We start from the raw sequence: 49209 nt of genomic DNA on the forward strand, positions 1-49209 counted from the left end.
TCGCGGTCGGGGGTAGGCGGGCGGTGCGGTGGTCGGTCGCGGTCGGGTGGACGATGCCGGCCTTCTCCCAGGCGCGCAGGGTGGCCGGTCGCAGGCGGAGTTGGTGGGCCAGGGCGCCGATGGTGAGCGGGTGCGCGGGGGTGGGCGGGTCGTCGGAGAGCAGGCCGTGCAGGGCGGCTGCGACCTGGTCGAGGGTGGTGCGGTCGCGTTGGGTGCGGGCGTGCCGTCGTCGACCAGGCGCAGTGCGGTGTCGTGGTCGGCGGCGTTGGCGGCGCGCATGATGGCGGCGGCGTCCTGGTGGCCGTGGCCGGTGCGCAGCGCGAGGAAGGTGCGTAGGGCCTGGGCGTGCAGGGGCGTGTACTGGCGGAAGCCGTGGGGGGTGCGGGGCGCCGTGGGCAGGATGCCCTCGTCCTCGTAGTTGCGCACGGCCTGGGTGGACAGGCCGTGTTCGCGGGCCAGGTCGATGGGGCGGAGCCGGTCGAGGTTCGGCATGGTTGACCTTCTGTTTGAGGGTTTTTCGCTTGTTTGTGCGGTAGCAGCGGGATAAGTCTCCACCATGTCTTCAAGGATACGATCGAAGGTGTTTGATCGCTGATTCTGGAGGTGCGTGATGTCGGTGTCGTCTGCCGTGCGGGGGGCGGGGGCGCTCTTCGCCCATGGCGGTGCGGGGCTGGGGGAGGCGTTGGACGCCTTCTTGGCCTCTCGGCCCCGCCCGCCCCGGCTGCTGGGGTTGGGGGAGCCCACCCACGGGGTGGAGGTGTTCTGCGAGTTGCGCAACATGGTGCTGCGGAATCTGGTGGAGGTGTGGGGGTTCAGGTCGGTGGTCATGGAGAGCGACTGCCTGGCGGGGCTGGCGGTCGACGACTACGTCGCCTCGGGCGGCGGGAACCTGAACGAGGTGATGGACACCGGGTTCAGCCACGGGTTCGGGGACCTGGCCACCAATCGTGAGCTGGTGCGGTGGCTGCGTGAGTACAACGCCGAGCGCGACGCTCAGGAGCGGGTCCGGTTCCATGGTTTCGACGCTCCGATGGAGATGACGGGGGCGTCGAGTCCGCGGGCCGCCCTGAGCGGTCTGCACGGTTACCTGTCGGAGCACCTGGGGTCGGTGCCGCATGCCTGGGAGCGGATCGACGCGCTGGCGGGCGAGGACGGTGTGTGGACGGAGCCGGGTGCGATGTTCGACCCCGGCCGGTCGGTCGGGGCGTCGGAGCGGGCGCGGGAGCTGCGGGTGGTCGCCGACGACCTGGCGGCGGTGCTGTCGCTGAGGCGCCGGGTCTGGTGGCGGCGACGTCGCGGGAGGCGTTCGAGCGGGCGAGGTTGTTCGCGCGAACGGCTCGGGGCCTGTTGGGATACCACGCGGTCATGGCGCGTGTGGGGGACGAGGACGCGGTCCGCATGAGGCGGCTGGTGGCGGCCAGGGACGCGATGATGGCGCAGAACCTGCGGGCGGTCGCCCGTGCCGAGCGCGATCGGGGCCGTCGCTGGTGTTCGCGCACAACCAGCACCTGCGGCGCGACGCGAGCGCGATGTCCTTGGGGGGCACGGAGGTGGTGTGGTGGTCCGCCGGGGCGATCGCCGCCGTGGATCTGGGGGAGGAGTACGCGGTGATCGCCGCCGACACCGGGTCGTTCCCGGGGTTGGGGGCGGCGGGCGCGGACACGTTCCAGGGGGTGTTGCGCCAGGCCGCCGGCGAGGGGGCCCTGTGGTCGGCGGACCGGTTGGCGGCCGCGTTGGAGGGTGCGGCGGTGGCGGGGCGGGCCGACGCCGACTACTCGTACTTCCCGTTGGACCCGGGTGACCTGTGCGGGGTGGACGGCGTGCTCTTCGTCGGGGACGCCGCCCCCGGCCGGGACTGATCGGGGGCGGCGCCGTGGTGGGGTCACCACAGGGCGGTGCTGTGCGCGCGACCAGGTCCTTGACGTGGGCCAGGACCTGGTCGGCGGGGGCGGGGTCCAGTCGGCGGCCGTCGCGCAGGCGCAGGGCGAGGCGGTCGTCGCTGACTTCTCGGGCGCCGAGCACCGCCTGGTAGGGGACCAGGCGGGCCTGACGAACGCGGGCGCAGGGTGCCGCGTCGGGCGTCGCCCAGGTGGGCGCGCAGGCCCAGGTCGGTGCAGCGTCGCACGAGGTCGCGGGCGTGGTCGTGTTGGTCGGGGGTGACGGGCAGGACGGCGACCTGGGTGGGGGCGAGCCAGGCGGGGAAGGCGCCGCCGTGCTGTTCGACGAGGTGGGCGACGGCCCGTTCCACGCTGCCGATGATGCTGCGGTGCACCATACGGGCCGGTGGCGGGCGCGTCGGGTCCGGTGTGGAGCAGGTCGAACCGTTGGGGTTGGTGGAGGTCGACCTGGACGGTGGACAGGGTGGTCTCGCGTCCGGCGCCGTCGGTGACCTGCACGTCGATCTTGGGTCCGTAGAAGGCGGCTTCGCCCTCGGCGGTCTGGTAGGGGAGTCCGGAGCGGTCCAGGGCGTCGGTGAGCAGGGCGGTGGAGCGGCGCCACAGGTCGGGGGTCGTCGACGTACTTGCCCGCGGGGCCGGGCAGGGACAGGCGGTGGCGGGTGGGGGTGATGCCCATGGCGGTGTGGGCGCGGCCGATCATGTCGAGGGCGGCGACGGCCTCGTCGGCGACCTGGTCGGGGGTGCAGAAGATGTGGGCGTCGTTGAGGTGGATGGAGCGGACGCGGGTGAGTCCGCCGAGCACGCCGGAGAGCTCGGAGCGGTACATGCCGCCGATTTCGGCGATGCGCAGGGGCAGGTCGCGGTGGCTGCGGGGGCGTGAGCGGAAGATGAGGGCGTGGTGGGGGCACAGGCTCGGGCGCAGGACGACCTGTTCGGAGCCCACGTCCATGGGTGGGAACATGTCGTCGCCGTAGTGGGACCAGTGGCCGGAGATCTCGTAGAGTTCGCGTTTGCCCAGGACGGGTGAGTAGACGTGGTGGTAGCCGGCGCGGCGTTCGGCGTGGCGGACGTACTCCTCCAGGGTGTGGCGGACGGTGGCGCCGTCGGGGAGCCAGTACGGCAGACCGGAGCCGATGAGGGGGTCGGTGTCGAACAGGTCGAGTTCGCGGCCCAGGGTGCGGTGGTCGTGCATGGCGCGGTCTCCTCGCGTTGGGGGGCGAGTGACCGCGTGCGCGAAGCCCCGGGGCACTCGCCCCGGGGCTTGGTCAGACAGTGATCAGCGCGCCGGGACCGGTTCCGGCGTCGTCGTGTCGGTGGCGCGCTGCATGGCGCCACGGTAGCAGAGTGCCGGGCCGCGGGTCCTATGCTCGGCGAAGGTCCGATCATCACTGCTTGGAGGTACCGGTGTCCGTACGGCCCGTGCGTCATCGTGCGTCGGGGTTGGTGTTCGCTCTGGCGGCGGCGCTGGCGTTCGGTGGGGCGGGTGTGGCGGCGAGGCCGCTGTTGGAGGCGGGGATGGATCCGCTGCACGTGACGTGGTTGCGGGTGGCGGGGGCGGCGCTGGTGCTGTCTCCGGTGGCGCTCGCGCACTGGCGGCTGCCGGGGCGGCGGCCGTGGCTGGTGTTGGCGTACGGGGTGGTGCCGATGGCGGGGGTGCAGGCGTTGTACTTCGCGGCGGTCGCGCGGATCCCGGTGGGTGTGGCGTTGTTGATCGAGTTCTTGGGACCGGTGCTGGTGCTGGTGTGGTTCCGGTTGGTGCGTCGTACACGGGTGTCGCCGGCGGCGGCGGTGGGTGTGGTGTTGGCGGTGGCGGGTTTGGGGCTGCTGCTGGAGGTGTGGTCGGGGATGCGGCTGGACCCGGTGGGTGTGGGGTTGGCGTTGGGCGCCGCGGCGGCGCAGGCGGGGTTCTTCCTGTTGTCGGACGCACGGGCGGGGACGCCGAACCACTGGCGGTGATCGCGTTCGGTTCGTTGGTCGCGACGGTGGTGCTCACTCCGCTGGCGCGGCCGTGGGCGCTGGCGTGGGGGACGTGGTGGAGGGGATGCCGCTGGCCGGGGTGGCGGTGCCGGGGTGGGCGCTGGCGGTGTGGTTGGCGGTGGTGAGCACGGCGGTGGCGTACGCGATGGGTGTGTGGGCGATTCGTCGGCTGTCGCCGCAGGTGGCGGGGGGTGTGGCCTACCTGGAGGTGGTGACGGCGATCGCGTGGCGTGGGTGTTGTTGGGGGAGTCGTTGAATCTGGTGCAGACGGCTGGTGCGGTGGTGATCGTGGTGGGGGCGTACGTGACGCAGACGGCGGTGCGTCGGAGCCGGAGGGGGTGCGGGCGGTGGCGCTGGAGGCGGGGTCCGCGCGGGGCGTGGCCGATGACGGTCGCGTGCCGAAGGGGTGTTGACCGCTCGCGGGGGAGCGGGGCGTCAGGGTGTGTGGGCGGTGAGGTCGAGTTCGGCCCAGGCGACGTCGTGCCAGGTCTGGTGCTTGTACCCGATGCGGTGCATAGTGCCGACGGGGGTGAAGCCCAGGGAGCGGTGCAGGGCGAGGCTGGGTTCGTTGGGCAGAGTCATGCAGGCCACGGCGGTGCGCATGCCGCGTGCGGCCAGGGCGGGCAGGAGGGCCCGGTAGAGGGCTCGGCCGTGCCCGGAGCCGCGGCGGTCGCGGTCGAGGTAGACGCTGACCTCGCACGACCAGGCGTAGGCGGCGCGGCTGCGGAAGGGGACCGCGTAGGCGTAGCCGATGACGCGGTCATGCTCCTCCAGGACGAGCCAGGCGTGGTGGCGTTGCGCGGCGGTGATCCGTGCGGCCATCTCCTGGGCGTCGGGTGGGGTGAGTTCGAAGGTGACGGCGGTGTCGGTGGTGTAGGGGGCGTAGATGGCGGCGCAGGCCTCGGCGTCGGCCGGGATGGCGTCGCGGATGTGGGTGGTGACGGCACTCATGTTCATTATAGTAAGTCATGTGTGCACTATGGTGTGCACATGAGTGATCCTTTGGGCTTCGCCCTCGCCGAGACCCTGCGCGAGTTGCGCGCCACCCGCGGACTGACGGGCGCGCCCTGGCCGAACGGGCGGGGGTGTCGCGGGGGATGGTCAGTCGGATCGAACGCGGGGACGTACAGCCCACGGCGGTGCTGCTGGGGCGGCTGTCGGCCGCGCTGGGGATCACCTTGTCCGAGCTCATCGCGCGCGCCGAACACGAGGACCGGCGGTTGGCCCGCGCCGCCGACCAGCCGGTGTGGACCGACCCCGAGACCGGGTACCGGCGGCGCGCGCTGTCCCCGCGCCCGGGTGGGGCGATGGAGCTGGTCGAGGTCGAGCTGCCGCCGGGCGCGCGGGTGGCCTACCCCACCGACGCTACGCGTGGCGCCACCACCAGATCTGGGTGCTCCGGGGGGTGCTCGCCTTCCGCGAGGGCTCGGTCGAGCACACGTTGGAGGCGGGTGACTGCCTCGAACTGGGCGCGGCGGCGCCGTGCGTGTACCGCAACCGCACCGACGCGGACTGCCGGTACCTGGTGGCGATCGCCCGTCGCCACCCCTGAGCGGACCGCCCGGCCGTGGCTGTCGCAGGTCGTCCACGAGTGCTCCCAGGACGGCCACCCCCTCGCGGATGGCCGTGGTGGGACGCCCGGCGTACCCCGGGACCATGCCGCGGGAGACGCCCAGGTCGGCGGCGAGGGTGCGGGTGGCGGGCAGGAGGCTGCCTGTTGTTCATGGCGCGGGGCACGTTGCGCGACCGCGGGGTGGGGCAGGGGTCAGCGGGGTTGGCCGTCGGTCGTGGCGGTGAGGCGGCGTTCGATTCCGTCCAGCAGTGCTCCCATGCCGAATCGCAGCGTCTGCCACGCCTCCTGTTCCAGGTAGGGCTGGTCCTCGTCGTCGTTGGCGAAGGCGCCGCCTTCGGCCATGGCCGCCAGGGTGGGGAAGCGGGTGTCGAAGTCCGGGGCGACCTCCTCCAGTTGTGCGGACCGGGCGTGCCACCACTCGTCCTCGGCCGTGCCGGTGGCGGCGAGGGCCTGGCGTGCCTCGGCGCTGGTGCGCACCAGCCCGCGTACCAGGTTGAACAGGCTGCCGAAGGCGTTGCGGACGTCGCTGGGGCCGAGTCCGGCCCGGTCAAGGACCAGGGCCAGTGCTTCGAAGACGCGGTACTCGTGGGGGCCCAGGACGGGGCGGGCGTGGGAGACCTGGAGGGTCCAGGGGTGGCGGAGGCTGAACCTCCACAGGTGTTCGGCCCAGGCGGTGGCGGCCGTCCTCCAGGGCCGCTCGGTCTCCCCCTCCACGGCGTCGGCCAGTTCGGCGAAGGCGTGGTCGTACATGAGGTCGATGAGTTCGTTCTTGCTGGCCACGTAGGTGTACAGCGACATCGCCGATCTGCCGAGGCGCTCGGCCACCGCGCGCATGGACAGTGCCGCCATGCCGTGCTCGTCGGCGACGGCGACGGCCGTGTCCACGATCAGGTCCACGCTCAGTTCGGGTTTGGGGCCGGGGGCGGGGCGTTCGTCGGGTCGCTCGCCCCGCCACAGCAGAGCCATGGAGCGGCGTGCGTCACCCTGTCCGGCGTAGACGACCATCAGCTGTCCCCTCTCGGTGTCGGAGTTCACTCACGGTTAGCACTTTACCGCATAATGAGTTCGCTCGCCGTGGCTGGCTCGGAGTTTCCCAAATGGCGTTCGAACAAGTCTCCTTATGCCGTAAACTAGCGTTCGACATTGATCGGTTTACACCCTAAGGATGTGTGAGGACGACCGTGTGCCCCGAATCCGTCCCCGTCGCGGACACCCACGACACCATCCAGGTCAGGGGAGCCAGGGAGAACAACCTCGACGACGTGTCGGTGGACATCCCCAAACGCAGGCTGAGCGTGTTCACCGGTGTGTCCGGATCGGGGAAGTCCTCGCTGGTGTTCGGCACCATCGCCGCTGAGTCGCAACGCTTGATCAACGAGACCTACACCACGTTCGTGCAGTCGTTCATGCCGAGCCTGGGCCGCCCCGACGTGGACACTCTGCGCAACCTCAGCGCGGCGATCATCGTCGACCAGGAGCGCATGGGCGCCAACTCGCGTTCGACCGTCGGCACGGCCACCGACGCGGCCGCCATGCTGCGGATCGTGTTCAGCCGGGCGGGCGCGCCGCGTCTGGAGCCCTCCAGCGCCTTCAGCTTCAACAGCGCCGAGGGCATGTGCCCCGAGTGCGAGGGGCTGGGCCGCACCCACCAGGTCGACGTCGAGGAGTTGGTGGACCGGGACCTGTCCCTGAACGAGGGCGCCATCACCGTGCCCGGGTTCGCGGTCGGCAACTGGTACTGGCAGACGATGGCCCACTCCGGGATGGTCGACCCCGACCTGCGGCTGCGCGATTTCACGCCCGAGCAGTGGGAGACCTTCCTGCACGCCCCGGCCACCCGCGTCAAGCGCGAGGGCAGCTCCTTCACCTTCGAGGGGCTGCTGGTGAAGGTCCGGCGCACCCACCTGTCCAAGGATCGCGAGTCCATGCAGCCGCACATCCGCGCGTTCGCGGACCGGGCGGTGACCTACTCCGACTGCCCCGAGTGCGGCGGCACCCGCCTCAACGGACGGGCCCGGTCGGTGAAGGTGCGGGGGCGCACCATCGCCGAGTGCGCGGCCATGCAGATCGACGATCTGGCCGCGTTCGTGCGTACCGTCGAGGACCCGTCGGTCAAACCCCTGGTCGACAACCTCGCCCACACCCTGGACTCCCTGGTCGAGGTGGGCCTGGGCTACCTGAGCCTGGACCGCGAGTCGGGCACTTTGTCCGGCGGCGAGGCCCAGCGGGTGAAGATGGTGCGCCACCTGGGATCGAGTCTGAGCGACGTCACCTACGTCTTCGACGAACCCACCGTCGGACTGCACCCCCACGACATCGAACGGATGAACCGCCTCCTGCTCGGCCTGCGTGACAAGGGCAACACCGTGCTGGTGGTCGAGCACAAGCCCGAGACCGTCGCCATCGCCGACCACGTCGTCGACCTCGGCCCCGGGGCCGGGCCCGACGGCGGCCGCCTGACCTACACCGGCGACGTGGCGGGACTGCGCGCCTCGGGCACCCTCACCGGCCGCCACCTCGACCACAGGGCCACGCTGCGCGAGAAGGTCCGCACTCCCACCGGCGTCATCTCCATCACCGGCGCCGACAGCCACAACCTCAAGGACGTCAGCGTCGACATCCCGCTCGGGGTGCTCACCGCCGTCACCGGCGTGGCGGGGTCGGGCAAGAGCTCGCTCATCCACGGGTCCCTGCCGGGCCGCGACGGCGTGGTCGTGGTCGACCAGTCACCGATCCGCGGATCGCGGCGGTCCAACCCCGCCACCTACACCGGTCTGCTCGACCCGATCCGCACCGCCTTCGCCCGCGCCAACAAGGTCAAGGCGTCCCTGTTCAGCGCCAACTCCGAGGGCGCCTGCCCCGAGTGCAAGGGCGCCGGGGTGATCTACACCGACCTGGCGATGATGGCGGGCGTGGCCTCCACCTGCGAACAGTGCCAGGGAACCCGGTTCCGGCCCGAGGTCCTGACCCACACGCTGCGCGGCAGGAACATCAGCCAGGTGCTGGCGATGTCCGTGGAGCAGGCGCGCGACTTCTTCACCACCGGCCAGGCCAGCGCGATCCTGAGACGGATGCACGACGTGGGCCTGGGCTACCTGGGCCTGGGGCAGCCGCTGACGACACTGTCGGGCGGTGAACGCCAACGGCTGCGGCTGGCGGTGAACATGGCCCGCGAGGCGGCCGTGTACGTGCTGGACGAGCCCACCAGCGGGCTGCACCCGGCCGACGTGGACCGGCTGCTGGCGCTGTTGGACCAGCTGGTCGACGACGGCGGGACGGTGGTGGTGATCGAGCACCACCAGGCGGTCATGGCGCACGCCGACCACATCGTGGACCTGGGGCCGGGAGCCGGGCACGACGGCGGCCGGGTCGTGTTCGAGGGATCCCCGGAGCGGATGGCCGCCGAGGCCGACACGCTCACCGCCCGGCACCTGCGCGCCTACCTGGGCGGCGTGTAGGGGCCGGGTACGGGTCCCGTTCTGTTCCAGCGGTGTTCGCGGGGCTCCCCGCCGCGCGCGAAGGGTCCCGGCGCGGGCGGCGGGGTCGACGACCCGCCCGGGTCAGGCCCGGTCGGAGCCGTCCGAGGTCAGCGGCAGGTCCGGCGCGGCGGGCGACTGCGGCGCGAGCGGCCTGAGGGCGGTGGGGCCGTCCTGGTGCAGAGCCGTGTGCACGGCCCCGGAGATCATCTCGATGGTCTCCACCCCGTGGGCCATGCCGTCGTTGCCGTCCGTGAGGACCGCCATCCGGTACGGTCCGGCCTCCGTTCCGCTGATCGCGCCGACACTGTTGACCCGCCAGACGTCGGTGCCGTCGTAGGGAAGCCAACCGTTCTTGTTCATGATCCGGGCCCCCTCGGGGGCGCCCGTGGGCACGCCCCAACGCTGTTCGGGAATCACGTTCTCCATCAGGGCGCGGGCGTAGGCGCGGTTGTCGGCGCGCAGCACCCCGTTCCCCTCGGTGAACAGTCCGAGCAGGTGCAGTTCCTCCCGCGCGTTGATCTTCATCAGCCCGGTGTAGTTCTGCGGGTGCAGGATCGTGTTGGGCATGTCGGCGCGGTCGAGGAAGTCCTGCATGCGCTCCCGGCCGAGCTCGTTGCGCAGCTCGATGGTGGCGGCGTTGTCCGAGACCGTGATCATGGCGGTGGCCAGCTCGTCCTCGCGCTCGGTCAGCTCGCGCCCTTGTTCCTGCGCGTTCCACAGCAGGGTGGCCAGGACGATGAGTTTGCCGACGCTCGCGGCGTCGTACCCCTGGTCGGCCTGGTGGCCGCAGGTGAGGTCTCCGCCGAAGGCCGTGAGGCCGAACCCGAAGTCGGTGTCCCCGCCGGCGTTGATCGCGACGATCGCGGACTCGATGGCGGCCGCTGCCTCGGGGTGCTCGGCCGACTCGCACAGTGAGCCGTAGGTCTGTTCCTGGTCCGCGTGGGCGGCGGTCGGGGCGAGCCCGAGGGTGAGGACGGCCGCGGCGCCCGCCGCTGCGAGTCCGGGCCAGGACGAAGGCTTCGGGGACACAGCGCGGGGGGTCGGGGAGGATGCCCGGTGATGGGTGTTCAATGTGGAACCTGTCCAGTCGACTTCAGAGGAACCGATACGCGAACCGAGGGTCCCGCACGGTCGCAGGACCCTCCTTGCCCCCTATCGAGGGCGGTGCTCGCCGCGGTTCCCCGCGGGGGCGCGGCGCTCAGAGGGCGGGGACCGAGTCGGGTTCGCCGGTGGCGAACTGGGTCCGGTACAGCTCGGCGTAGCGTCCGCCGCCAGCGAGCAGTTCGGCGTGGGCGCCGCGTTCGACGATGCGGCCGTGCTCGACGACCAGGATGGCGTCGGCCGCGCGGATGGTGGAGAGCCGGTGCGCGATCACCAGTGAGGTGCGCCCGCGCATGGCCTCGGTCAGAGCCTCCTGGACTGCGGCCTCGGAGGTGGAGTCCAGGGCGGAGGTGGCCTCGTCCAGGATGACCACCTCGGGGTTGGTGAGCAGGAGGCGGGCGATGGTCAGGCGCTGGCGTTCGCCGCCGGAGAACCGGTAGCCGCGTTCACCGACCACCGTGTCCAGTCCGTCGGGCAGGGCGGCGACCAGGGTGTCCAGGCGGGCGCGGCGCAGTGCGTCCCACAGTTGGTCGTCGGTGGCCCCGGGACTGCCCAGGGTGAGGTTGGCGCGGATGGTCTCGTGGAAGAGGTGGCCGTCCTGGGTGACCATCCCCAGGGTCTGGCGGATGGTGTCGAAGCTCAGGTCGCGTACGTCGTGCCCGCCGAGGCGGACGGCGCCGGCGTCGACGTCGTACAGGCGCGGGGCGAGTTGGGCGATGGTGGACTTGCCCGCGCCGGAGGAGCCGACCAGGGCGACCATCTGGCCGGGTTCGACTCGGAAGGTCACTCCGTGTAGGACGTGCCCGTCGTCGGCGGTGTCTAGGGCGGCGACCTCCTCCAGGGAGGCCAGGGAGACCTTGTCGGCGCTGGGGTAGCCGAAGGTGACGTCGTCGAACTCCAGGGAGGTGGGCCCCTGGGGCAGGGCGCGTGCGCTGGGGTGTTCGTCGACGAGGGGTGCCAGGTCGAGGATCTCGAAGACGCGGCCGAAGCTGACCAGGGCGCTCATCACCTCGACGCGGGCGCTGGCCAGCGCGGTGAGTGGGGCGTACAGGCGGGTGAGGAGCATGCCCATGGCCACGACGCGCCCGCGTCCAGGTGGCCGCGCAGGGCGTAGAAGCCGCCCAGGCCGTAGACGAGTGCGAGGGCGAGCGCGGAGACCAGGGTCAGGGCGGTGAAGAAGACCTCCTGGACCATGGCGGTGCGCACGCCGATGTCGCGGACGCGGCCGGCGCGGCGGGCGAATTCGGCGGACTCCTCGGCGGGGCGGCCGAAGAGCTTGACGAGGGTGGCGCCGGGTGCGGAGAAGCGTTCGGTCATCTGGGTGCTCATGGCCGCGTTGTGCTGGGTGCGTTCGCGTTCGATGCGGGCCAGGCGGGCGCCCATGCGGCGGGCGGGCAGGACGAACACGGGGAGCAGGACGAGCGCGAGCAGGGTGATCCGCCAGGAGAGGCTGAACATCACGGCCAGGGCCAGGGCGAGGGTGACGAGGTTGCTGATGACGCCCGAGAGCACGCTGCTGAAGGCGCGTTGGGCGCCGATGACGTCGTTGTTGAGGCGGCTGACCAGGGCGCGGTGCGGGTGCGGGTGAAGAAGGCGACCGGCATGCGCTGGACGTGGTCGTAGACGCTGGTGCGCAGGTCGAGGATGAGTCCCTCTCCCAGGTGTGAGGACAGCCAGCGCAGGGTCAGCCCCAGGGCGGCCTCGGTGACGGCGATGGCGGCGATGGCGGCGGACAGCAGGAGGATCACGCGCGGTGCGGAGCCGTCGATGACGGCGTCGACGACCCGTCCGGCGAGGAGGGGGGAGGCGACGGCCAGGGCTGCGGTGGCCACGCTCAGGGCGAGGTACCAGCCAGGTGGCGGGTGTGGGGGCGGGGCGAGGAGGCGATGCGCCGTAGCAGGGGCAGGGAGAACGGGCGTTGGTCCTCGCGGGCGTGCATGGCGTGGTAGATCGAGCTCCACGCGGTCATTTCCATGCTCATCGGATCGTGGGGCGCTGGCCCCGGCCTCCTCGCGGTGGGGTGCGGTGGGTGACCGGAGTGGCTCGGGGCCGTGTGCGGGCCGGTCACCACCGACCGTAGAACCTCAATCATTGTTTAGGTCAAGTATGCCGAGGATTCCGGGACGGTCCGATCGTGGACCGGGCTCCGGCGCCGGGGGCGCAGCGGTGTGCGCGGCCCGTCGGGGGTGCCCGATACTGGGGACGCAGCGAATCGGAACCACCGGGGGAGGGCCTGGGTGACCACCATGGAGACCAACGGCGCGGCGTCGCGGGACGAGCCGGAGCTGACCTATCGCGCGGCGGCCAGGGGTGACGTTCCCGCGTTGGTGGAGCTGGTCAACTCCTGCTACCGGGGGGACGACTCGCGGCGGGGGTGGACCACCGAGGCCGACCTGCTCGGCGGGCAGCGGGTGGACAAGGACGGCATGGGCGAGCTGTTGGGCCGCACCAACGCGCTCGTCCTGGTCGCCGAGGCCGAGGGTGAACTGGTGGCCTGCTGCGAGCTGCGACGGGACACCAGCGGCGCCTATTTCGGAATGTTCTCGGTCCGTCCCACCGCCCAGGGCACGGGGCTGGGGCGCCGGGTGCTCGCCGAGGCGGAGCGGACCGTGGTGCGCACGTGGGGCTGTCGCGTGATGCGCATGAAGGTGCTCAAGCAGCGGCAGGATCTGATCTCGTGGTACGAGCGGCGGGGGTACACCAACACCGGTCGGATCTCCCCCTTCCCCTACGGTGACGAGTCCTTCGGCAAGCCCAAGCGGCCCGACCTGGCCTTCGTCGAGCTCACCCGGGAGCTGTCCGACGATCTGGGCTGACGGGCCGGGGCGCGTCGTGGGTCGGAGGGGCGGGGTCAGCCGCGTTCGAGGTTGGCGGACATGCGCTCCAGGACGTCGACGGTGGCGCGGTACTCCTGGTCGGTGATGCCCTGGGCCAGGCGGCGGCGTGCGTCGCCGACCTTCTCGAACAGCGCGTCGTGGGCGGTGCGTCCGGCTGCGGTGAGGGACAGCGGATCGGAGCCCTCGACCCATCCGCGGGCGCGCAGCTGCTCGACCACGGGGGCGACGCTGGACTCGCCCTCCTCCAGGAACGGGGCGAGCCGCCGGTCCAGGTCGGCCACGGCGCCGGGGTCGGAGTGCAGGGAGGTGAGCACCTGCCAGTGGCGGCGCCCGAGCGTCTCGGTGGACAGCACCCGGTCGAAGTCGTTCTCGATCAGCCGGTCCAGGTGCTTGATCCAGTAGCCGATCGGCAGGTCGGACATGGTTCCTCCAGCGTGGGCCGCGGTGAGTCGACGCTATCCCGTTCCCGCCCGGCCTGACCAGCCGCCCCGCGTGGTGTCGCCGCCCCGGCCACGGGGGCGGCGGTCGGTCAGGCGCGGCAGACCAGGGCGCGCGCGGGATGACGAACACGGCGTCGGGGTCCTGGCTCCACCGGGTCCAGCCCGCCGAGATCTCTTCCAGCTCCTTGCGGGTGGCGTACCCCTCGGCCAGGGCTTGGCGGCCCATGTCGGATTCCAGGATCCGTTCGGCCCACATGCGGCCCCACCACGTGCGGCGCTCGGGGCAGGAGTGGCTCCACGCCTCGGACACGTAGGTGAGGTCGGTGAATCCGGCGGCGTGCGCCCAGGCGACCATGTGGCGTCCGGCGTCGGGTTCGCCGCCGTTGGCGCGGGCGAGGCGCTGGTACAGGGACATCCACGCGTCCAGCTCGGGCGGGCGCGGGTACCAGAACATGCCGGAGTAGTCGCTGTCGCACACGGTCACGACACCTCCGGGTCGGGCGACGCGGCGCATCTCCGCCAGGGCGCGCACCGGGTCGCCGACGTGCTGCAGGACCTGGTGGGCGTGGACGATGTCGAAGGTGTCGTCGGGCAGTCGCAGGTCCTGGGCGTCGCGGACCCGGAAGTCGATGTCGTCGACGCCCGCCCGCTGTGCGGTGGCCCGGGCGAGGTCGAGGGCCTCGGCGGAGGAGTCCACGGCGGTGACGGGGCCGGGGGCGACGCGTCGGGCCAGGTCGACGGTGATGGTGCCGGGGCCGCATCCGACGTCCAGCAGGGAGCGTCCCGGGACCATCCGGTCCAGCGCGTAGGCGGTGGAGTTGGCGGCGTTGCGCCAGCGGTAGGAGTCGGTGACCGAGCGGTGTTGGCCGTGGGTGTAGCGCGACATGGGGACTCCCCTTCCTCTGGGCGGCGTGGCGTGCCCGTGGTGGGGACACTACACCCTTGTCTCTCTTTTTGAGATTCAATTCCCACGATCTGGGATGCCAGGCGCCGCGCGTACGTACGTGCGCGCGCTCGCCCTGCCTGCCGACGAGGCTGAGGAACTCGACGGGACTCGTCCACCGTTCCGTCCGGTTCCCCGGTCAGCTGGCGTACGCCGCCAGGTGCTCTCCGGTGAGGGTGGAGCGGGCGGCGACGAGGTCGGCGGGCGTGCCCTCGAAGACGACCCGGCCGCCGTCGTGGCCAGCGCCGGGGCCGAGGTCGATGATCCAGTCGGCGTGCGCCATGACCGCCTGGTGGTGCTCGATGACGATCACCGACGTGCCCGAGTCCACGAGCCGGTCGAGCAGGCCGAGCAGCTGCTCGACGTCGGCCAGGTGCAGGCCGGTGGTCGGCTCGTCGAGGACGAGGACGCCCCCCTTCTCGGCCATGTGGGTGGCCAGCTTGAGGCGTTGCTGCTCGCCGCCGGACAGCGTGGTGAGCGGCTGGCCGAGTGTGAGGTAGCCCAGCCCCACGTCGGCGAGCCGGCCCAGGACGCGGTGGGCGGCCGGGTTGCGCGCCTCACCGGCGCCGAAGAACTCCTCCGCCTCCCGCACCGACATCGCGAGCACCTCGCTGATGTCGCGGCCGCCGAGACGGTGGTCGAGGACCGCTGCCTGGTAGCGCCTGCCCTCGCACTCCTCGCACGGGGTGGACACACCCGCCATCATCGCCAGATCGGTGTAGATCACCCCGGCTCCCTTGCAGTTGGGGCAGGCTCCCTGGGAGTTGGCGCTGAACAGGGCGGGCTTGACGCCGTTGGCCTTGGCGAACGCCTTGCGGATCGGGTCGAGCAGTCCGGTGTAGGTCGCCGGATTGCTGCGCCGGGAGCCGCGGATCGGGCTCTGGTCGACCGACACCACGCCCGCGGCGGCGGGGATCGACCCGTGGATGAGCGAGCTCTTGCCGGACCCGGCGACGCCGGTGACGACGGTGAGCACGCCGAGCGGGACGTCCACGTCGACGTCGCGCAGGTTGTGCTGCGTCGCGCCGCGGATCTCCAGGGCGCCGGTGGGCCGTCGCACGGTCTCCTTGAGGCGGGCGCGGTCGTCGAGGTGGCGGCCGGTGACGGTGCCGCTGGAGCGCAGTCCCTCGACGGTGCCCTCGAAACAGACGCCGCCGCCCGCGGCCCCGGCGCCGGGACCGAGGTCGACGACGTGGTCGGCGATCACGATCGTCTCGGGCTTGTGCTCCACGACGAGCACCGTGTTGCCCTTGTCCCGCAGCCGCAGGAGCAGGTTGTTCATCCGCGCGATGTCGTGGGGGTGCAGGCCGATGGTGGGCTCGTCGAAGACGTAGGTGACGTCGGTGAGCGAGGAGCCCAGGTGGCGGATCATCTTGACGCGCTGGGCCTCGCCGCCCGACAGCGTGCCCGAGGGCCGGTCCAGCGACAGGTAGCCCAAGCCGATCTCCACGAACGAGTCGAGCGTGCGCCGAAGCGAGGCCAGCAGCGGCGCCACGGACGGCTCCTGGAGTTCGCGGACCCAGTCGGCGAGGTCGCTGAGCTGCATCGCGCACGCCTCGGCGATGTTGACGCCCTGGATTCGCGACGACCGGGCCGCCGCGCTGAGCCGGGTGCCGTCGCATTCGGGGCAGGCGGTGAAGGTGACCGCCCGGTCGACGAACGCCCGGATGTGCGGCTGCATCGCCTCCCGGTCCTTGGACAGGAACGACTTGCGGATCTTGGGGATGAGGCCCTCGTAGGTGAGGTTGACGCCCTCGACCTTGACCTTGGTCGGCTCCCGGTGGAGGAAGTCCGCCATCTCCTTGTCGGTGAAGTCGCGGATCGGCTTGTTCGGGTCGAGCAAGCCCGACTCGGCGTACAGACGCACGGTCCAGAAGCTGTCCGACTTCCAGCCCGGGATGGTGAACGCGCCCCCGGCGATCGACCTGGAGTCGTCGTAGAGCTGGGTGAGGTCGATGTCGGTGACGCTGCCGCGCCCCTCGCAGCGCGTGCACATCCCGCCGGTGCGGGTGAAGGTCTGCCTCACGGCCTTGGCGGAGGAGCCCTTCTCCACCGTGATCGCGCCGCTGGCGCGGACCGAGGCGACGTTGAAGGAGAACGCGTGCGGCGGGCCGACGTGCGGCTCGCCCAGTCGGCTGAAGAGGATGCGCAGCATGGCGTTGGCGTCGGTGGCGGTGCCGACGGTGGAGCGGGGGTCGGCGCCCATCGGCTGCTGGTCGACGATGATCGCGGTCGTGAGCCCGTCGAGGACGTCGACCTCGGGCCGCGCGAGCGTCGGCATGAAGCCCTGGACGAAGGTGCTGTAGGTCTCGTTGATCAGCCGCTGAGACTCGGCGGCGACGGTGTCGAACACCAGCGAGCTCTTGCCCGAACCGGAGACTCCGGTGAACACCGTCAGCCGACGCTTGGGGATCTCGACGCTGACGTCCTTGAGGTTGTTCTCGCGCGCGCCGTGCACGCTGATCACTTCGTGGCTGTCGGCGGCGTGCGGCGCGGGGGGCCGCGTGTCCGTCCTGGTGGCGTTGCTCATCGTCTCTCCATGCGGTGGGTGGGGCGGCGCACGCGGGGCCGGTCGGTGCGCGGGACGCACCGGTCGGCCGCTTCGGCTCGGGGCTCGGTGCTCATGGGGCGTGGATCGGTGCGGGGACGGCGCCCCCGGCGGCACGGAATTCCCACACGGCGCCGTCCATGCGTGTCGCAGTGGTGATCGCCGGTTGTCTCAGCGCTTTTCGTTGATGCGGACCATGTTGCCCGCGGGGTCGCGGAAGGCGCAGTCGCGCACCCCGTAGGGCTGGTCGGTCGGCTCCTGGACGACTTCGGCGTCGGTGGCCTGCAGGCGCTCGAAGACGCCGTCGACGTCGCTGGTGGCCAGGAGGACCATGCCGTAGGTGCCCTTGGCCATCATCTCGGCGATGGTGCGGCGCTCGTCGTCGGTGACGCCGGGGTCGGCGGCCAGTGGGTGCAGGACGATCGACGTCTCGGGCTGGCCGACGGGTCCGACCGTGATCCATCGCATCGTGCCGCGGCCGACGTCGTTGCGGACCTCGAAGCCGAGGACGTCGCGGTAGAAGGCCAGGGAGGCGTCCGGGTCGTCGTGCGTCAGGAAACTGGCGTGAATGGTGATGTCCATGTGGATCAGGTTAGGTGCGGCGAGGTCAGCCGTGCTTCTTGATTCCTGATCGGTCTGGTCACCTGTTTGGCGACGCACGCCGGCATCCCCTCGGTCGTGTTCGCCGCTCGGACGCGGTAAGTGCTGGGCGACACGCCGACGAGTTCGTGGAAGCGCGTGCTGAAGGTGCCCAGGGAGGAGCAGCCGACCTCGAAGCAGACCTCGGTGACGCTGAGGTCGGCGCGGCGCAGCAGGGCCATGGCGCGTTCGATGCGGCGCGTCATCAGGTAGCTGTACGGGGACTCGCCGTAGGCGCGTCGGAACCGGCGGCTCAGGTGCCCGGCCGACATGTTCGCGCCCCGGGCGAGCGCCTCGACGTTCAGCGGTCGTGCGTACTCCCGGTCGATGCGGTCGCGGACGCGGCGCAGCACGACGAGCTCGCGCAGGTGGTGCTCTTCGGCGGATCTGCTGGTCACGTGCACGATTTTGGCACGTCGTCGCGACGTTGCCCAACGGCGTCGGCGCGCATCGTCGGGCGGGTCCGACGTGCGCGACGTCCTTCCCCTATGCTCACCGCAGGGCCGCCACCGCCCCCCCGGCGACCGAGCCCGCGGCCCACCCGAACACGGCGAGGAGCCACGCATGACCGTCAGGCACAGGGACGTCGAGGTCAACGGAGTTCGCCTGCACATCGCCGAGCAGGGAGAGGGACCACTGGTCCTGCTCCTGCACGGCTTCCCCGAGAGCTGGTACTCCTGGCGGCACCAGTTCGCTCCGCTGGTCGAGGCCGGATACCGCGTGGTGGCCCCCGACCAGCGCGGCTACGCCAGCAGCGACAGGCCCGAACCGGTCGACGCCTACACCCTCCTGCACCTGGTGGGCGACGTGACCGCGCTGATCGGCGAGCTGGGGGAGTCCAGCGCCGTGCTGGTCGGCCACGACTGGGGCGCGCCCGTAGCCTGGGCGACGGCCCTGCTGCGCCCGGACCTGGTGCGCGGGGTGGCGGGGCTGAGTGTGCCCCCGGCGCCTCCGGCCATGCTGCCCCCCCTCTCGCTCGCGCGCGACCGTTACGGCGATGGCTACTACCAGATCCGCTTCCAGGAACCCGGTGTGGCCGACGCCGAGTTCGCCCGCGACCCGGCCTCCACGCTGCGGCGCATCATGTTCAGCGCCTCGGGCGACAACCCCTGGGTGGAGGAGCCCCGGCCCTGGGTCGTCCCCGAGGGCATGACCCTGCTGGACCTGATGCCGGAGCCGGACGTCCTGCCCGGCTGGCTGACGAAGGAGGACGTGGCCGCGTTCGCCGAGGGCTATCAGGGCCCGGACGCGTTCACCGGGCCGCTGAACTGGTACCGCAACATCGATCGCAACAACGAGCTCCTGACCGCGTTCCGGGGGCGTGTGGTCGAGGCGCCCGCGCTGTACGTGGTCGGTGACAAGGACGTGGTCGTCTCCCTTGAGGGTGTGGACTTCCTGCGGGCGAACCTGCACCTGGTGGCGCCGCGCGTGCACGCCAACGTGACCCTCGCCGGGTGTGGGCACTGGACGCAGCAGGAGCGGCCCGAGGAGGTCAACGCGGCACTGTTGGACTTCCTCGCCCACGTGGAGGAGGTCTCGGTCGGTTAGGGCGCGTGTGTCGTCGTCGGCCGTTCGCCCGCGAGGACCGGTGGGAGGTCGATCGGCTCACCGAGGGCGGCGAGTGCCCGTGCGGTTGGCCCGAGGGCCGCTTCGGTCTGTGCTGGCGGGTGATCGCCACCGTGCTGGGCGGGTTGCTGGAGGAGCCCGGTCCCGGTCGCCGTCAGCGGGCGGCGGCCCCCGCGCCGGGAAGGCGCGAACTCGGGTTCGACGACCCGCCGCACGGCGGGGCTGAGCGGGTCCGGCGGATGGGGCCGGACCCGCCCGGGGTCAGGTGTGGACCTGGGTGTTCTGGGCCGCGGTGAGGGTCCAGCGGCCGTCCTCCTTGGACATGACGTACAGGGGCGTGCCCTCGGGTTCGTCGGGGGCGGGGTCTCCGTCACGGGTGAGGTAGCGCTGGCCGACCTTGACCGCGGCGACGTCGGGGCGGATGAACTGGACGTGTTCCACCTTGTAGCGGGGGAGCAGGTCCCGCATGGCGCCGGGGAGCACCTTGCGGGTGAATTCGGCGATCTCCTGTCGGCCGAACAGCCGCCTGCCGTGCGCGGTCGTCCAGATCGCGTCCTCCCGGAAGAGGGCGACGAAGGCGTCCACGTCCTCCTCGCGTTGTGCGCGTTCGACCTCGGCGACCACCGCCGCGATCGCCTCGGTCTCCGACTGCTGGTCCTGGTTGTGTGCGTTGTTCATGGAACACATTCTTGTACTTCAACCAATGTTGAGGTCAAGTCCGCCTCTCGCCGGGATCGGTCCGCAGCACCCTGGCGGTGAAGTCGGCCAGGTGTGCCCGCATCGTCTCGCGCGGCAGGCCGTCCCGCTCGGCCAGGCGTTCGACCAGGTCGGCGCGGACGGCGGCCAGCAGCGCGTGGGCGGTGAATCCGCACTCGGACGGGCCGACGATCGGCTCCAGCATGGCCCGGAGCAGCTCGTGCCATCGCTGGTAGTGCCCGGCCCGGTAGGGGCTGGTGTTCTCGGCGCCCTCCAGGGCCCGTGCGAGGTGGCGGTGGTCGAGCTTGAAACACAGCAGGGCGTCCAGGACGGCGGGGACGCGTTGGAGCGCGGGGGTGGCCGGGCCCAGGGGCGGCGGACCCGTCTCGACGGCGCTCAGCACGGGTTCGAGCCTTGCCTGGTGCAGCGCGCGGATCAGGCCGGTGCGGTCGCCGAAGGCCCGGAACAGGGTCGCCTTGCCGACGCCGGCCTCCGTGGCGACGTCGGCCATGGTGACCTGGTCGGGGCTCGTTCGGGCGAAGAGGTCGGCGGCGGCGGCGAGGGCCGCCGCGCGGTTGCGGGCGGCGTCCTTGCGGGGTCTGCGCTCGGGCACGCGGCGCCTCCTGTTGCAAAGCGGACCAAGGGTCCGTATATTCTCGGAGCGGACCGAGGGTCCGGATTGTATCGGATGGGAGACCCCTCATGCCCGCGCGCACATCACCGGAACTGCGGATCCGCCACGGTCTACGACTCCTGCCCGACCGCGACGGCCCCGCCTGCGTCGGGCTGTGGGCCCGCGACGGGGTCATGGAGCGCCCCTTCGCACCCGGGAGCTGGCCACAACGCCTCCTGGGCAGGGACTCCGTGGCCGGGTGCATGCGTGGCTCTCCCGACCTGATCGACCCGCACGACTTTCCCGACGTGCCGGTCCACCGGACCGCCGCCCCCGAGACGACCGTGGTCGAGATGAGCGCCGCCGGCCGCCTGGTCTCCCCCTACCGGATGCGCTACGTCCCCGTCGTGACGGTCCGGGACGGGCGGTTCGCCCCCTGCCGCGACTACTGGAACCCACTCGCGCTGGGACGTACCGGCGCCGACGCCGTCAGGAGCGCACGATGAGCGCACCCCGCGCCGTACTCGTCACCGGAGCCACCGGCGCCACCGGCGGTCGCACCGCGGCCCGACTGGTCGCCGCGGGCCTGCGCGTGCGGGCCGCCAGCCGCGCCGCCGCGCCGGTCACGGGCGCCGAGCCGGTCCGCTTCGACTGGTACGACCCCGCCACCCACCAGGCGACCCTCGACGGGGCCGACCGCATCTACCTCGTTCCGCCTCCGGGCGACCCGGATCCGGCCGCCGTCATGCTTCCCTTCCTCGACCGCGCCCGGACGGCGGGCGCGCGCCGCGCGGTCCTGCTGAGCGCGTCGTCCATCCCCGAGGGCGGCCCGGCGGCGGGGGTGGTGCACCGCGCCCTTCCGGACCTGTTCGACGAGTGGGCGGTCCTGCGGCCCTCCTGGTTCATGCAGAACTTCACCGGCGCCCATCCACACGCTCAGTCCATCCGTAGCGAGGGCGTTATCCTCACCGCGACCGGCTCCGGCCGCGTCGGGTTCGTCGACGCCGCCGACATCGCCGCCGTGGCCGCCCGAGCCCTGACCGACCCCGAGGCCCTGAACGGCGACGCGGTCCTGACCGGGCCCGAGGCGCTGAGCCACGACGACGTGGCCGCCGTCCTCAGCGAGATCACCGCAGCCCCCGTCGTCCACCGCCGTGTGTCCCGTGAGCACATGCGGGTGCGGCTGGGCGCGTCGATCCCGCCGGAGTTCGCCGCGATGCTCGCCGACATGGACCACGCCATCGCGCACGGCGCCGAGGACCGCGTCACCGACGCCGTCGAACGCCTCACCGGACGTGCGCCCAGCGGTTTCGCCGCCGTGGCCCGGCGGGAGCTGGGAGAGCGGGCCCGGTGACGATCCGCGTCTCCCCATCCCCGGTGCCGTCTCGGGCCGCGGGCGGTGACGTCGCCGACGCAATGCGGGTCCCACGCCCCGCCGCACCCGGACCGCCCCGGGTGCGGCGGCCCCGGGTCACTTCTGGTCGGCGAGCCAGTCCTCGAAGGAGGTCGGTGCGATGCGGGCGTGCGCGCCCGGGAGCAGGACGTTTCCGGCCATCTCCGTTCCGAGGAGTCCCGACCACGTCGGCACGAGCGTGATCTCGCGGCCCCGCGCCCGGTAGGTGCGCCGTGCCATGTCGACCAGGTCGTGGGGAGCGGGTCCGGCCAGATCGCGGTGGCGCTCCCGAGGCTCGCCCGCCGCGACCTCGGCCAGGACGTCGGCCACGTCGGCGGGGGCGACCGGCTGCACGAGCAGCGGGGCCAACTCGGCGACCCCCTTCCGCTCGGTCCAGCCGGCGACCATGGCGGCGAAGTCATGGAACTGGGTGGCCGGGACGATCGTCCACGGCACCGCGCCCTCGGCCACCTGGCGCTCCTGTTCGCGCTTGGCGGCGTAGTGCGCGTTTCCCTCGACCCGGTGGATGCCCACGATGGACAGCAGCACGTGGTGGCGCACGCCCGCCCGCTCCTCGGCGGCGAGCAGGTTGCGCGTGATGGCGCCCAGGTAGTCCACCGCCCGCGACCGCTCGGTGAGCGTGGTGCTGGTGGCGTCGACGACCGCGTCGACGCCGTCGAGGACCCGGTCGAGTCCGTCCGCGGTGAGCAGGTCCACGCCGAGGGAGCGGCTCAGGCCCACGACCTCGTGTCCGTCCCGCTTCAGGGCGCTGACGGCGAGGGAGCCGATGTTGCCCGTTGCTCCGGCGACGGCGATCCGCATGGTGATCACTCCTCCTGTTGACTGCACCGAAGATTATCCCGGACAAAAAAAGATCCGCAATAGCTTCAATATGCTGGAAGGCATGAAGCTGCCTGTGAGTACCGAGTGGGTGTTGCACTGCGCCGCGTCACTGGCGCAGATCGAACCGGGGGAGACCGCGTCCGCGACCCGCCTCGCCGAGTTCTTCGACGTCCCCGCCGCCTACCTCGCCAAACAGCTCCAGGCGCTGGTGAGGGCGGGAGTGCTGGCCGCGACCACGGGACCGCGCGGCGGTTTCCAGCTCGCCAGGCCCGCCGCGCAGATCAGCCTGCTCCAGATCGTCGAGGCGGTCGACGGCGCCTCCTCCCCCTACGTGTGCGGCGAGATTCGCCAGCGGGGGCGCGGGGCGTTGCCGCCCGAGGACTGCCAGGACCGGTGCGTCCTGGCTCGGAGGATGGACGAGGCGCACCAGGCCTGGCGCGAGAGCCTGGCGGGGGTGTCCCTCGCCGACATCCTCGACGCCATTCCCGAGACCGCGCCCGCGCGCACGCGCTCGCGTCTGCTCGGGCGGGGCTGACCACCGGCGTGCCCGGCGCGGTCGGCCGCGCCGGGCACACGCTAGGCGCGCGGCTCCTCCAGCCGCCGCCAGCCGTTCTCGACCGAGCGGCGGCACCGGTCGGGGTCGTCGCCCGTGCCGATGTACAGCGCGGTCAGCAGGGTGACGCCGTTGGCGAGGGCATGGCGCGGCAGGGGGCCGTTGGCGACCAGGGAGGCCAGCCCGTGCGCGACGGTCCAGCTTTGGACCGCAAGTTCGCGCGGTGCGGTCTCGGCGCGCAGGCGTCCGACGCCGCGGCCCCGGTCCGCGGCGCGGTCCAGGTACTCCAGGGTCGCGTTCGCGGCCCGCAGGTCGGCCAGTTCGAAGCTCGCGTCGAACATGACCCGGTACAGGTCGGGGTGGTCCAGGGCGTTGACGAGGTAGACGGCGACCAGGGCGGTCAGGTCCTCGACGGGGTCGTCGGTGGTGGCCAGCGTCGCGTATCTGGCGGCGAGGCGGGTGAAGCCCTCCTGGCGCAGCGCCTCCCACATGCCGTCCATACCGCCGAAGTGGGTGTAGACGGCCATGGTCGACACACCGGTCCCGGCCACCAGTGACCGCAGGGTGATCGGCTCGCGGGTACGGAGCATGTGCGCGGCCCGTTCGATGAGCAGGGTGCGGACCGCGGGGTCCTTCGTTCTCACCATGGAACCAGAATACATAGCATGGCAATGCTATATTCACAGCGTCCACCAGCCGGAACCGCCAACGAGGAGTCAACATGGCCGTCACCCTGATCAACCCCGAAGGACTGCCCGAGGTCGACCTCTACCGGCAGGTGTCGGTCGCCACCGGATCCAAGCTGGTTTTCGTCGCCGGGCAGATCGCCCGCGACGCCGACGGCGGCAAGGTCGGCGAGGGCGACTTCGCCGCCCAGGTCGAGCAGTGCTACCTCAACCTCGGCGCCGCCCTGGCCGGTGCCGGCGCGACCTTCGACGACGTGGCGAAGCTGACGCTGTACGTGGTCGACTGGACCGAGGACAAGATGCCCCTGTTCGTGGAGGGCGCCGCACGGGCCTCGGAGAAGCTCGGCGTCAGCGTGCGGGCGCCGCTGACCGGAGTGGGCGTCGCCGCGCTGGCCGAGCCCGACGTCATGGTCGAGATCGAGGCCACCGCGGTCATCGACGGCTGACCGGACCGCCCGGCTGCCGGATCAGCGGCGCAGCGCGCAGTCACCGCACATCCCCTGACCCGGCAGCCGGTAGTACAGACAGCACGTCGTGCGTTCGAACACCGCCAGCCCCTGGTCGTCCGCGCCCGCGTAGCCGCCGGTCCCGGACAGGGCGGGGCGCTCCAGGAGCGCACGCGCCAACGTCTCGGCCGCCGGGCGGGCTTCGGGGCGGTCCGCGCCCAGGGACCGGACCGCCCCGGCCAGGGCTGCGGCCGTGTTGCCGCGCAGCAGCCCCGGCGACACCTTCCCGATCCGGCACAGAACGCGCGCGACGCGCTCCATGACGCCGCTGACGACGGTCTCCTCCACCCAGTCCGCCACCGCCTGCCGCGAGGCGGTGGCGGCGTACTCCTGGGTCGTGCGCAGGACGACCGGCCCCTCTCGCTCGGGATCGTAGTGGAACCGCGCGGCGTCCAGCAGCGCGCCGTGGCACACACCCGCGGCCACCACCGGCGACAGCAGACGCGCGGCCAGGCCCTGGTGGAAAATGGAGGCCGCCACGCGCCACTCCACGTCCCCGGGGCCTGGTGGGACAGCACCGCGAGCTGTCCCCGGACCCGGTCGACCTCCCGCGCGATCGGCGTCGGGGCGCCGCCCCCGTCCAGGGTGCGCCACCGCCGTCCGGGCGGCTCCCCCTCCAGCCCGAACAGCATGTTGATCCGTCCCACGTCGGCCAGAACCGGCCGCACCCGAACGTGTGCCACGCCTTCCCCTTCCCCTGACAGTGGTGCTGGCACCACCCCGACCACACGTGCTGATCGCCTCGCCGCGCGGATCCCGCGATGACTAGGCTGGTGCTTGTGACCGGCCATGACCTCCCCACCGACGCCGCGGACCGAGAGGGCGGACCCCTGCACTCCGCCCGGGCGAACCTGGCCCGGGTCGCCGAGGCCTACGGCGACACCTGGCGCGTCCGGCTGGTGGCCGTCCTGCACCTGATGACCTCCCTCACGCTGGCCGTGCTCTACCTGCTGCCGGGCCTGCTGCTCCTGATGTCGGCCACCTGGATCGGCCTCACCCTCATCCTGCCCTGGGCGCCCGACCTCGCCCCGACCGGCCGGCGTCACCCGGATCGTCGCGGACACGCTGTTCCTCCTCGCTTCGCCGGTGGCGGCCACCCTCCTGGCGCGGCTGGCCTGCCGGGTGCAGCGCGACCGTCTGGGCTCGGTGTTCGGGATCGTGGAGACCCAACCGCCCGACCCCCTGGCGCCGGGCGGCCGCCCGGGTCGGGGATGGCGGTTCCTGTTCGGGCGCGACGCCTGGGCGCACGTGGCGCGCAGCGCCGTGGCCGGCGTGCACGCCCTGCTGTCGGGGGGGTTGGCCGTGGCCCTGGTGGTGTGCGGCGGGGCCAGCGCGATGGGCGCGCTCCTCGGGGTGATGTACGCGCTGGTCATGGGGGCGCCGAGCGCGGTCGCCGGACTGCTGGTCGTGGTCGTCGCGGGTCCGCTGGCGGCCCTGCTCGGCCTGCGCCTGGCACCCTATCTCGTGGCCACCGAGGTCATGCTCCAGCGCGCCCTGCACTTCGACGCGCCCGAGGTCCGTGTCCGGCGCCGTCTGCTGCACGTCCAGGACAGCCGTCTGCGCATGGTCGACGCGGCCGAGGCCGAGCGGCGCCGCATCGAACGGGACCTGCACGACGGCGCCCAGCAACGGCTGCTCGCGCTGTCCATGACCCTGACCCGCGCCCGTACGCAGTTGGCGCGCGACCCCGAGCGCGCACGGATCCTGATCACCGACGCGCAGCGGGAGTCCAAGGAGGTCATGGAGGACCTGCGGCAGGTGGCCCGCGGCCTGCACCCCCGTGTGCTGACCGACCACGGCCTCGCCTCGGCGCTGCCGGTGGCGGCCGGTCGCTCGCCGGTCCCGGTCGAGGTCGACGTGGTGTTGGACGGGCGGCCCTCAGCCCGGGCTGAGGGCGTGGCCTACCACGTCGTGTGCGAGGCGTTGACGAACGTCGCCAAGCACGCCTCGGCCACCCGGGTCACGGTGTCCGCCCACCGCGTGGGACGTCCGACCGACCGGGACGGCGGCCTGGTGCGGATCACCGTCTGCGACGACGGCTCCGGTGGCGCCGACCCCGAGGCCGGAACCGGTCTGTACGGGCTGTGGGACCGGGTGGACGCCGTCGACGGAACACTGACCGTACGCAGTCCGGCCGGTGAGGGCACGACCCTGGCCGCCGACATCCCATGGGAGGCGTGAACGTGCACGACACGTCCGGTACGGGCGGGTCCCCGGCGGGCCCGAGGGTCATCATCGCCGAGGACTCGGTCCTGCTGCGCACCGGCATGGCCCGGCTGCTGGAGGACTCGGGTGTGGTGGTCGTCGACCAGGTGGGCGACGCCGACGCCTGCTGGCCTCGGTGGACGCCCACCCCGACGTCGACCTGTGCCTGGTGGACATCCGCATGCCGCCCGCCTACTCCGAGGAGGGCATCGAGGCGGGTGTGCGCATCCGCCGCGCCCACCCGCAGGTGGCCGTGCTCCTGCTGTCGCAGCACGTGGTCAGCCGGTACGCGGCCGATCTGCTGGGCGGAGGCGCCACCAGGGTCGGATACCTGCTCAAGGACCGGGTCGCCGACATCGAGGAGTTCCTGACCGTGATGCGGCGGGTGGCCGAGGGGGGAGCTGCGATCGACCCCGAGGTGGTCTCCCAACTGCTCAGCCGTCGCCGCGACAGCGCCCTGGAGCGGCTCACCCCCAGGGAGACCGAGGTGCTCGGGGTCATGGCGGAGGGGCTCAACAACGCGGGAATCGCGGCGCGGCTGACCGTGACCGACCGCGCGGTCGAGAAGCACATCCGCTCGATCTTCACCAAGCTCGACCTGGGCCAGGACGACCACGACCACCGCAGGGTCCAGGCGGTCCTGCGGTACCTGCGCGGGGCCGAACGGGCCTGACGCGGGCGATGACAGGAAGGCTCCGGTCTTCCGGGAAGGAATTCGATGTGACATTCAAGGGCAGGGGCCTGTACGCCTCGTCGAGCAAGGAGCCGGGCGGGTTCCGCGCGGGCCCGTGGATGCTGTTGGGCGCCGTGCTCGTGATGGCGGTGATCGGTGTCACCGTGGTGTGGGTGCTGAGCAACGTGAGCGTGGACAGTGAACGGCGCGACGACACCTTCGAGGCGGCCGCGCTCCTGGGGATCGACAACGACACCGCGGGCGACGTGACCGTCGTCGCGGGATCCGGGGACGAGGTGGTCCTGGAGCGAACGCTGCGTTCGGGGCCGTTCCAGGAGCCCGAGGAGTACGTCACCGAGGACGGCGGCACCCTCGTCGAGGCCGAGTGCGAGGGCGAGGGCGTGTGGTTCCTGGGCGGTGACTGCGCGGTGGACTACGACGTGACCGTGCCGGAGGGGACCGAGGTGACGGTGAGCACCGTCAGCGGCCGGATCCGGGTGGAGAACGTCGACGGCCTGCTGGACCTGTCCAGCACCAGCGGCAACGTGGTGGTGAACGGCAACGTCGGGGACGTGGCGGCCTCCTCGACCTCTGGCGGTCTGGAGCTGTCGGGGGTGGAGGGGTCGGTCGAGGCCGAGACCGCCTCGGGCCGCGTCCTGGCATCCGGGGCGGGGGAGTCACTGAGCGCCCAGTCGGTCTCCGGGACCGTCGAGGTGTCCAACTTCGCCGCGAGGGTGGTGAACGCGGCCTCCACCAGTGGGCCGGTCGTCGTGGGCGGGGGCTTCACCTCGGCTGAGGTGTCGACCACCTCGGGCTCGGTCGAGGTCGCCACCGAGGACGCGTTCGACTGGTTGTCGGTGGACTCGACCAGCGGCACGGTCCGCGTGCGCGTCCCGGAGGGCGTCTACGCGGTGACCGGGGAGTCGACGTCGGGCGGGCGTGACATCGGGGTGGACATCTCCGTCGACGCCCAGGCGCGCATCGATGTGAACACGGTCAGCGGGTCGGTGAGCGTCCAGGGGCTGTGAGTCAGCGTTCGAAGCGCAGCGCCGCCCAGTCCGAGTCGATCCGGACCTGGGCGGCGCCGTGCCATCCGGCCTCGTGCAGCGGCTCCCACCCCTGGTCCGCGGTCAGGTCCGTGATGATGGTGCCGCCGCGTTGGGGAAAGCACATCCACAGCCGGGTGCGCGGCCCGGCCAGGTCGAGCGCGGAGGGGGCCTCGCGGCGGACGGTGCCGCGGTCCAGGGCGAACAGGTGGATGTCGTCGTAGTCGGCGCCCTCGATGGGGCCCAGGTCGATGTGGATGTCCCGCGGCGGCTCCAGCAGGCGCAGGTAGCGTTCGGGGGCGTGAGGACGAGCAGCCGGTCCCCGGGCAGCACCCCCAGTCTCCGGGCGAGCGTGTCCGACATTCCCCCTCCGTTCGGTGTCCCGCGCGAGCGATCCCGCGACCCTCCCGACACCGTACGGTTCCGGCGCGCCGATTCCGAGCGGCATCCGCCGGTCGACCACGACATGACCGGGTTTTTAGAGTTCCTGCACAGCGGACGGTGCGGTGCGACGAGGCGCGATCGGGTCCGGGCAAGGCGTCGCCTCCGCGTCGGCTGGACGCGGGGGCGGTGGGATGACCGGTGTCAGCGGGCGAACTGCTTGAGTTCGTCGGTGTCCAGGGTGACCCCGGTGCCGGGGACGGCAACCTGTTCGCCGTAGGGGTGGGCGTTGCATTCCAGGTACTCACCGCCCAGGGGGCGGGAGTAGACGACCACGGCGTTCATCGTGCGATCGACGCACACGTACGCCGGGATGCCGCTTTCCGCGTAGGCTGCGGGCTTCTCCACGCGGTCGCGGGCTTTGGTGTCCGAATCCCACGAGGTCACCTCGACGACGGCGAGAACACCGTCGGGGTCGGGATAGTCCCGGTGGCCTTTGAAGTTTCCTCGGGGTACCAGGACCCCGTCGGGCAAGGCCTGCCCCTTGCGGTAGGTCTCGACTTTCAGTCCCTGGCCTTGGAGTAGGTCACAGTCAGCGCGCTGGATCAGACACTGGCGGAACATCCACGCCATGATCTGGCTGTGGTCGCTGTCGGTCACTCGGTGGACCCAGACCCTTCCGTGGATGAATTCGAGGATGGTGCCGTCGTCTTCGTATGCCTGTGCGGCCAGCCGTGCGAAGAGGTCGGGGTCAATGGCGGGTGGCGGGGGGCAGCGGTCGGTGACGGTCATGGGTTCCCCTCCTATGCGGCGTGGTGGTGAGGGGGCGGACGGTGACGCCGACCTGGACGCGTCCTTCGGCGTAGGCGACCAGGAGCTTGTCGACGAGGGCGGACATGCTGCGGACGCCGTCGGTCCTGCGTTGGTCGTCGGCGCGTCTCCAGGTGTCCGCTGACAGGCGCATGCCGATCTGTTCACGGTCGGCGTTGGGGCTGGTGTCGGCGAGGTGGTCGGTGGTGATCTGACCGCTGGCGTAGGCGTTCAAGAGGAATTCGAGGATGCGCGCGGTGGACAGCCCGACCTGGTCAGCGAGGATGCTGGCGCGTGTCCACGTCTGACGTCCGACGAAAGGCTGTTTCTGGGCGCGGGTAGGGGCGGGCACGGCGTCTCCTCCGGGTGGCTCTGAGGCGATGGTAGGCATGTTCGCAGTCGTACGCAAAGTTGACCTAGTACATGCAGTGCAGGGAGTACAGACACCGAGCGGCGTCCCCCGGTCGACCACGGCACGGCCGGCTTTCTAGGATTCCGGTATGGCAGACGGTGCAACGCGTTGGGGCGTGATCGGAACCGGTGGGATCGCCCACTCCTTGGTCGAGGCGCTGCGGGCCACGCCGACGGCGCGGGTCACGGCGGTGGCCTCGCGTTCGGCGGAGCGGGCCCGGGAGTTCGCCGCGGTGTGGGGGATCCCCCGCAGTCACGGGGGTTACGAGGACCTGGCCCACAGCTCGGACGTGGACGTGGTGTACGTGGCCACTCCGCATCCGTGGCACCATCCGCACACGCTGATGTGTCTGAACGCGGGCAAGCACGTGCTGGTGGAGAAGCCGATGGCGCTCAACGCCCTGCAGGTGGCCGAGATGACGGCGGCGGCGCGGTCGAACGGCCGCTTCCTGATGGAGGCGATGTGGACGCGTTACCTGCCCGCCTACCGCCTGGCGCGTGAGTTGGTGGCCGACGGCGCGATCGGGCCGCTGCGCTCGCTGTCGGCGGAGTTCGGCATCAACGTGCCCTTCGACCCCGACCACCGGCTGTTCAACGCCGACCTGGGCGGCGGCGCGCTGCTCGACCTGGGCGTGTACCCGCTGGCGTTGGCCGGTGACTTCCTGGGGGAGCTCACGGTGGTGGGGGCGACCCGGCGGCTGTCGCCGGACCGGATGGTGGACACGCACACGAGCGTCCTGGTCCGGGGGCGCGACGGGGTGTCGGGGACGCTGGGCTGCGCGTCGCGGTCGGCTCTGCCCAACCGTGCGGTGCTGGTGGGCGCCGAGGGGTGGCTGGAGATGGAGCGCGCGTGGGCGCCGACCGGGGTGGTGCTGCACCGCGACGGCCGTGAGCCGTGGGCCTTCGACCGGCCCTACCGCGGCAACGGGTACGTGCACGAGGCCGAGGAGGTGGCGCGGTGCGTGGCCGAGGGCCTGTCCGAGAGCCCGGACATGCCGTGGTCGGAGAGCCTGCGCCTGGCCCGGCTCATGGATCTGGTCCGCGACGTCGGCGTCTTGGCGCACGACGCGGCCGACGGCGCGTCGGCCGGGCGGTGAGGGCGTCTCAGAGGAGCCCCGACGCCCCCGCGCCGGTGGGGGTTGCGGACTCGGGCGTGCGCCGTTCGGGGTGCGGGACCTTCGGGTGGTGGCGAAGGCGCGCGCGGACGTGGCGGGCGGCGGCGATGCGGGCGAGCACGCGGACGTTGGTGCGCGCCACGACCAGGACCGCGTCCCGGGGGCGACCGCGTCGTCGAAGTAGCCGTCGATGCCGGTGTCGCCGCAGCGCGGCCGGATCCCGTAGATGTCACCGTCGAACATGCGGTAGGCGTCGCGGACGACCAGGGTGTCGGGGTGCAGGCGCGGACCGTCGCCCAACCAGTCGGCTGCCTCCCCGGCCAGGCGCCGGACCAGGCCGGGCAGGGACCGGTCACCGTTGGGGAAGACGCGGTGCGCCCCGACACCCTTGCGCCAGCCCGCGTAGACGGCCGGGTGGCGGGTGCGCAGGACCACGTAGGTGTTCGACAGGGGGTGGGCGAGGACCTCGCGGGCGAGGAAGTGGGTCATCAGCGCCGTGGACAGGCCGAACCGGCGGTGGGCGGGGACCACGCCGGCGGCGTCGAGGTACAGGGAGCGGCGTGCGGCCAGCCGGAGCCGGTGGTAGCCGCCCCAGCCGACGGGGGAGCCGTCGGGGCCCAGGACGAGCGCCAGGGTGGTGATCTGGTCGAAGAACCCGGACTGGACGCGGGTGTGCCAGTAGCCGGAGTGGTCGGCGCCGAAGGCGCGTTCGGCCAGTCCGCGCAGGGTGGCGTGCAGGCGGTCGCGGCTGCGGGCGCAGAGGGCGTCAGTGCGGTCCCAGAGTGCCACGCGGTAGCCGGGGCTCAGGTCGCGGACGGTCGGCGGGCAGCTGAGGTCCCGGAGTTCGGGGCCCTGGAGTTGGATGGACACGCACAGCCCTACTTTCGTTACTCTTCGGATTCAGGAGACTCCCTAACGTAGCGGACCGGTGGACGCGTGTGGGGTCATTTCGCCAAGTGCGGCGCGGATCAGCGTCGGGCGGCGCGGTGGAGGCGGGTGGCCAGGCGGGCCATGTGCTCGCGCAGCTCGTCGGGCTCCTCGACCTCCATGTCGATGTCGAGCATGCCCAGATAGCAGGCCATCTGGAGGTAGGAGTGCCCGGCGCACTCCAGGACGCAGCTGGTGTCGTCCACCGGCTCGATGGAGCCGAACCAGTCGTCCGCGCGACGCCGGGCCTCCTCGGCGGACACGGACAGGCGGATCCGCGCCCGGTGCGGCCACATGTGCAGGTCCATCCGCTCGGCCAGGTAGGCGGCCACGCCCTGTTCCGGGGGGTCGCGGGGCGGCACGCGCGGCCCGGTGGGCGTCAGCGGCCGCATCCGGTCGACGCGGAACGTGCGCCAGTCGTCGCGGTCGTTGTCCCAGGCCACCAGGTACCAGCGGTGCCCCCGAGCGGCGAGGCGCAGCGGTTCGACGGTACGGCGGGAGGGACTGCCGTCGTGGCGTTCGTAGTCGAACCTGAGCCGTTCGCTGTCGCGGCAGGCGGAGGCGACCAGGGCGAGGGTGTCGGCGTCGACGGTGGGCCCGCCGGAGGGCATGGGGACGGTGAAGGCGCCCAGGGCGTCGACTCTGCGGCGCAGACGGGAGGGCAGTACCTGAAGGAGTTTGGCCAGGGCGCGGACGGAGGTCTCCTCGATGCCCGACACCCCGCCCTGGGCGGCCGTGCGCAGCCCCACGGCCACGGCCACGGCCTCGTCGTCGTCCAGCAGCAGGGGCGGCAGCGCGGCGCCCGCGCCGAGCTGGTAGCCGCCTCCGGTGCCCATGGTCGCCTGGATGGGGTAGCCGAGTTCGCGCAGGCGGTCCACGTCGCGGCGGATCGTGCGCGCGCTGACGTCGAGCCGGTCGGCGAGATCGCGCCCGGCCACTCCCTGCGCGTCTGGAGCAGGGACAGCAGGCGTAGCAGGCGGGTCGAGGTCGCCTTCATCGCGGTTCCTCTCGGGCGGGGCTGCGGGAGGCCCGGCGGCGCGGGCGTTCCCTGGGCGGACACACGCAGTCTGCCAGGGCTGGAGGACAGAGGCCGTCCTGCGCCGGGCCCCGTTCCGCGGGTCCGTCCGGGTGTGCCCCGCCCTGGGCGGCGGCTCACACGACGACGGCGACCGCCTCGACACGGCGACGGTGGCGCCGCTCTCGCCGAGGGGGCGGGCTCCGGCGGTCCACACCACGCGTGCGGTCGTGGGGGCCGTGGCCGCGTGGGCGTGGTGCACGTGTTCGGTCAGGCTCCCGCTGCGGATCGGGGTGACCGCGCTCAGCGCTCCACCTCCGTGTCGTCGTTGTCGGCCTTGCCAGTGGAGGACGTCGTTCGGTGGTTCCGCCGGTTCTCCAGGCTCGGTGACGTGGGACCGTGGGTTGTCAGTTTTATTGACAGACGATGCCTGTCAATTTATCTTGACACTGTGGCTGAGAGAACCGACCCCATCGACCCGGAGACCGGACTGAGAGCCGTCGCGGCGCTGCGCAAGCTCGCCGACCACATGGAGGCGCTGCACGTCCGCGACGCCCGCGCCAGAAGTGGTCGTGGCAGGCCATCGCCGACGTGCTGGGGGTCACACGCCAGGCGGTCCACCAAAAGCACGCACGCCGCACCCACGAGTAGGAGGAGACGATGTTCGAGCGTTTCACCAAGGAGGCACGGGAGATCGTCCGTGGTTCCGTCGCGTCGGCGACCGACCGGGGCGAGGGCAGGGTCGGCCCCGGGCACCTGATGCTCGCCCTCGCGGACGACCCCGACGGCACCGGGGCGCGGATCCTGGCCGACCACGGCCTCACCCGCGACGCCCTGGGGGGAGGCGGACGCCAGGACGGGCCCGCCGGGCTCACCGACGACGAGACCGCCGCCCTGCGCTCCGTGGGTGTGGACACCGACGCGGTCTTCCGAAGGATCGAGGAGTCCTTCGGCCCGGACGCGCTGCGCCCGGACCCCTCGGCGCCGCGTTCCCGCAAGCGGGGGCGGTTCGGCGGCGCCTTCGATCCCGGGGCCAAGAAGGTCCTGGAGTTGAGCCTGCGTGAGTGCCTGGCCCTCAGGCACAAGGCGATCGGCTCGGGCCACATCCTGCTGGCGCTGCTGCGTCAGGGACTCCCCGAACCCATGGCCGCGGTGGTGGCCGAGCACGGTCTGACCTACGAGCAGGCCCGGCGGCACGTGCGGTCGGCGCTCGACGACGCCGCCTGACCCCTCGGGTCCGCGCGCGCGGCGGCCCGGCGCGAGGACCCGAGGCTCGCCGCCGGGCTCACCGCCCCGGGACGAGCACGCTCAGGCAGGTGACGCAGCCCTCCATCTTCTCGAACTCCGAGACGTCCACCGGCAGGACCCGCCAGTGGTCGGCGGCCAGTTCGTGGACGGTCGCGTGCGCCGCGGCGCTGACCAGCACGTCTTTCCCGCTCAGGGGAAGGACGTGCGCCCCGGGCTCCTCGGAGGCGCGGCGGACCGGCGGCAGGGCCCCGGCGTCCACCAGGTCGGGCAGACCGACCAGCGTCCCGTCCGGCAGCGCGGTCACCGCCGACTTCAGGTGCAGGACCGCACCCAGCCCGACCCGGCGGACCTCGCGCCCCAGCGGTTTGAGCAGCCGCGCCAGCTGGCCGGCTCCCTCGGCGTTGGTCCGGCCGCCCACCCCCACGTACACGGTCTCGCCCACCTGGAGCACGTCGCCGCCGTCCAACGTGCCCGGGGACTCCACCCGCGCGAGCCGAAGACCGAGCGACCGGACCGTCGCCTCCACGCCCTCGACCTCGCCGCGGCGCTGCTCGGCCCCGGGCCGGGCCAGCACCGCCAGGTCCCCGCAGACCACCACGGTGTCCTCGACGAACACGGAGTCGGGCAGGTCCGGCGCTGGATCGACCTCGACCACCCGCCAACCCGCCGAGGCCAGGGCCTCCTGGTAGATCACGAACTGGCGCATGGCCAGCACGGGATCCACCGACGAGCGGGACACGTGGGTGAGGATGCCCCGTTCCATGCGGGGGCTGGGCCTGCGGGTGAGCGCCAGACCGGGGCTGGTGTGTCCGTCCACGTGGTCTCCCGGGATGCGGTGACGGGGTGCGGGAGAGCTCAACGTACCCCGCGGTCCGCCCCGCTCCCCGTACGCGGCACGCGGGTCGTCCGTCTTGTCCGGGACCCGCCCGCGCGGCAGGGTGGACACATGGACGTGATCGTTGTCGGCGGCGGCATCGTGGGGATGAGCGCGGCCTTCCACCTGGCCAGGAAGGGAGTGTCCACCGCGCTGGTGGACGCCTCGCACCCGGGGCAGGCCACCTCGGCCGGAACCGGGGTGGTGTTCCCTTGGCCGTTCCCCTGGGACACGCCGGGCACGTGGGCGTTCAAGGCACGGGCGGCCGCGCACTACCCGGGGCTGATGGCCGAGCTGGCCGAGGACGGGCAGGCGACCGGCTACGAGACGGTCGGCGGGATGTCGGTGGACCGGGAGGGGGACGACGCCGGGTACGACCTGATGCGCTCCCTGGCGCAACGGCCGGAGTTCGCCACCATGGGACGGGTGGAACGGCTGTCTCCGGGTGAGGCGACCCGCCGGTTCCCGCTGGTGCCCCAGGACTACGGGGGTGTGTACGTGGAGGGGATGGCGCGTGTGGACGGCCGTCGGGCGCGCACCGCGCTGTTCAACGCCGCCGAGGAGCGGGGGCTGCGGTACCACAAGGGCGACGCCCGCCTGGCGTGGAACGGGCGCCGTGTGACCGGGGTGCTCGTGGGCGGCGAGGAGCTGGAGGCCGACGTGGTCGTCGTCGCGGCGGGGGCGTGGTCGGCGCGGCTGCTCACGACGGCGGGGGTGGAGCTGCCGGTGTTCCCGGTGCGCGGACAGATGACGCACTTCGCGCTGCCGGGGCGCGACACCCGCTCTTGGCCGGTGGTGCGCTTCGGGGAACGCGAGTACTACGTGTGCGCGTTCGGCCCCGACCGGGTGGTGACGGGCGGGACGGTCGAGCCCGACGCGGGGTTCGACCGTCGGGTGACCGCGAGCGGGTTGCTGCACAACCTGTCCACGGCGGTGCAGGTCCTGCCGGGATTGGCCGAGTCCTCGGTCGTGGAGACTCGGGTGGGTTTCCGGCCGGGCACGCACGACGGCCGCCAACTGCTGGGGCGGGTCGAGCGGCTGCCGGGGGTCGTGGTCGCCACGGGGTTGGGAGCGGAGGGGCTGACGCTCGGGCCCTACCAGGGGCTGGTCGCCGCCCAATTGGCGATGGGCGAGGACCCGGGGTTCGAGCTTGCGGAGTTCCGGCCCGACCGCCCCCAGGACACGTGACGCACACCACAGAAATTGATGCCCTTTTCCATTTGACATTTTCGCGAGAAGGCTTGCTAGAACTTGAGTTTCGCCCTTGAGAGAACCAGGGCGAGCAGCTATTCTTAGGAGTTTTGGTGAGCCAGAGATCGCCCGTCCGTCACCTTCGTGTCAGCTCGTCGCTCCGCCTCACCCCGCACATGGTGCGCGTGACCTTCACCGGGGAGGATCTGACCTCCGCCTTCCTGGGCGGGCCCGACCAGCAGGTCAGGCTCTACTTTCCCCGCGAGGGCCAGGAGCGGCCCCGCATGCCCGAGGCCGACGGCGACCTCATGTCGTGGTACCAGGCCTACACGGCCCTGCCCGAAGACGAGCGCCCCTGGATGCGCGCCTTCACCCTGCGCGGCCACGACCCCGACCTCGGGACCGTCGACATCGACTTCGTCGTGCACGGCGATGACGGGCCCGCCACCAGCTGGGCGCGCCGGGTCCGGCCGGGCGCGGTCCTGGGCATGGTCGGCCCCTCTCCCGAGTACTCCCTGCCCTTCGACACCGCCACCCCCGACAATCTGCTGCTGGCCGGCGACGAGACCGCCCTGCCCGCCATCGGCACTCTGCTGGAGAGCCTTCCGGAGGGGCGGCGCGCCCTCGTCCTGGCGGAGGTCCGCGACGCGGGGGAGGAGCTGCCCCTGCCCACCCGCGCCGACGTGGACGTGCGGTGGGTCCACCGCGGGGAGGCCGCCCACGGGGACCGGCTGCTGGAGGCCGTGCGCGCCGCCGACCTGCCCCCGGGCAGGGTGGGCGCGTGGATCGCGGGGGAGGCGGGCATGGTGCGCGCCCTGCGCCGCCACCTGGTCCAGGACCGTGGCGTGCCCAGGAAGGACATCGACTTCACCGGGTACTGGCGGCGGACCCTGACCCAGGACGACGCCCCCACCGGTGAGGACATGGCCGACGCCCGCGAGAAGGTGGCTCTTCACCAGGAGCGATAGGGCGGACGCGGCGTCCGGGCGCGGCTCCACCGGTTCGGTGCGCTCGTTCGCCAGGATGGCCAGGTGGCGGAGCGCGCCGCGGAAAGGCGGGACCGGTGGAGCCCGAGACCCTGACCCCGATCCTGGTCATCTTGACCGCCGCGGTGGCGGCGCCGCTGGCGGTGGACGTCCTCGCCCGCTGGGTGATCCTGCCCGGGGTGGTGTTGGAGATCTCCCTGGGCGTCCTCGTCGGTCCGTCGGGGTTGGGGCTGGTCGAGGACACCGCGGTCGTCACGGCCGCCTCGAATATGGGTCTGGCCCTGTTGATGTTCATGGCCGGTTACGAGGTCGACGTGACCAGGGTGACGCGGGGGACGCTGAACCGGGCCGGTACGGCGTGGGCCGTCGCCCTCGGCCTGGGGCTGGGCACGGCGTGGCTGATGGTCGGTTGGTCGCACGCGATGCTGATCATCGGGCTCGCACTGACGACCACGGCGTTGGGGACCGTGCTGCCGGTCCTGCGCGACTCCGGAGTGCTCGGCACGGGGCTGGGAGCGCGTGTACTGGCCTCCGGGACGTGGGGGGAGTTCGCGCCGATCGTCGTGATCTCGCTGCTGCTCAGCGGCTACCGTCCCCTGACCGGGTCGCTCCTGTTGCTGGTCTTCTTCGCCGTGGCCGCGCTGGCGGTCTGGCGGACGAGCCGGGGGACCCCAGCACGGATCCAGCGGCTGGTCCGCGTGACGCTGGCGACCAGTGTCCAGATGGCGGTCCGGTTGTGCCTGTTGATCGTGGTGTTCATGCTGTGGGTGTCCACCGAGTTGGGCCTGGACAGCGTACTGGGGTCCTTCGCCGCGGGGATCGTCGTCCGGACCATGCTGGTCACCAACCATCCCGGAGAGGTTGAGCAGGTCGAGACGCGCTTGATGGCCGTGTCCTACGGCCTGTTCATCCCGATGTTCTTCGTGGTGACCGGGGTCCGGTTCGACCTGGAGGCGCTGGTGTCGGACTGGGGCGCGGCGGCGACGGCGCCGATGTTCCTGGTCCTGTTCCTCCTGGTGCGGGGTCTTCCCGTGTGGTTGCTGTGCAGCAACGGACTCAGCCGCCACGAGGGTCTGGCCCTGGGGCTGTTCGCGTCGACGGCGTTGCCGCTTCTGGTGGTCCTGACCACGATCGGAACCCGGGCCGGTGACATGGACTCGGCACACGCGGCGGCTCTGGTCTGCGCGGGCGGGGTCTCGGTGCTGGTGTTCCCCCAGATCGGCTTGGCCCTGGTGGGGCGCCCGCGGGAACCGGGGCGCTCGCGCACCGCCGGCGAGTAGGGTCGGGCGGCACCGACGATCCCGTTCCCGGCGTTTCCTCCGGCCGCGGGGAAGAGGCGTGGACGACGGTGATCCGGGCCGCGGCGCTATCCGTGCCCGGTCCGCCCACGCTCGCGGACCAGGGCGACGACACGCACGACGGCCAGGAGAGCGCATCCCAGTGCGGCGACGGCCAGGAGGGTCATGAGGGTCGGGTAGAGGTAGGACACCTGGATCCAGGCGACGTCGCGGCCCCGGTAGAGGAAGCCGACGATCCTGTGGACCGCGGCCAACAGCAGGATCGGCGGGGCCAGCGGCAGCAGCCTCATCACGGCGACGCTGGGCCGCTCCGCGCCTCGTCGGGCCCAGTGACGGGAACGGCGCACGCCACGCCAGGTCGCCGCGGCGGTGAGCGCGGTCAGGAGGAGCAGGACCGCGTCCGCCCACGCCAGCGCCGTTCCCACCACGGGTGCGGAAGGTTCACCCTCCAGCAGGGCGATCAGCGCGTCGGCGACGGCCTGGGCGTCCCCGTAGGCCATGCCGGTGTTGGCCATCACCGCCACTCCGTGCCCGGTTTCGGGAAGGAGCGCCTGGTAGGCGGTGGACGTGAACAGGTCACCGCCGTGTTCGACGATCGGCGCGCCCGACGGGGTCTGGCCCACCGACCAGCCCAGGGCGTAGGAGCCGGACGCGGGTGAGGGGCTGTGCGCCAGGGCGAGGGTCCGGGGTGAGGCGATGCGGGTTCCGTCGGGGCCGCGGCCGCCGTTGTTCTGCGCGACCAACCAGGCTCCCATGTCCTCGGCGGTGCCGACCATGCCGCCGGAGCCGTTCCCGAAGGCGGGTGGTTCGGGCGCGCCACCGGGCGCCCGAGGAGTTTGAGGTGTCCGTGCGCGCTGGCGGGAAGGTCGCGTTCGGTGTCGAGCGTGGTGCTGTCGTGCATCCCGAGCGGGTCGAGGACGGAGTCCTGGAGCCGCTCGGCGAACGGTCGGCCGGTGACGACCTCGACCAGCCGTGCGGCGACCTGGAAGTTGGGGTTGTGGTACTCGTGGCGCGTGCCGGGGTCGGCGGCCAGCCGTCCGGTGCGCATGCTCGCCACGGCCTCGCGCAGGGTGTCCGGTTGGTCGCGCGTGAAGGCGGGGAACGTGGTGTCGGACATCCCCGAGGTCTGGTCGAGGAGTTGGCGCACGGTGATTCGCGCGGCCCGGGGGTCGGCCATGGTGAACTCGGGCAGATAGGCCACCACGGGCTCGTCGAGGTCCACGTCGCCGGATTCGACCAGCTGGAGGACAGCCATCGCGGTGAAGGACTTGCTGACCGAGGCCAGCGCCATCGGGGTGCGGGCGGTGACGGGTTGACCTGAGGGCGTGGTGCCGTAGCCCCGTGCGTGCACCACGCGTGTGCCCTGGGTGACGGCCACGGCGATCCCGGGAGTGCCCGACGCCTCCTGGTGCCGGTGCACGAGGGCGTCGATCGCGGCGGACGTCAGCGCCGGGGGAGCGCCGGTGCCGTCGTCGCCCGCCGCGGTCGCGGTGGTCGGAATGAGCACGGCGATGACGGCCGCCAGGACCACGGCGACGCGCATCGCGGCGTGCGGCGGACGGGGGACGCGGCGAGGAAGGCCGGGGAGGGGGTGTGGGCTGGTCATTCGTGGAAGGTTAGCCACGGCGCGCGCCCGTGGCGATGGTGCTGGCCACCGATGTCGGCCTGCGGTCGGCCTCAGCACGGGACGACCTCATCGGTCCCAGTTCCGGGGGTGACCCGTCCCCGCGATGCTCCTACGCCCGTCGGGGCGGGGCGGTTCGGTGATCCCCAGCGGGTCGGGTGGCGGGCCGACCGCGTCCACTGGCCGATGACGGCGCGCCAACGTCGTCATGGGCGGCCCGGTGGACCGCGACCGATTCGACCGCACCGCCCCGGCCGGCCACGCGGACGCCGTCGTGGGGGTCTGCCGCACGGGTGGAGGACGACGCTGGACGAGTCGTTCTCGCGGGGCGCCTACGAGGAGCTCATGGACTCCTGCGACCATGCCCGGGAGCCGTGGCGGATGCAGACCAGCGCCTACCGGGACGGGTGAGCGCCCGCGGCGGATTGAGTAGGCGTACTCAGGTGCCGCCGCGGCGACCGCGCCACGATGGACCCATGAACACCCCCAACACACGTCCCCGGTCCACGTCCCAGTTCTACCTCCAGTCGGTCATCGCCTTCGCTGTGTCCACCGTCGGAGCGGCCGTCGGCATCGTCTACCTGCCAGTCGACCTGTGGATGCGCGCCTTCCTCGGCATGAGCGTGCTGTTCGTGATCACCTCGACCTTCACGCTGGCCAAGTGCGTGCGCGACCGTCAGGAGGACGCGGTCGAGGAGGAGGCGGCCCAGCACTACCAGCAGGCGCCGGTCTGGAGCGGCCAGCCGCAGTAGCCGGTCCGGCGGTGCCGGACCCGGGCGCGCCAGTAGCTCAGGCGTTGGGCGGAAGAGCGGTTCCGGCGCCTCGCCGGCGCGCCTTGAGCAGGTCGTGGCGCTCGTTGGGCAGCGTCGGCTCGCCGGCGCCCTGGATCTCGAACCCGGCGTCCTCGATCATCTGCCGGTCGGCTTGGCCGGCCTGACCCTCACTGGTGAGGTAGTCGCCCAGGAAGATCGAGTTGGCGATGTGCAGTGCCAGGGGTTGGAGGGAGCGCAGGTGGATCTCGCGTCCTCCGGCCAGGCGCACCTCGACGTCGGGGAAGACGAAGCGGGCGGCGGCCACGATGCGCAGGCACCGCTGGGGGGTGAGCTCCCAGGTGCCCTCCAGGGGGGTGCCCTCGAAGGGCATGAGGAAGTTGACCGGCACCGAGTCGGGCTCCAGCCCGCGCAGGGCCAGGAGGGCGTCGATGAGGTCGTCGTCGCTCTCCTTCATCCCCGCGATCAGGCCCGAACAGGGGGAAAGCCCCGCGTGCTTGGCCTGTTCGACGGTCTCCACCCGGTCGGAGAACTCGTGGGTGGTGCAGATGTCGGCGTAGCGTTCCTCGGAGGTGTTGAGGTTGTGGTTGTAGGCGTCCGTGCCCGCGTCGCGCAGGCGGTCGGCCTGTCCCTCGGAAAGCAGCCCCAGGCAGGCGCACACCTCGACGCCGGGGAACTCGGACTTGATGTCGGAGATGGTGGGGGCCAGGCGGTCGACGTCGCGGTCGGTGGGGCCGCGCCCGCTGGCGACGAGGCACACCCGGGTGGCACCGGCCCGGACCCCGGCGGAGACCGCCTCACGGGTCTGGTCGGGCTTGAGCCAGGTGTACTTGAGGGTGCCCGCGTCGGAGCCGAGCCGCTGGGAGCAGTAGAAGCAGTCCTCCGGGCACAGTCCACTCTTCATGTTCACGAGGTAGTTGAGCTTGACCCGGCGGCCGAAGTACCGAAGGCGGACCCGGAACGCGGCGGCGACGAGGTCCATCAGGTCGTCGTCGGATCCGCTCAGGACCTGGCGGAGTTCGTCGCGGGTGGGCGTCTCACGTCGGAGGGCCTTGTCGGCCAGAGAGTGGAAAGTCGTCACGGTGACGATCCTGGAGTGTGGCTCGGACCGAGCGCATCCGTCGAACGCGCCAAAATCACGGCCCAAGTCTTGTACGCGCTGGCCGTTTCCCGGTCGGTCGCCGCCTCGGACGGGAAGCGGTGAGACCGAGTTCCCGCGCGGACTCCTCGACCACCTCCGGGCCTCGACCGGGGCCGCGCCCCCGTCAGGGGATGTCCTCCACCAGCAGCGCGGTGAAGTCCTCGCCGGTGGCGTCGCCGACGCCGACCAGGCGTCCGGCCTGCCGGGTGATCATACGTTCCATGACCTGGCGCGCGTAGCGGGCGTTGCCGAACATCTCGCACCGCCGCAGCGAGGCGGCCCCGCCCGCGGCCACCAGCACGCCGTTGCGCCTACCGTTGCAGACGCGCGAGCGCAGCACGCTCGCCTCGCCCTGGTTGTGGACCGAGAGCCCGTCGCCCGTGCACGAGGAGATGTCGCAGTCGCGCAGGCGGTCAGGGTCGTGGACGTGAAGTGGAACGTGCGGGAGCCGGACCGCACGCGCCGCCGCACGGAAGCGCGACCATATGATTGACTTCCGAGGCACGTCGCCGCCCACGGCGCCAACGACTGCCACAGCGAGGCACAGGTGATCCCACATGTACGCCGAAGAGCGCCAGCGGCTCATCCTTGAGCGTGCGCGCCGGGAGGGGCGGGTGGACGTCGCCAAGCTCGCCGCCGAGTACGACGTCACCTACGAGACGATCCGGCGCGACCTGACGGCTCTGGAGCGACACGGGATCCTGCGCCGGGTCCACGGGGGAGCGATCCCCGTCGAACGGCTCGGCTTCGAGCGACCCTGACCCAGCGCGACACGGTCATGACCAAGGAGAAGGAGCGGATCGCCAGGGCGGCTCTGGCCGAGCTGCCCACGGAGGGCGCCATCCTCCTCGACGCCGGCTCCACCACCGGGCGGCTCGCCGAGCAGATCCCCGCGGACCGCGAACTCACGGTCGTCACCAACTCCGCGCCGATCGCGCTGACCCTTCTTCCCCGCGCCAACATCAATCTCATGCTGCTCGGCGGACGACTGCGCACACGCACCCAGGCGACCGTCGACGCCTGGGCGCTCCAGGCTCTGGAGGAGACCTACGTCGACGTGGCGTTCATCGCCACGGACGGGGTGTCCGCCGAACGCGGCCTCACCACCCCCGACCCCTCGGAGGCCCAGGTCAAGCGTGCGATGATCCGTTCGGCCCGCCGGACCGTGCTGTTGGCCGACCACACCAAGGTCGGCAACGACCACTTCGCCCGCTTCGCCTGCGTCGAGGAGGTCGACTGCGTCATCACCGACACCGGCCTGGTGGACGGCCTGGCACAGGAGTTGGCCGCGCTCGGGCCGCGTGTCACCACGGTGTGAGGCAGCCGCGTACCGGACGCCGGGGCGGTGGAACCAACTGATGAGTGCGGGTTCCGCGCTCCCGCCCGAGCCAATACATCCCATGATCCGCTGAATTATTGGCCGCGTGCGCATTCGGGGATCGTTGTGCGCCCGGATCGATTACCACTCAAACATCCTATAAAATAACTCAAAACCAATTGCTTTCACACTTATTGCCAAGCGGAAGGCAGTCGCGATGAGATCGACGGACTTCTCCAGCCCGCTCCCCGAGCGAGAGCGGCCGACTCGGGTGCGTACGCGGGAGAGCGGCGGCTCCGGCGCCGACCCGGACGAGAGCGGCGCCCGGCCGCCCGCCGTCGCCGACCAGGTTCGCACCGCACACGTCACCGGGAAAATCCCCCCACGTGGCCCAGTCATTCCAGGTGGCGAAGGCTCCGGTCGATCCGGAACCGCGGCCCGAGACGAACAACGCGGGAACCGGAGCGTCGGGAAACCGTCCACTGCCCGGCAAGCCGAGGAAGGCCGGCCGGGGCCGGACCTGGCGTCCGAAGGAGAACGCCTGACCGAGGAGGGGACCGGTCCCAGGGGCGGTCGCCCGCAGGACCGCACCGGGGTTGGGGGAGGGGGACTCGTGGCCGCGACGCGTACGACGGTCCCACGCCCCCGATGCGGGCGCACGTCTCATCCCACCCGGGTGAGGACCACGACCGCCGGAGCGCCCGCCAGGCATCCCCACCGGATTCCGGTCTCCACCCAGCTGTCCCCGGTGCGGAACGCCACCGGGGACCGGAACATCCACCACCGCTTACCCCGCACAACCACCGGCCACGCCAGCGGAACGCCGCTCCTGGTCAGCCAGTCCCCGAGCACGTGCGTCACCGTGCCCGCGCCCACGGCCGCCCCGACCAGCCACGGCGCCCCGCCCGGAAGGTAGACCGCGGTGGCGGCGGCCAGAACGGAGAGCACGCCCACCAGCCGGAGTCGGGTCTTCCTCGGCCCGCCCAGGGACCGCCCCACCGCGCCCAGCCCGAGCGCGGCCATCGCGAACACGACCGCGCCGAGTCCCCACCCGCCCAGCGCGGCCGCACCCCACCCCAGCAGACCGAACACCGCGCACGCGGGGAGCGTGTGCGTCAGGTGCCGATGTCCGCCGGGCGGAACCGGTGCCCCCTCGACCGAGGACCGCGGCCCCAACGCGTCGCACGGGCCCGCCGTCGCGCGGTAGACCGCCCGCGACAGCCGCCGCAGACCCACCGCACACAGCTCCGACGAAGGCCCCAATGAGCGCCCCGCCGTGCTGCCCGGCTCGTCCAGATCCGGAAGCAGGGCGGCCCCGGCGGCGACGGCGCCACAGACGAACACGTCCGAGGGGTGCGCGCCCAGCGCCGCGCCCGTCAGGACGCCGACGAACAAGCCCGTCGCGGCGTGCGAGACACCCAGCATCAACGCTCCTCGGGAGGTGCAACGGGAGGGGACACCGAACTCCGTCCCCCGGCGGGAGCGGAAGAAATCAGGCGTTCGTCCCTTCTACTGACGAACCCCATCGCGGCCGCCGACGGCGCACGGCTCCACAGGCCCGGGGCCGTCGTCGAGCGCTCCGGGGACCGCCGTAACCTGGTGAGTCGCGATCCGGAAGGAAAGGGCGGGATGCGCGTTCTCCTCGTGGACAACCACGACTCCTACACCTTCAATGTCTCCCACCTGCTGGCGCGCGTCCTGGGGAAGTTCCCCGAGGTGGTCACGAACGACGACTCCCGCTGGGACGACCTGGACCCCTCCGCCTTCGACGCCGTGGTCGTCTCCCCGGGCCCCGGCCGTCCGCACAACGCCCGTGACCTGGGCCGCGTTCCCGAACTGCTCGCCCAGACCCGTCTGCCGGTCCTGGGCGTGTGCCTGGGCCACCAGGCCATCGCCCACCTGGCCGGGGCCGACGTCACCGCCGCGCCCGTCCCGCGCCACGGACACCTCACCACGGTCCGGCACACTGGCCGCGGCCTGTTCGAGGGGTTGCCCCAGGACCTGACCGCAGTGCGCTACCACTCGCTCGCCGTCCCCGAACCGCTCCCCGCCCTCCTCGCCGCCACCGCCTGGGCCGAGGACGGCGTCGTCATGGGTCTGGAGCACCGCGAACTGCCGCGCTGGGGCGTGCAGTTCCACCCCGAGTCGGTCGCCAGCGACGCCGGAGCCGACCTGGTCGCGAACTTCCTCCGTCTGGCCCGCCCGCACGCGACGGCCGCCGCGGGCACACGCGCACCCGAACGCGCCCAACCGTCCCCACCAGAACGAAGACCCGCCCCGACCGAGCGCCCCGCGCCGCGCGCCCACGTCCTCGACCACGCCGTGGACGCCGAGGCCGCCTTCGCCCACCTCTACGGCGACGCCGAGTACGCGTTCTGGTTGGACAGCTCCCGCCCCGAAGGACCCGCGCGCTTCTCCTTCCTCGGCGCGGCCACCGGCGAGACCCTCGCCTACCGCGTGGGCGACGGCGCCGTCCTGGTTCGGGACGCAGAAGGCGCCGAGCACCGCGAACCCGGCACCGTCTTCGACGCGCTCGACCGCCGCACCCGCAGCACCACCCCCACCGGGCTGCCGTTCGACTTCACCGGCGGCTACGTGGGCTACTTCGGCTACGAACTCAAGGCCGACTGCGGCGGCGTCACCGCCCACACCTCACCCGCCCCCGACGCCGTGTGGATGCGCTGCGACCGGTTCGTCGCCGTCGACCACGCCGAGAACCGCACCTACCTGGTGCACGACGACGCCGCCGACGCCCTGACCTGGGTCCGGAACACCCTCGACACGCTCACCGCCCTGCCGACCCTGCCCCCGCCCGCTCCGGCCGCGCCGCCCGTGGACCTGGAGGCCCACCTGGAGCGGTCCCGGGAGGCTACGTCACCGACGTCAAAGAGTGCCTGGGTCACCTCACCCAGGGGGAGAGCTACGAGATCTGCCTGACCAACCGGGTGCGGCTACCCGACTCCGCCGACCCCGACCTGGACGTGTACCGGCGGCTGCGCGCCGCCAGCCCCGCCCCCTACGCCGCCCTCCTGCGGCTGGGCGCCCTCAGCGTGCTGAGCGCCTCACCCGAGCGCTTCCTGCGCGTGGACGACGACCGCTTCGCGGAGAGCCGTCCGATCAAGGGCACCGCCCCCCGCCACCCCGACCCCGAGTCCGACCGCCGCGCGGCCGAGCACCTGCGCACCGGAGCCAAGACCAGAGCCGAGAACCTCATGATCGTGGACCTGCTGCGCAACGACCTGGGACGGGTGTGCGAGGCCGGCAGCGTCGAGGTGCCCGCGTTCATGTACACCGAGTCCTACGCCACCGTCCACCAACTGGTCTCCACCGTCCGGGGACGGCTGCGGCCGGACGTGAGCACCCTCGACGCCGTGCGCGCCTGCTTCCCGGGCGGGTCGATGACCGGCGCGCCCAAGGCGCGCACGATGGAGATCATCGACGAACTGGAGGCCTCGGCCCGGGGGGTGTACTCGGGGGCGCTGGGTTACCTGTCCCATTCGGGGACCGCAGACCTGAGCATCGTCATCCGCGCCGCCGTGCGCGCCGACGGGGAGTTCACGATCGGGGCGGGAGGTGCGGTCGTGCTCGACTCCGACCCGGAGGACGAGTACGAGGAGATGCTGCTCAAGGCCGCCGTCCCGGCGCACGGCCGTTGACCCGCGCGGACATCGCGGCGGTCGGTGCCCGCTTCCGCGACCGCTTCGAGGTCCCGGCCGCCCCCGCCGCACGGGAGGCGGGGTCTGAAGGCATCCGGAGGCGGTCTTCCACTGCACCCCCGAAGAAGTGGTGGACATCGCCGAGCGCCACGGAATTCAGGTCATCTCCTGGACCTGCGAAGATCGGGTCGTATGGCACGAGTTCGTCACGGAGACCGCTTGCCTCGCCCAAGGCAGAGGAATCATCAACCTGTACGAATCAGCCTGCTTCATCTCCCCTGAGGCCGTCGAGGCACTCATCCGGGTGATCGACATGAGGTACGCGTCGATCAACCCCCTGGACACCTATGTGCTCGCCGGTCAGGCGACCGGTGCCCCGGTGTCTCGCACACTGGGTGTGGAGACGCCGCGGCGACGATCTGTTCATGGTGCACGGCCACGTCGTTGCTCTGTCCCGTGACGGGACCTGGAGCCGACGTGCCGTCGTCCCGAACGGTTCGCTTGTCCGGATACCCGAAGGCGTCGATCCGGTTCAGGCGGCCCGCGCGAGCGTGTGCGGTCGGACCGCGATCCGCGTGGGGGCACGAACCCGCCGGAGTCAGACTCAAGGACCGCGTCCTGGTCCTGGGCACCACGGGTGGCGTGGGCACGGCCGCGACGTCGCCCGCTCTCAGCGCGGAGGCGAGAGTCTGAGGCCAAACCGGTGACCCGCACAAGGCTGACGCCGTACCGAGATGGGCGCCGAGACCGTGATCGCCCGTTCCCCGAGGAGCTGATCACCGTCGCGGAGGGACTGGGGGTGAACGAGGTGCTCGACCCCCTCGGCGGAAGCCACACCACGGCCGCCGCCCAGCTCCTGGCCCCCTACGGGACACTCGTCGTCTACGAAGCTTCATCCTCAGCGCAGACCGAGCTCGATGTGCGATCCTTCTACCGCAGGAACGTCCGGGCACTGGGCTATGGGAACGTCATGGAAGGACAGGATGAGGTCCGGTCCGGTATCAGCTGCGCATTGCGCGCACTGGCGGATGGGAACATGCGCATCCTGGTGGGTGACCGGATTTCCCTGAACGCGCTTCCCTCGGTGCTGAAGCCCGAATGTCGACGGGGCACCATCGGAAAGACCGTCGTCGATGTGGGCCTCGACTGAGCATCCACGTCCACTCGTTCTCCTCCCTTGGAAAAGGATCGGAATCGTGACGACCGCCCTGGTCACCGGCTTCGGCTTCGGTTTCGTGGTCGCGGCTCAAGTCGGCCCGATCTGGTTGTTGTGCCTGCGCAGCGTTCTGCGTGGCGGCATCGCGCTGGGGTTGGCCATCGGTGCGGGGGCAGCGCTGGTCGACGCCGGATACGCACTCCTGGGCATCGCGGGAGTGGCCGCCCTGCTGACCACGTGGGAAGCCCTGGAAACGGCGGCCGGGATCCTCGGCGTGCTCGTCTTGGTGGTGCTGGCGTTGCGCGCCCTGCGCAGTGCTCTGTCCCCTCCGACAGAACAGCGGTCCAACCGGGAACTCAACTCGCCCCAAGCAGCGTTCGTGGTGGGGTTAGCCGCGACGGCGAGCAATCCGCTGACGATCCTGGCCTGGGCGGCGGTCTTCGCTGCTCTGTCCTCGGCCGTACCCGACATGGGTTCCATCACCCCGTGGACCATGCTGGCCGGTGTGGGCGTGGGGACCTTCACCTGGTTCGCGCTGCTGTCCCTGGCCGCGTCCGTGTTGGGGCGCTTTACCGGCCCGCGTTTTCATCGCGGGGTGGACACGGCTGCGGCGATCGGGCTCTTGGCGTTCGCCGCCGTTCTGGCTTGGCAGGTCCTGGCTTCGTGACACCGTGTCCTGGCCGACAAGAATAGGGTACGCCCCGCCGCTCTGCCCTCGGCCACCGACCGGGATAGCCTCACCGTCGGTGTCAGGTGCCACCGCGCCGAGCGGGCTGACATCGCCGGAACAACCTATCGTTCCTTGGATCCCGGCGGTCAGCGTCGCCCGAGTCGCCACCACGGGCGGCGTTGGTGGATGTCCGCGTGGCAACTTCCGCAGACCACGAGGGTCTTGCGGCGTCGCGCGGCCATCAGATCCGCCCACGGCGGCCGATCCTGTGGACGTCCGAGGTCAGCGAGCTTGGCGACGTGGCGGACCTCCACCTCGTCGAGACGCCCACATGACTCGCACCGCCCGTCCAGGAGCCGGGTAACCAGCTCCTTGCGTTTGGTGTTGACCGATGCCGACCGAC

The 49209-nt window shown here is 71.9% G+C and carries 38 protein-coding genes and 17 pseudogenes; 27 read left to right on the forward strand and 28 right to left on the reverse strand.

What is annotated here, in order from left to right:
* Window positions 1-492, reverse strand: a pseudogene (locus BJF83_RS13700) (MerR family DNA-binding transcriptional regulator); the annotation flags it as partial.
* Window positions 493-610: 118 nt separating this feature from the next.
* On the opposite strand from BJF83_RS13700, the gene BJF83_RS31105 reads away from it, so the two are divergent.
* Window positions 611-1402 carry an erythromycin esterase family protein gene (locus BJF83_RS31105; protein ID WP_394329339.1) on the forward strand — a complete coding sequence of 264 codons (792 nt, stop codon included), beginning with the start codon at window positions 611-613 and terminating at the stop codon, window positions 1400-1402.
* A gap of 85 nt (window positions 1403-1487) precedes the next feature.
* Window positions 1488-1859 carry a hypothetical protein gene (locus tag BJF83_RS31110; RefSeq protein ID WP_394329340.1) on the forward strand — a complete coding sequence of 124 codons (372 nt, stop codon included), beginning with the start codon at window positions 1488-1490 and terminating at the stop codon, window positions 1857-1859.
* Window positions 1860-2622: 763 nt separating this feature from the next.
* Here BJF83_RS31110 and BJF83_RS29155 read toward each other — a convergent pair.
* A pseudogene (locus BJF83_RS29155) lies at window positions 2623-2859 on the reverse strand (aminoacyl--tRNA ligase-related protein); the annotation flags it as partial.
* A 72-nt stretch (window positions 2860-2931) separates the two neighbouring features.
* On the opposite strand from BJF83_RS29155, the gene BJF83_RS29160 reads away from it, so the two are divergent.
* Together BJF83_RS29160 and BJF83_RS13715 are read left to right on the forward strand one after the other, a co-directional pair.
* On the forward strand, window positions 2932-3174 hold the full coding sequence (locus BJF83_RS29160; RefSeq protein ID WP_262391536.1) for a hypothetical protein: 243 nt from the start codon (window positions 2932-2934) through the stop codon (window positions 3172-3174).
* Between the two features lie 128 nt (window positions 3175-3302).
* Window positions 3303-4196 (forward strand): annotated as a pseudogene (locus BJF83_RS13715) (EamA family transporter); the annotation flags it as partial.
* Between the two features lie 114 nt (window positions 4197-4310).
* Here the strand turns inward: BJF83_RS13715 and BJF83_RS13720 are convergent.
* The gene (locus BJF83_RS13720) at window positions 4311-4826 is read right to left on the reverse strand and encodes a GNAT family N-acetyltransferase (protein WP_075926636.1); all 516 of its coding nucleotides are present in this window, start codon (window positions 4824-4826) and stop codon (window positions 4311-4313) included.
* A gap of 39 nt (window positions 4827-4865) precedes the next feature.
* On the opposite strand from BJF83_RS13720, the pseudogene BJF83_RS30530 reads away from it, so the two are divergent.
* Window positions 4866-5427: pseudogene (locus BJF83_RS30530) on the forward strand (helix-turn-helix domain-containing protein).
* A gap of 213 nt (window positions 5428-5640) precedes the next feature.
* On the opposite strand, the gene BJF83_RS13730 reads toward BJF83_RS30530, so the two are convergent.
* Window positions 5641-6453 carry a TetR/AcrR family transcriptional regulator gene (locus BJF83_RS13730; protein WP_075926637.1) on the reverse strand — a complete coding sequence of 271 codons (813 nt, stop codon included), beginning with the start codon at window positions 6451-6453 and terminating at the stop codon, window positions 5641-5643.
* A 164-nt stretch (window positions 6454-6617) separates the two neighbouring features.
* Between BJF83_RS13730 and BJF83_RS13735 the strand changes: the two genes are divergently transcribed.
* Window positions 6618-8906, forward strand: a complete 2289-nt coding sequence (locus BJF83_RS13735; protein WP_075926612.1) for an excinuclease ABC subunit UvrA — start codon at window positions 6618-6620, stop codon at window positions 8904-8906.
* Between the two features lie 102 nt (window positions 8907-9008).
* On the opposite strand, the gene BJF83_RS13740 is transcribed toward BJF83_RS13735, so the two are convergent.
* Both BJF83_RS13740 and BJF83_RS13745 read right to left on the reverse strand, forming a co-directional pair.
* Window positions 9009-9956 (reverse strand): serine hydrolase, encoded by a 948-nt coding sequence (locus BJF83_RS13740; RefSeq protein WP_075926613.1) that lies wholly within the window; start codon window positions 9954-9956, stop codon window positions 9009-9011.
* A gap of 169 nt (window positions 9957-10125) precedes the next feature.
* Window positions 10126-12009, reverse strand: a pseudogene (locus tag BJF83_RS13745) (ABC transporter ATP-binding protein).
* 265 nt (window positions 12010-12274) lie between these two features.
* Here BJF83_RS13745 and BJF83_RS13750 point away from each other — a divergent pair.
* Window positions 12275-12844, forward strand: a complete 570-nt coding sequence (locus BJF83_RS13750) for a GNAT family N-acetyltransferase (protein ID WP_075926638.1) — start codon at window positions 12275-12277, stop codon at window positions 12842-12844.
* A gap of 35 nt (window positions 12845-12879) precedes the next feature.
* Here BJF83_RS13750 and BJF83_RS13755 read toward each other — a convergent pair whose 3' ends face one another.
* The 5 genes and pseudogenes from BJF83_RS13755 to BJF83_RS13775 all read right to left on the reverse strand — a co-directional run bounded on the left by BJF83_RS13755 (window position 12880) and on the right by BJF83_RS13775 (window position 17833).
* Window positions 12880-13287 carry a MarR family winged helix-turn-helix transcriptional regulator gene (locus BJF83_RS13755; protein ID WP_075926614.1) on the reverse strand — a complete coding sequence of 136 codons (408 nt, stop codon included), beginning with the start codon at window positions 13285-13287 and terminating at the stop codon, window positions 12880-12882.
* Window positions 13288-13394: 107 nt separating this feature from the next.
* Window positions 13395-14191: pseudogene (locus BJF83_RS13760) on the reverse strand (class I SAM-dependent methyltransferase).
* A 196-nt stretch (window positions 14192-14387) separates the two neighbouring features.
* The gene (locus BJF83_RS13765) at window positions 14388-16778 is read right to left on the reverse strand and encodes an excinuclease ABC subunit UvrA (RefSeq protein ID WP_075926615.1); all 2391 of its coding nucleotides are present in this window, start codon (window positions 16776-16778) and stop codon (window positions 14388-14390) included.
* Between the two features lie 189 nt (window positions 16779-16967).
* Entirely contained in the window at window positions 16968-17378 is a 411-nt protein-coding gene (locus BJF83_RS13770; RefSeq protein ID WP_075926616.1) for a VOC family protein, read from the reverse strand.
* A gap of 5 nt (window positions 17379-17383) precedes the next feature.
* Window positions 17384-17833 carry a helix-turn-helix transcriptional regulator gene (locus tag BJF83_RS13775; protein WP_075926639.1) on the reverse strand — a complete coding sequence of 150 codons (450 nt, stop codon included), beginning with the start codon at window positions 17831-17833 and terminating at the stop codon, window positions 17384-17386.
* A 166-nt stretch (window positions 17834-17999) separates the two neighbouring features.
* On the opposite strand from BJF83_RS13775, the gene BJF83_RS13780 reads away from it, so the two are divergent.
* The gene (locus tag BJF83_RS13780; protein WP_075926617.1) at window positions 18000-18983 is read left to right on the forward strand and encodes an alpha/beta fold hydrolase; all 984 of its coding nucleotides are present in this window, start codon (window positions 18000-18002) and stop codon (window positions 18981-18983) included.
* A gap of 279 nt (window positions 18984-19262) precedes the next feature.
* On the opposite strand, the gene BJF83_RS13785 is transcribed toward BJF83_RS13780, so the two are convergent.
* Both BJF83_RS13785 and BJF83_RS13790 read right to left on the reverse strand, forming a co-directional pair.
* The gene (locus BJF83_RS13785) at window positions 19263-19679 is read right to left on the reverse strand and encodes an SgcJ/EcaC family oxidoreductase (RefSeq protein ID WP_075926618.1); all 417 of its coding nucleotides are present in this window, start codon (window positions 19677-19679) and stop codon (window positions 19263-19265) included.
* A gap of 34 nt (window positions 19680-19713) precedes the next feature.
* A complete protein-coding gene (locus BJF83_RS13790; protein ID WP_075926619.1) occupies window positions 19714-20310 on the reverse strand; it encodes a TetR/AcrR family transcriptional regulator in 597 nt (198 codons plus the stop codon).
* 89 nt (window positions 20311-20399) lie between these two features.
* On the opposite strand from BJF83_RS13790, the gene BJF83_RS13795 reads away from it, so the two are divergent.
* Window positions 20400-20816, forward strand: coding sequence for a nuclear transport factor 2 family protein (locus BJF83_RS13795; protein WP_075926620.1), 417 nt, complete (start codon window positions 20400-20402; stop codon window positions 20814-20816).
* Window positions 20813-21664 carry an NmrA family NAD(P)-binding protein gene (locus BJF83_RS13800; RefSeq protein WP_075926621.1) on the forward strand — a complete coding sequence of 284 codons (852 nt, stop codon included), beginning with the start codon at window positions 20813-20815 and terminating at the stop codon, window positions 21662-21664. Before BJF83_RS13795 ends, BJF83_RS13800 begins: the two co-directional genes overlap by 4 nt.
* Window positions 21665-21781: 117 nt before the next feature.
* On the opposite strand, the gene BJF83_RS13805 is transcribed toward BJF83_RS13800, so the two are convergent.
* Window positions 21782-22525, reverse strand: a complete 744-nt coding sequence (locus BJF83_RS13805; RefSeq protein ID WP_075926640.1) for an SDR family oxidoreductase — start codon at window positions 22523-22525, stop codon at window positions 21782-21784.
* Between the two features lie 82 nt (window positions 22526-22607).
* Between BJF83_RS13805 and BJF83_RS13810 the strand changes: the two genes are divergently transcribed.
* On the forward strand, window positions 22608-23081 hold the full coding sequence (locus tag BJF83_RS13810; protein WP_075926641.1) for an Rrf2 family transcriptional regulator: 474 nt from the start codon (window positions 22608-22610) through the stop codon (window positions 23079-23081).
* A 41-nt stretch (window positions 23082-23122) separates the two neighbouring features.
* Here BJF83_RS13810 and BJF83_RS13815 read toward each other — a convergent pair whose 3' ends face one another.
* Window positions 23123-23746: a TetR/AcrR family transcriptional regulator gene (locus BJF83_RS13815; RefSeq protein WP_075926622.1), complete on the reverse strand. Its 624-nt coding sequence runs from the start codon at window positions 23744-23746 to the stop codon at window positions 23123-23125.
* Between the two features lie 74 nt (window positions 23747-23820).
* On the opposite strand from BJF83_RS13815, the gene BJF83_RS13820 reads away from it, so the two are divergent.
* Complete coding sequence (locus BJF83_RS13820) at window positions 23821-24231, forward strand: RidA family protein (RefSeq protein ID WP_075926623.1); 411 nt, start codon at window positions 23821-23823, stop codon at window positions 24229-24231.
* A 21-nt stretch (window positions 24232-24252) separates the two neighbouring features.
* Here BJF83_RS13820 and BJF83_RS13825 read toward each other — a convergent pair whose 3' ends face one another.
* Complete coding sequence (locus BJF83_RS13825; RefSeq protein WP_262391537.1) at window positions 24253-24771, reverse strand: (2Fe-2S)-binding protein; 519 nt, start codon at window positions 24769-24771, stop codon at window positions 24253-24255.
* Between the two features lie 437 nt (window positions 24772-25208).
* Between BJF83_RS13825 and BJF83_RS13830 the strand changes: the two are divergent.
* From BJF83_RS13830 to BJF83_RS13840, 3 genes and pseudogenes are all read left to right on the forward strand, one after another.
* A pseudogene (locus tag BJF83_RS13830) lies at window positions 25209-26472 on the forward strand (sensor histidine kinase).
* Window positions 26460-27169, forward strand: a pseudogene (locus BJF83_RS13835) (response regulator). The pseudogenes BJF83_RS13830 and BJF83_RS13835 overlap by 13 nt, the downstream one beginning before the upstream one ends.
* A 47-nt stretch (window positions 27170-27216) precedes the next feature.
* Window positions 27217-28197 carry a DUF4097 family beta strand repeat-containing protein gene (locus tag BJF83_RS13840; RefSeq protein ID WP_083678529.1) on the forward strand — a complete coding sequence of 327 codons (981 nt, stop codon included), beginning with the start codon at window positions 27217-27219 and terminating at the stop codon, window positions 28195-28197.
* A 1-nt stretch (window position 28198) separates the two neighbouring features.
* Here BJF83_RS13840 and BJF83_RS13845 read toward each other — a convergent pair.
* The 3 genes and pseudogenes from BJF83_RS13845 to BJF83_RS13855 all read right to left on the reverse strand — a co-directional run bounded on the left by BJF83_RS13845 (window position 28199) and on the right by BJF83_RS13855 (window position 29758).
* Window positions 28199-28578 (reverse strand): annotated as a pseudogene (locus BJF83_RS13845) (hypothetical protein).
* 222 nt (window positions 28579-28800) lie between these two features.
* Window positions 28801-29388, reverse strand: coding sequence for a Uma2 family endonuclease (locus BJF83_RS13850; RefSeq protein ID WP_075926624.1), 588 nt, complete (start codon window positions 29386-29388; stop codon window positions 28801-28803).
* Window positions 29348-29758, reverse strand: a complete 411-nt coding sequence (locus BJF83_RS13855; protein WP_075926625.1) for a hypothetical protein — start codon at window positions 29756-29758, stop codon at window positions 29348-29350. The genes BJF83_RS13850 and BJF83_RS13855 overlap by 41 nt, the downstream gene beginning before the upstream one ends.
* Before the next feature lie 148 nt (window positions 29759-29906).
* On the opposite strand from BJF83_RS13855, the gene BJF83_RS13860 reads away from it, so the two are divergent.
* Window positions 29907-30914, forward strand: a complete 1008-nt coding sequence (locus BJF83_RS13860) for a Gfo/Idh/MocA family protein (protein ID WP_075926626.1) — start codon at window positions 29907-29909, stop codon at window positions 30912-30914.
* A 7-nt stretch (window positions 30915-30921) separates the two neighbouring features.
* Here BJF83_RS13860 and BJF83_RS13865 read toward each other — a convergent pair.
* Both BJF83_RS13865 and BJF83_RS13870 read right to left on the reverse strand, forming a co-directional pair.
* Window positions 30922-31796 (reverse strand): annotated as a pseudogene (locus BJF83_RS13865) (GNAT family N-acetyltransferase).
* Between the two features lie 104 nt (window positions 31797-31900).
* Window positions 31901-32856, reverse strand: a pseudogene (locus BJF83_RS13870) (helix-turn-helix transcriptional regulator).
* A 454-nt stretch (window positions 32857-33310) separates the two neighbouring features.
* Here BJF83_RS13870 and BJF83_RS29170 point away from each other — a divergent pair.
* Both BJF83_RS29170 and BJF83_RS13880 read left to right on the forward strand, forming a co-directional pair.
* A pseudogene (locus BJF83_RS29170) lies at window positions 33311-33525 on the forward strand (helix-turn-helix domain-containing protein).
* Between the two features lie 9 nt (window positions 33526-33534).
* The gene (locus tag BJF83_RS13880) at window positions 33535-34101 is read left to right on the forward strand and encodes a Clp protease N-terminal domain-containing protein (protein ID WP_075926627.1); all 567 of its coding nucleotides are present in this window, start codon (window positions 33535-33537) and stop codon (window positions 34099-34101) included.
* Window positions 34102-34159: 58 nt separating this feature from the next.
* Here the strand turns inward: BJF83_RS13880 and ddaH are convergent, their stop codons facing one another.
* Window positions 34160-34939, reverse strand: coding sequence for a dimethylargininase (gene ddaH / locus BJF83_RS13885; protein WP_075926643.1), 780 nt, complete (start codon window positions 34937-34939; stop codon window positions 34160-34162).
* Between the two features lie 129 nt (window positions 34940-35068).
* Between ddaH and BJF83_RS13890 the strand changes: the two genes are divergently transcribed.
* From BJF83_RS13890 to BJF83_RS13900, 3 genes are all read left to right on the forward strand, one after another.
* Window positions 35069-36184 carry an FAD-binding oxidoreductase gene (locus BJF83_RS13890; protein ID WP_075926628.1) on the forward strand — a complete coding sequence of 372 codons (1116 nt, stop codon included), beginning with the start codon at window positions 35069-35071 and terminating at the stop codon, window positions 36182-36184.
* Window positions 36185-36300: 116 nt separating this feature from the next.
* Window positions 36301-37155, forward strand: coding sequence for a siderophore-interacting protein (locus BJF83_RS13895; protein WP_075926644.1), 855 nt, complete (start codon window positions 36301-36303; stop codon window positions 37153-37155).
* Window positions 37156-37250: 95 nt separating this feature from the next.
* Window positions 37251-38453, forward strand: coding sequence for a cation:proton antiporter (locus BJF83_RS13900; RefSeq protein WP_075926629.1), 1203 nt, complete (start codon window positions 37251-37253; stop codon window positions 38451-38453).
* Window positions 38454-38539: 86 nt separating this feature from the next.
* Here BJF83_RS13900 and BJF83_RS29175 read toward each other — a convergent pair whose 3' ends face one another.
* Both BJF83_RS29175 and BJF83_RS13905 read right to left on the reverse strand, forming a co-directional pair.
* Window positions 38540-38986, reverse strand: a complete 447-nt coding sequence (locus BJF83_RS29175; protein WP_262391539.1) for a hypothetical protein — start codon at window positions 38984-38986, stop codon at window positions 38540-38542.
* A gap of 27 nt (window positions 38987-39013) precedes the next feature.
* Window positions 39014-40077: pseudogene (locus BJF83_RS13905) on the reverse strand (serine hydrolase domain-containing protein); the annotation flags it as partial.
* A 494-nt stretch (window positions 40078-40571) separates the two neighbouring features.
* Here BJF83_RS13905 and BJF83_RS13910 point away from each other — a divergent pair.
* On the forward strand, window positions 40572-40847 hold the full coding sequence (locus BJF83_RS13910; RefSeq protein ID WP_075926630.1) for a YiaA/YiaB family inner membrane protein: 276 nt from the start codon (window positions 40572-40574) through the stop codon (window positions 40845-40847).
* A 37-nt stretch (window positions 40848-40884) separates the two neighbouring features.
* Here BJF83_RS13910 and bioB read toward each other — a convergent pair whose 3' ends face one another.
* Both bioB and BJF83_RS29180 read right to left on the reverse strand, forming a co-directional pair.
* Window positions 40885-41946 (reverse strand): biotin synthase BioB, encoded by a 1062-nt coding sequence (gene bioB / locus BJF83_RS13915; RefSeq protein WP_075926631.1) that lies wholly within the window; start codon window positions 41944-41946, stop codon window positions 40885-40887.
* Between the two features lie 184 nt (window positions 41947-42130).
* Window positions 42131-42415 (reverse strand): annotated as a pseudogene (locus BJF83_RS29180) (hypothetical protein); the annotation flags it as partial.
* 148 nt (window positions 42416-42563) lie between these two features.
* Here BJF83_RS29180 and BJF83_RS13925 point away from each other — a divergent pair.
* Window positions 42564-43324: pseudogene (locus BJF83_RS13925) on the forward strand (DeoR/GlpR family DNA-binding transcription regulator).
* Between the two features lie 663 nt (window positions 43325-43987).
* On the opposite strand, the gene BJF83_RS13930 reads toward BJF83_RS13925, so the two are convergent.
* Complete coding sequence (locus BJF83_RS13930) at window positions 43988-44749, reverse strand: metal-dependent hydrolase (RefSeq protein WP_075926633.1); 762 nt, start codon at window positions 44747-44749, stop codon at window positions 43988-43990.
* Between the two features lie 204 nt (window positions 44750-44953).
* Here BJF83_RS13930 and pabB point away from each other — a divergent pair.
* From pabB to BJF83_RS13950, 4 genes and pseudogenes are all read left to right on the forward strand, one after another.
* Window positions 44954-46980, forward strand: a pseudogene (gene pabB / locus BJF83_RS13935) (aminodeoxychorismate synthase component I).
* A gap of 130 nt (window positions 46981-47110) precedes the next feature.
* A complete protein-coding gene (locus tag BJF83_RS27910; RefSeq protein ID WP_187347147.1) occupies window positions 47111-47440 on the forward strand; it encodes a hypothetical protein in 330 nt (109 codons plus the stop codon).
* Between the two features lie 339 nt (window positions 47441-47779).
* Window positions 47780-48130: a hypothetical protein gene (locus tag BJF83_RS13945; RefSeq protein ID WP_143831888.1), complete on the forward strand. Its 351-nt coding sequence runs from the start codon at window positions 47780-47782 to the stop codon at window positions 48128-48130.
* Window positions 48131-48176: 46 nt separating this feature from the next.
* Window positions 48177-48803, forward strand: coding sequence for a LysE family transporter (locus BJF83_RS13950; RefSeq protein WP_158070370.1), 627 nt, complete (start codon window positions 48177-48179; stop codon window positions 48801-48803).
* 149 nt (window positions 48804-48952) lie between these two features.
* Here the strand turns inward: BJF83_RS13950 and BJF83_RS29185 are convergent.
* Window positions 48953-49209, reverse strand: a pseudogene (locus BJF83_RS29185) (hypothetical protein); the annotation flags it as partial.

It is taken from the genome of Nocardiopsis sp. CNR-923 (genome assembly GCF_001942255.1).
GTDB lineage: Bacteria > Actinomycetota > Actinomycetes > Streptosporangiales > Streptosporangiaceae > Nocardiopsis.

What these genes read in the sequence shown, in the direction of transcription:
- BJF83_RS31105 (WP_394329339.1), top strand. Translation starts at nt 611, where the DNA reads ATGTCGGTGTCGTCTGCCGTGCGGGGGGCGGGGGCGCTCTTCGCCCAT.
- BJF83_RS13720 (WP_075926636.1), bottom strand. Translation starts at nt 4,826, where the DNA reads ATGAGTGCCGTCACCACCCACATCCGCGACGCCATCCCGGCCGACGCC.
- BJF83_RS13730 (WP_075926637.1), bottom strand. Translation starts at nt 6,453, where the DNA reads ATGGTCGTCTACGCCGGACAGGGTGACGCACGCCGCTCCATGGCTCTG.
- BJF83_RS13750 (WP_075926638.1), top strand. Translation starts at nt 12,275, where the DNA reads ATGGAGACCAACGGCGCGGCGTCGCGGGACGAGCCGGAGCTGACCTAT.
- BJF83_RS13755 (WP_075926614.1), bottom strand. Translation starts at nt 13,287, where the DNA reads ATGTCCGACCTGCCGATCGGCTACTGGATCAAGCACCTGGACCGGCTG.
- BJF83_RS13765 (WP_075926615.1), bottom strand. Translation starts at nt 16,778, where the DNA reads ATGAGCAACGCCACCAGGACGGACACGCGGCCCCCCGCGCCGCACGCC.
- BJF83_RS13770 (WP_075926616.1), bottom strand. Translation starts at nt 17,378, where the DNA reads ATGGACATCACCATTCACGCCAGTTTCCTGACGCACGACGACCCGGAC.
- BJF83_RS13780 (WP_075926617.1), top strand. Translation starts at nt 18,000, where the DNA reads ATGACCGTCAGGCACAGGGACGTCGAGGTCAACGGAGTTCGCCTGCAC.
- BJF83_RS13785 (WP_075926618.1), bottom strand. Translation starts at nt 19,679, where the DNA reads ATGAACAACGCACACAACCAGGACCAGCAGTCGGAGACCGAGGCGATC.
- BJF83_RS13795 (WP_075926620.1), top strand. Translation starts at nt 20,400, where the DNA reads ATGCCCGCGCGCACATCACCGGAACTGCGGATCCGCCACGGTCTACGA.
- BJF83_RS13800 (WP_075926621.1), top strand. Translation starts at nt 20,813, where the DNA reads ATGAGCGCACCCCGCGCCGTACTCGTCACCGGAGCCACCGGCGCCACC.
- BJF83_RS13805 (WP_075926640.1), bottom strand. Translation starts at nt 22,525, where the DNA reads ATGCGGATCGCCGTCGCCGGAGCAACGGGCAACATCGGCTCCCTCGCC.
- BJF83_RS13810 (WP_075926641.1), top strand. Translation starts at nt 22,608, where the DNA reads ATGAAGCTGCCTGTGAGTACCGAGTGGGTGTTGCACTGCGCCGCGTCA.
- BJF83_RS13815 (WP_075926622.1), bottom strand. Translation starts at nt 23,746, where the DNA reads ATGGTGAGAACGAAGGACCCCGCGGTCCGCACCCTGCTCATCGAACGG.
- BJF83_RS13820 (WP_075926623.1), top strand. Translation starts at nt 23,821, where the DNA reads ATGGCCGTCACCCTGATCAACCCCGAAGGACTGCCCGAGGTCGACCTC.
- BJF83_RS13850 (WP_075926624.1), bottom strand. Translation starts at nt 29,388, where the DNA reads ATGACCGTCACCGACCGCTGCCCCCCGCCACCCGCCATTGACCCCGAC.
- BJF83_RS13860 (WP_075926626.1), top strand. Translation starts at nt 29,907, where the DNA reads ATGGCAGACGGTGCAACGCGTTGGGGCGTGATCGGAACCGGTGGGATC.
- BJF83_RS13880 (WP_075926627.1), top strand. Translation starts at nt 33,535, where the DNA reads ATGTTCGAGCGTTTCACCAAGGAGGCACGGGAGATCGTCCGTGGTTCC.
- BJF83_RS13890 (WP_075926628.1), top strand. Translation starts at nt 35,069, where the DNA reads ATGGACGTGATCGTTGTCGGCGGCGGCATCGTGGGGATGAGCGCGGCC.
- BJF83_RS29175 (WP_262391539.1), bottom strand. Translation starts at nt 38,986, where the DNA reads ATGGCCAACACCGGCATGGCCTACGGGGACGCCCAGGCCGTCGCCGAC.
- BJF83_RS13910 (WP_075926630.1), top strand. Translation starts at nt 40,572, where the DNA reads ATGAACACCCCCAACACACGTCCCCGGTCCACGTCCCAGTTCTACCTC.
- BJF83_RS13930 (WP_075926633.1), bottom strand. Translation starts at nt 44,749, where the DNA reads ATGCTGGGTGTCTCGCACGCCGCGACGGGCTTGTTCGTCGGCGTCCTG.